This is a genomic window from Sphingobacterium rhinopitheci, assembly GCF_022627575.1.
GTDB classification, from domain to species: Bacteria; Bacteroidota; Bacteroidia; order Sphingobacteriales; family Sphingobacteriaceae; genus Sphingobacterium; species Sphingobacterium rhinopitheci.
This window is the reverse complement of the sequence record NZ_JADEYQ010000012.1, coordinates 1-57,671: the sequence shown is the minus strand read 5'-3', so window position 1 is coordinate 57,671 and position 57,671 is coordinate 1. Positions and strand designations below refer to the sequence as shown.

57 protein-coding genes and 1 tRNA gene (1 of these 58 running past the window's edge) are annotated in these 57,671 nt (G+C 35.0%); 30 read left to right on the top strand and 28 right to left on the bottom strand.

Annotated features, from left to right (window positions below; genetic code table 11):
- Both IP023_RS11490 and IP023_RS11485 read right to left on the bottom strand, forming a co-directional pair.
- Nucleotides 1-1,774, bottom strand: the 5' portion of a protein-coding gene (locus tag IP023_RS11490) for a carbohydrate-binding protein (RefSeq protein ID WP_241790507.1). It extends 887 nt beyond the left edge of the window; only the first 1,774 of its 2,661 coding nucleotides appear in the window; the start codon lies at nucleotides 1,772-1,774; its stop codon lies beyond the left edge, outside the window.
- 114 nt (nucleotides 1,775-1,888) lie between these two features.
- Complete coding sequence (locus IP023_RS11485) at nucleotides 1,889-2,785, bottom strand: helix-turn-helix domain-containing protein (protein WP_241790506.1); 897 nt, start codon at nucleotides 2,783-2,785, stop codon at nucleotides 1,889-1,891.
- Nucleotides 2,786-2,970: 185 nt separating this feature from the next.
- On the opposite strand from IP023_RS11485, the gene IP023_RS11480 reads away from it, so the two are divergent.
- From IP023_RS11480 to IP023_RS11455, 6 genes are all read left to right on the top strand, one after another.
- A complete protein-coding gene (locus IP023_RS11480; protein WP_241790505.1) occupies nucleotides 2,971-4,056 on the top strand; it encodes an alpha/beta hydrolase in 1,086 nt (361 codons plus the stop codon).
- Between the two features lie 25 nt (nucleotides 4,057-4,081).
- Nucleotides 4,082-5,131: an alpha/beta hydrolase gene (locus tag IP023_RS11475; protein WP_241790504.1), complete on the top strand. Its 1,050-nt coding sequence runs from the start codon at nucleotides 4,082-4,084 to the stop codon at nucleotides 5,129-5,131.
- 6 nt (nucleotides 5,132-5,137) lie between these two features.
- A complete protein-coding gene (locus IP023_RS11470; RefSeq protein WP_241790503.1) occupies nucleotides 5,138-5,584 on the top strand; it encodes a nuclear transport factor 2 family protein in 447 nt (148 codons plus the stop codon).
- 12 nt (nucleotides 5,585-5,596) lie between these two features.
- Nucleotides 5,597-6,322, top strand: a complete 726-nt coding sequence (locus IP023_RS11465) for a carboxymuconolactone decarboxylase family protein (protein WP_241790502.1) — start codon at nucleotides 5,597-5,599, stop codon at nucleotides 6,320-6,322.
- Between the two features lie 8 nt (nucleotides 6,323-6,330).
- Nucleotides 6,331-6,810 carry a cupin domain-containing protein gene (locus tag IP023_RS11460; protein ID WP_241790501.1) on the top strand — a complete coding sequence of 160 codons (480 nt, stop codon included), beginning with the start codon at nucleotides 6,331-6,333 and terminating at the stop codon, nucleotides 6,808-6,810.
- A 130-nt stretch (nucleotides 6,811-6,940) separates the two neighbouring features.
- Nucleotides 6,941-7,273, top strand: coding sequence for a DMT family transporter (locus IP023_RS11455; RefSeq protein WP_241790500.1), 333 nt, complete (start codon nucleotides 6,941-6,943; stop codon nucleotides 7,271-7,273).
- 51 nt (nucleotides 7,274-7,324) lie between these two features.
- Here IP023_RS11455 and mazG read toward each other — a convergent pair whose 3' ends face one another.
- The 3 genes from mazG to IP023_RS11440 all read right to left on the bottom strand — a co-directional run bounded on the left by mazG (nucleotide 7,325) and on the right by IP023_RS11440 (nucleotide 10,611).
- The gene (gene mazG / locus IP023_RS11450; protein WP_241790499.1) at nucleotides 7,325-8,134 is read right to left on the bottom strand and encodes a nucleoside triphosphate pyrophosphohydrolase; all 810 of its coding nucleotides are present in this window, start codon (nucleotides 8,132-8,134) and stop codon (nucleotides 7,325-7,327) included.
- Between the two features lie 111 nt (nucleotides 8,135-8,245).
- A complete protein-coding gene (locus tag IP023_RS11445) occupies nucleotides 8,246-9,877 on the bottom strand; it encodes an ABC-F family ATP-binding cassette domain-containing protein (protein ID WP_241790491.1) in 1,632 nt (543 codons plus the stop codon).
- A 23-nt stretch (nucleotides 9,878-9,900) separates the two neighbouring features.
- Nucleotides 9,901-10,611 carry a carbonic anhydrase family protein gene (locus tag IP023_RS11440; protein WP_241790485.1) on the bottom strand — a complete coding sequence of 237 codons (711 nt, stop codon included), beginning with the start codon at nucleotides 10,609-10,611 and terminating at the stop codon, nucleotides 9,901-9,903.
- Nucleotides 10,612-10,837: 226 nt separating this feature from the next.
- On the opposite strand from IP023_RS11440, the gene IP023_RS11435 reads away from it, so the two are divergent.
- Nucleotides 10,838-11,095 carry a hypothetical protein gene (locus IP023_RS11435; protein ID WP_241790484.1) on the top strand — a complete coding sequence of 86 codons (258 nt, stop codon included), beginning with the start codon at nucleotides 10,838-10,840 and terminating at the stop codon, nucleotides 11,093-11,095.
- 81 nt (nucleotides 11,096-11,176) lie between these two features.
- On the opposite strand, the gene IP023_RS11430 is transcribed toward IP023_RS11435, so the two are convergent.
- From IP023_RS11430 to IP023_RS11390, 9 genes are all read right to left on the bottom strand, one after another.
- Nucleotides 11,177-11,725: a DUF1697 domain-containing protein gene (locus IP023_RS11430; protein ID WP_241790482.1), complete on the bottom strand. Its 549-nt coding sequence runs from the start codon at nucleotides 11,723-11,725 to the stop codon at nucleotides 11,177-11,179.
- Complete coding sequence (locus IP023_RS11425; RefSeq protein WP_241790480.1) at nucleotides 11,725-12,189, bottom strand: hypothetical protein; 465 nt, start codon at nucleotides 12,187-12,189, stop codon at nucleotides 11,725-11,727. Before IP023_RS11425 ends, IP023_RS11430 begins: the two co-directional genes overlap by 1 nt.
- 139 nt (nucleotides 12,190-12,328) lie before the next feature.
- Nucleotides 12,329-12,760: an arsenate reductase ArsC gene (locus IP023_RS11420; protein WP_241790479.1), complete on the bottom strand. Its 432-nt coding sequence runs from the start codon at nucleotides 12,758-12,760 to the stop codon at nucleotides 12,329-12,331.
- The gene (gene arsB, locus IP023_RS11415) at nucleotides 12,760-13,791 is read right to left on the bottom strand and encodes an ACR3 family arsenite efflux transporter (protein ID WP_241790478.1); all 1,032 of its coding nucleotides are present in this window, start codon (nucleotides 13,789-13,791) and stop codon (nucleotides 12,760-12,762) included. The genes IP023_RS11420 and arsB overlap by 1 nt, the downstream gene beginning before the upstream one ends.
- A 6-nt stretch (nucleotides 13,792-13,797) precedes the next feature.
- Complete coding sequence (locus tag IP023_RS11410; RefSeq protein WP_241790477.1) at nucleotides 13,798-14,256, bottom strand: DUF6428 family protein; 459 nt, start codon at nucleotides 14,254-14,256, stop codon at nucleotides 13,798-13,800.
- Between the two features lie 59 nt (nucleotides 14,257-14,315).
- A complete protein-coding gene (locus IP023_RS11405) occupies nucleotides 14,316-14,642 on the bottom strand; it encodes an ArsR/SmtB family transcription factor (protein ID WP_241790476.1) in 327 nt (108 codons plus the stop codon).
- Between the two features lie 229 nt (nucleotides 14,643-14,871).
- Nucleotides 14,872-15,552, bottom strand: coding sequence for a hypothetical protein (locus IP023_RS11400; RefSeq protein ID WP_241790470.1), 681 nt, complete (start codon nucleotides 15,550-15,552; stop codon nucleotides 14,872-14,874).
- Nucleotide 15,553: 1 nt separating this feature from the next.
- The gene (locus IP023_RS11395; protein WP_241790469.1) at nucleotides 15,554-17,503 is read right to left on the bottom strand and encodes a M1 family metallopeptidase; all 1,950 of its coding nucleotides are present in this window, start codon (nucleotides 17,501-17,503) and stop codon (nucleotides 15,554-15,556) included.
- Complete coding sequence (locus tag IP023_RS11390) at nucleotides 17,503-17,856, bottom strand: Spx/MgsR family RNA polymerase-binding regulatory protein (RefSeq protein ID WP_241790467.1); 354 nt, start codon at nucleotides 17,854-17,856, stop codon at nucleotides 17,503-17,505. The genes IP023_RS11395 and IP023_RS11390 overlap by 1 nt, the downstream gene beginning before the upstream one ends.
- A 159-nt stretch (nucleotides 17,857-18,015) precedes the next feature.
- On the opposite strand from IP023_RS11390, the gene fbaA reads away from it, so the two are divergent.
- The 5 genes from fbaA (at nucleotide 18,016) to IP023_RS11365 (ending at nucleotide 23,121) form a co-directional block, all read left to right on the top strand.
- Entirely contained in the window at nucleotides 18,016-19,095 is a 1,080-nt protein-coding gene (gene fbaA, locus IP023_RS11385; protein ID WP_241790460.1) for a class II fructose-bisphosphate aldolase, read from the top strand.
- Nucleotides 19,096-19,309: 214 nt separating this feature from the next.
- Complete coding sequence (lepA, locus tag IP023_RS11380; protein WP_241790454.1) at nucleotides 19,310-21,100, top strand: translation elongation factor 4; 1,791 nt, start codon at nucleotides 19,310-19,312, stop codon at nucleotides 21,098-21,100.
- Nucleotides 21,101-21,129: 29 nt separating this feature from the next.
- Nucleotides 21,130-22,017 (top strand): bifunctional 5,10-methylenetetrahydrofolate dehydrogenase/5,10-methenyltetrahydrofolate cyclohydrolase, encoded by an 888-nt coding sequence (locus tag IP023_RS11375; RefSeq protein WP_241790449.1) that lies wholly within the window; start codon nucleotides 21,130-21,132, stop codon nucleotides 22,015-22,017.
- A 64-nt stretch (nucleotides 22,018-22,081) separates the two neighbouring features.
- The gene (locus IP023_RS11370; protein ID WP_241790448.1) at nucleotides 22,082-22,603 is read left to right on the top strand and encodes a hypothetical protein; all 522 of its coding nucleotides are present in this window, start codon (nucleotides 22,082-22,084) and stop codon (nucleotides 22,601-22,603) included.
- 68 nt (nucleotides 22,604-22,671) lie between these two features.
- A complete protein-coding gene (locus tag IP023_RS11365) occupies nucleotides 22,672-23,121 on the top strand; it encodes a GreA/GreB family elongation factor (protein WP_241790447.1) in 450 nt (149 codons plus the stop codon).
- A gap of 1 nt (nucleotide 23,122) precedes the next feature.
- Here the strand turns inward: IP023_RS11365 and IP023_RS11360 are convergent, their stop codons facing one another.
- Together IP023_RS11360 and IP023_RS11355 are read right to left on the bottom strand one after the other, a co-directional pair.
- The gene (locus IP023_RS11360) at nucleotides 23,123-23,383 is read right to left on the bottom strand and encodes a hypothetical protein (protein ID WP_241790446.1); all 261 of its coding nucleotides are present in this window, start codon (nucleotides 23,381-23,383) and stop codon (nucleotides 23,123-23,125) included.
- Between the two features lie 279 nt (nucleotides 23,384-23,662).
- Nucleotides 23,663-25,030, bottom strand: coding sequence for an arylsulfatase (locus IP023_RS11355; RefSeq protein WP_241790444.1), 1,368 nt, complete (start codon nucleotides 25,028-25,030; stop codon nucleotides 23,663-23,665).
- Between the two features lie 604 nt (nucleotides 25,031-25,634).
- Between IP023_RS11355 and IP023_RS11350 the strand changes: the two genes are divergently transcribed.
- A complete protein-coding gene (locus IP023_RS11350) occupies nucleotides 25,635-27,419 on the top strand; it encodes a tetratricopeptide repeat protein (RefSeq protein ID WP_241790442.1) in 1,785 nt (594 codons plus the stop codon).
- Nucleotides 27,420-27,528: 109 nt separating this feature from the next.
- On the opposite strand, the gene IP023_RS11345 is transcribed toward IP023_RS11350, so the two are convergent.
- The gene (locus tag IP023_RS11345) at nucleotides 27,529-27,939 is read right to left on the bottom strand and encodes a c-type cytochrome (protein WP_241790441.1); all 411 of its coding nucleotides are present in this window, start codon (nucleotides 27,937-27,939) and stop codon (nucleotides 27,529-27,531) included.
- A 124-nt stretch (nucleotides 27,940-28,063) separates the two neighbouring features.
- Between IP023_RS11345 and IP023_RS11340 the strand changes: the two genes are divergently transcribed.
- Entirely contained in the window at nucleotides 28,064-28,750 is a 687-nt protein-coding gene (locus tag IP023_RS11340) for a carboxylesterase family protein (protein WP_241790439.1), read from the top strand.
- A 797-nt stretch (nucleotides 28,751-29,547) separates the two neighbouring features.
- Nucleotides 29,548-29,621 (top strand) — tRNA-Arg (locus IP023_RS11335).
- Between the two features lie 140 nt (nucleotides 29,622-29,761).
- Here IP023_RS11335 and IP023_RS11330 read toward each other — a convergent pair.
- Entirely contained in the window at nucleotides 29,762-30,628 is an 867-nt protein-coding gene (locus tag IP023_RS11330) for a mechanosensitive ion channel family protein (protein WP_241790438.1), read from the bottom strand.
- Between the two features lie 341 nt (nucleotides 30,629-30,969).
- Here IP023_RS11330 and pepF point away from each other — a divergent pair, with 341 nt between their 5' ends.
- Nucleotides 30,970-32,844: an oligoendopeptidase F gene (gene pepF, locus IP023_RS11325; protein ID WP_241790437.1), complete on the top strand. Its 1,875-nt coding sequence runs from the start codon at nucleotides 30,970-30,972 to the stop codon at nucleotides 32,842-32,844.
- A gap of 107 nt (nucleotides 32,845-32,951) precedes the next feature.
- Here the strand turns inward: pepF and IP023_RS11320 are convergent, their stop codons facing one another.
- Nucleotides 32,952-34,229 (bottom strand): DEAD/DEAH box helicase, encoded by a 1,278-nt coding sequence (locus tag IP023_RS11320; RefSeq protein WP_241790435.1) that lies wholly within the window; start codon nucleotides 34,227-34,229, stop codon nucleotides 32,952-32,954.
- A gap of 140 nt (nucleotides 34,230-34,369) precedes the next feature.
- Complete coding sequence (locus tag IP023_RS11315) at nucleotides 34,370-34,594, bottom strand: hypothetical protein (protein ID WP_241790434.1); 225 nt, start codon at nucleotides 34,592-34,594, stop codon at nucleotides 34,370-34,372.
- Between the two features lie 357 nt (nucleotides 34,595-34,951).
- Between IP023_RS11315 and IP023_RS11310 the strand changes: the two genes are divergently transcribed.
- The 7 genes from IP023_RS11310 to arsC all read left to right on the top strand — a co-directional run bounded on the left by IP023_RS11310 (nucleotide 34,952) and on the right by arsC (nucleotide 43,470).
- Entirely contained in the window at nucleotides 34,952-35,944 is a 993-nt protein-coding gene (locus tag IP023_RS11310; protein ID WP_241790432.1) for a LacI family DNA-binding transcriptional regulator, read from the top strand.
- A gap of 186 nt (nucleotides 35,945-36,130) precedes the next feature.
- Nucleotides 36,131-37,612, top strand: a complete 1,482-nt coding sequence (locus IP023_RS11305; protein WP_241790431.1) for a sugar ABC transporter ATP-binding protein — start codon at nucleotides 36,131-36,133, stop codon at nucleotides 37,610-37,612.
- A gap of 10 nt (nucleotides 37,613-37,622) precedes the next feature.
- Nucleotides 37,623-38,543 carry an ABC transporter permease gene (locus IP023_RS11300; RefSeq protein WP_241790429.1) on the top strand — a complete coding sequence of 307 codons (921 nt, stop codon included), beginning with the start codon at nucleotides 37,623-37,625 and terminating at the stop codon, nucleotides 38,541-38,543.
- Nucleotides 38,544-38,549: 6 nt separating this feature from the next.
- The gene (locus IP023_RS11295) at nucleotides 38,550-40,022 is read left to right on the top strand and encodes a mannitol dehydrogenase family protein (protein WP_241790427.1); all 1,473 of its coding nucleotides are present in this window, start codon (nucleotides 38,550-38,552) and stop codon (nucleotides 40,020-40,022) included.
- 19 nt (nucleotides 40,023-40,041) lie between these two features.
- Nucleotides 40,042-40,944, top strand: coding sequence for a carbohydrate kinase family protein (locus IP023_RS11290; protein ID WP_241790425.1), 903 nt, complete (start codon nucleotides 40,042-40,044; stop codon nucleotides 40,942-40,944).
- 320 nt (nucleotides 40,945-41,264) lie between these two features.
- Nucleotides 41,265-43,064, top strand: coding sequence for a mechanosensitive ion channel family protein (locus IP023_RS11285; protein ID WP_241790424.1), 1,800 nt, complete (start codon nucleotides 41,265-41,267; stop codon nucleotides 43,062-43,064).
- Nucleotides 43,065-43,119: 55 nt separating this feature from the next.
- Nucleotides 43,120-43,470: an arsenate reductase (glutaredoxin) gene (gene arsC / locus IP023_RS11280; RefSeq protein ID WP_241790422.1), complete on the top strand. Its 351-nt coding sequence runs from the start codon at nucleotides 43,120-43,122 to the stop codon at nucleotides 43,468-43,470.
- Here the strand turns inward: arsC and IP023_RS11275 are convergent.
- Together IP023_RS11275 and IP023_RS11270 are read right to left on the bottom strand one after the other, a co-directional pair.
- Entirely contained in the window at nucleotides 43,463-45,511 is a 2,049-nt protein-coding gene (locus IP023_RS11275) for a TonB-dependent receptor (RefSeq protein ID WP_241790415.1), read from the bottom strand. The genes arsC and IP023_RS11275 overlap by 8 nt on opposite strands.
- Before the next feature lie 23 nt (nucleotides 45,512-45,534).
- Nucleotides 45,535-46,833: a BamA/TamA family outer membrane protein gene (locus IP023_RS11270; protein ID WP_241790409.1), complete on the bottom strand. Its 1,299-nt coding sequence runs from the start codon at nucleotides 46,831-46,833 to the stop codon at nucleotides 45,535-45,537.
- A 119-nt stretch (nucleotides 46,834-46,952) separates the two neighbouring features.
- Between IP023_RS11270 and IP023_RS11265 the strand changes: the two genes are divergently transcribed.
- Nucleotides 46,953-47,237 carry a GNAT family N-acetyltransferase gene (locus IP023_RS11265; protein WP_241790403.1) on the top strand — a complete coding sequence of 95 codons (285 nt, stop codon included), beginning with the start codon at nucleotides 46,953-46,955 and terminating at the stop codon, nucleotides 47,235-47,237.
- Between the two features lie 154 nt (nucleotides 47,238-47,391).
- On the opposite strand, the gene IP023_RS11260 is transcribed toward IP023_RS11265, so the two are convergent.
- Together IP023_RS11260 and IP023_RS11255 are read right to left on the bottom strand one after the other, a co-directional pair.
- Nucleotides 47,392-47,757, bottom strand: coding sequence for a hypothetical protein (locus IP023_RS11260; RefSeq protein ID WP_241790402.1), 366 nt, complete (start codon nucleotides 47,755-47,757; stop codon nucleotides 47,392-47,394).
- A complete protein-coding gene (locus IP023_RS11255; protein WP_262914407.1) occupies nucleotides 47,735-48,373 on the bottom strand; it encodes a YgjP-like metallopeptidase domain-containing protein in 639 nt (212 codons plus the stop codon). The genes IP023_RS11260 and IP023_RS11255 overlap by 23 nt, the downstream gene beginning before the upstream one ends.
- A gap of 78 nt (nucleotides 48,374-48,451) precedes the next feature.
- On the opposite strand from IP023_RS11255, the gene IP023_RS11250 reads away from it, so the two are divergent.
- The 4 genes from IP023_RS11250 to IP023_RS11235 all read left to right on the top strand — a co-directional run bounded on the left by IP023_RS11250 (nucleotide 48,452) and on the right by IP023_RS11235 (nucleotide 53,267).
- The gene (locus IP023_RS11250) at nucleotides 48,452-50,455 is read left to right on the top strand and encodes a M13 family metallopeptidase (RefSeq protein WP_241790398.1); all 2,004 of its coding nucleotides are present in this window, start codon (nucleotides 48,452-48,454) and stop codon (nucleotides 50,453-50,455) included.
- Nucleotides 50,456-50,655: 200 nt separating this feature from the next.
- Nucleotides 50,656-51,096 carry a MarR family winged helix-turn-helix transcriptional regulator gene (locus IP023_RS11245; protein WP_241790396.1) on the top strand — a complete coding sequence of 147 codons (441 nt, stop codon included), beginning with the start codon at nucleotides 50,656-50,658 and terminating at the stop codon, nucleotides 51,094-51,096.
- Between the two features lie 14 nt (nucleotides 51,097-51,110).
- The gene (locus IP023_RS11240; protein WP_241790391.1) at nucleotides 51,111-51,587 is read left to right on the top strand and encodes a hypothetical protein; all 477 of its coding nucleotides are present in this window, start codon (nucleotides 51,111-51,113) and stop codon (nucleotides 51,585-51,587) included.
- Between the two features lie 243 nt (nucleotides 51,588-51,830).
- Nucleotides 51,831-53,267, top strand: coding sequence for an FAD-dependent oxidoreductase (locus tag IP023_RS11235; RefSeq protein WP_241790389.1), 1,437 nt, complete (start codon nucleotides 51,831-51,833; stop codon nucleotides 53,265-53,267).
- Between the two features lie 23 nt (nucleotides 53,268-53,290).
- Here IP023_RS11235 and IP023_RS11230 read toward each other — a convergent pair whose 3' ends face one another.
- Nucleotides 53,291-53,563, bottom strand: coding sequence for a hypothetical protein (locus tag IP023_RS11230; protein WP_241790388.1), 273 nt, complete (start codon nucleotides 53,561-53,563; stop codon nucleotides 53,291-53,293).
- A gap of 955 nt (nucleotides 53,564-54,518) precedes the next feature.
- Between IP023_RS11230 and IP023_RS11225 the strand changes: the two genes are divergently transcribed.
- On the top strand, nucleotides 54,519-55,196 hold the full coding sequence (locus IP023_RS11225) for a hypothetical protein (RefSeq protein ID WP_241790387.1): 678 nt from the start codon (nucleotides 54,519-54,521) through the stop codon (nucleotides 55,194-55,196).
- 181 nt (nucleotides 55,197-55,377) lie between these two features.
- The gene (locus tag IP023_RS11220) at nucleotides 55,378-55,788 is read left to right on the top strand and encodes a cupin domain-containing protein (RefSeq protein WP_241790384.1); all 411 of its coding nucleotides are present in this window, start codon (nucleotides 55,378-55,380) and stop codon (nucleotides 55,786-55,788) included.
- 277 nt (nucleotides 55,789-56,065) lie between these two features.
- Here the strand turns inward: IP023_RS11220 and crcB (IP023_RS11215) are convergent, their stop codons facing one another.
- The 3 genes from crcB (IP023_RS11215) to IP023_RS11205 form a co-directional block, all read right to left on the bottom strand.
- Nucleotides 56,066-56,446 carry a fluoride efflux transporter CrcB gene (gene crcB / locus IP023_RS11215; protein ID WP_241790382.1) on the bottom strand — a complete coding sequence of 127 codons (381 nt, stop codon included), beginning with the start codon at nucleotides 56,444-56,446 and terminating at the stop codon, nucleotides 56,066-56,068.
- A 15-nt stretch (nucleotides 56,447-56,461) separates the two neighbouring features.
- On the bottom strand, nucleotides 56,462-56,836 hold the full coding sequence (gene crcB, locus IP023_RS11210; protein WP_241790378.1) for a fluoride efflux transporter CrcB: 375 nt from the start codon (nucleotides 56,834-56,836) through the stop codon (nucleotides 56,462-56,464).
- 129 nt (nucleotides 56,837-56,965) lie between these two features.
- Entirely contained in the window at nucleotides 56,966-57,472 is a 507-nt protein-coding gene (locus IP023_RS11205; RefSeq protein WP_241790373.1) for a GNAT family N-acetyltransferase, read from the bottom strand.
- Nucleotides 57,473-57,671 lie beyond the last annotated feature (199 nt).

Below are 57,671 nucleotides of genomic sequence, written 5' to 3'. Positions count from 1 at the left end.
CTATCGCTAGCATCATACTGTGTGAAACGGATCTTTTATTAAAATTAAGATCATATGGCGTTCCATAGAATTTGTATTGACCGAGATCAGCTACTTGAAAACCACGATGATAGATCTGTATAGCGCCAGGATCATTGTGTTGGTGATTACTGAAGTAATAGCCACCACCTTTTATTTCAGCGACAACATTGTTGCTCTTTATATTGTCTTCCCAACCTGTTCTATTGACCATTCCTCCCAATATAGGCCCAAAGTCCTTACTTAGCGGATAGCTGTCGGGGAGAGGCTGAGCTTTTAATTGAGGATCATTTAATAGCAAAAATAGAACTGGATTGACAGATGTGCTGTTCATTTTTTCAAAACTATGCTTCAAATATGGATTATCGCTATACGAATAATTCATAAAGAATGAAGTAGGGTTGATCTGCCAATAATCGTAAGTGCCTGGCGTACTACGCAGTGAATGGTCACCATCGCGCAGCATCTGCCCATCTGGTAATCTGAAATATAGCCAATAGTCTCCTGTGTTTTTAATATTAGGATCAAATATTTCCTTACCTATCATCCTCTTATAAAGCCATGCCGCATGAAAGTCCCAATTGATGCGGTATGCACCATAGTTTATGCCTTGATTGTGTTTTGGTGATTGGTATTCAAATTTCCGCATAGGTACCAATTCTTCCAATACCGTATAAGCGCAATATTGATAGGGAATAGGGTCTTCGTCATAAATGGCAATTGCCATAGATAGGAGGTCCCTTTTTATTTGTGCTTCGGCACCATGGCCATTTACGATGGGTTGTAAGAATGGAGGCCAGCCGATTTCCATATCCATTGCTAGGCGCATAAGGTTATTACGGAGAAAAGCTAAATCTTCTTTATTCATTAAATCGTAACACCAGTCATATACCTCTGCAGTAATATGTATCGTACGTCCTATCTCTCTGGTTATATCAAGCAGATTGCCAAAGGAGACGCGGCTGACATATGATTTAGTCAATTGTACTGCTTCTAGGCCTATTTTTTCATCTTTTGTCATGAGGTAATAGAAGGCTTTTGCTTCAATTATTTTCTCTAAATTTTCATCGAAAGAAATTTCTTCAGTACCTACCAATGAAGCCTGGGATAAGGCTAGCTTCTTGACACTATCCCAACGTACTTTGTTTTCATTTATTTCTAGGTTGTTGCGTACGGCAGCAATACTATTTTTATTGACCCACAAGCGGGGATGTCCCTCTGGAGTATGGGCTGGTTTGTAATTTGCTGCGATTTTAGGTATTGCTGGAGCACGGTATGGTGCGATATCTATATAATCGAGGATTACACCTTTAGGAAGCCATATTTTAAGGGTATTCTCTTTTTGTAGCTTAAATTTCCCTAATTCTTGCTGTGGTATATTCCATGGAACTGCAACTACCCGTTTTGTTTTTTTACCTTCATTGAGCTGCAACTCCATAAATAGGGATTCAAATTTTGTTTTAGCAGCTTGCATGAGCTTAGTACCATATTCATCGGTCAGAGCAAAAGATGCAATAGTATATAAGCCGGAGTCTGGGACTGTAAACGTATAGTGTACGCTGTGCTTGTCGTTATCGTTACCGGTAATGACAACGCCTAATTTATTAGCTAATTCTGATGCTGATACCTGTTTAGAAGTTAATGGATTATAATAGTTTTCTGCCTGTAAGCGGATATGACCACTGCTCTGGGTGTATGCAGGATAACTTACTATTCCAAGGGATAGGTTCAGTAACAAGTTGGTTAAGGTTTTCATGTTTTAAACTTATGAAAATTATTGCTTGTAATCAAATAATACTGCTATTTGTAGTTTGTTTTGAGCCTAGCTCTCAACTACTGTTAAGCTTAATGTGTAGGGATAAGTATGCATTTATATATTATTCTTAAATTCTTTAGCTGTTTTTCCTACACGATTTTTGAATAGTCTGCTAAAGTGTTGAGGGTATTTGAAACCCAATTCAAAAGCTATTTCATTAATACTCTTTTGCTTATTGGACATATTATCTTTTGCGATATCAATTATTTTGTTCTGTATATACTCAAGAGCAGTTTTTCCGGTTTCTTTTTTGATAAGATCTCCAAAATAGTTGGCCGAAAGGTGCAGCTCAGTAGCAAAATAGTTCACTGTAGGCAAGCCTAGTTCGCTAGGTTTGTCCGATGTAAAGTACGTGTTTAAGAGTTCTTCAAAACGTGCTAATATCCCTTCATTGGCTGTTGCACGTGTTATAAATTGCCTGTCATAGAAACGTTCACAATAGTTCAGAAATAACTCCACATTGGAGGCTATTAGTTTCTTGCTATGTTTGTCGATACCATGCTGTAGCTCTAGTTTGATCTTGGTAAAAATATCTAAGACCAGTGTTCTTTCTTTGTCTGATAGATGCAGTGCCTCATTGGTATTATAGCTAAAGAAGCTATAATCTTTGAATGTTTTTGCCAAGGAGGTACCGATCAATAGATCGGGGTGAAATACAATGCCGTGGCCCATAGGTTGATATAGATCTATTTTATTTTCTACATCGATGACTTGTCCTGGAGATATAAATACAAGGGTACCTTTGTCATAGTCATAATAATTGCAGCCATATTTGAGATCACCACAGTGTACGTCTTTAAGGAAAATACAATATAAGCCAAACGTCATCCTCGAGCCGGTTCTTTTTTGGGCCTTTGAAAAGTCTATGACCGAAACGAGTGGGTGCTCTGTTTCGTGATTATTGAAGCTGTTGTATTCCGCTATTGTATCAAAGAAATATGTTTGGTCCATTTTTGTCGTTTATATCTAATCAAAAATAGTTTTTTGAAAGCTTAATTCTAAGCTAAATAATAATATAAGTAATAATGGTAGTAATATCCGTGATATATATACATTATTTCCCTTAAATATGGAGATATTTGATTTAAGCTTTAGTAGCTTTTAAATTATAGATTATTTAAACCTTTGGTTCCTGTATGAGAAATAAAAGAATTATTTGCTTTATCGTATTATTGATGATGATCACAAACAACCTACACCTGGAAGCGCAACAGCGTAACAAACCTTTGGTATTGGCCGATCAGGGGAGTTTCGCTATTGGTGGTACTATGATAACCCATGCTGGAGATTTTGATCTTCAAAAACCACTGAATCCAGATGGACAAACCTTACATGGTGACCATGCCTATGTATTTTATCAGGTACCCGTAAAAAGGAAAAAATATCCTTTAGTATTTTTACATGGTGCAGGTCAATCCAAGAAAACATGGGAATCGACTCCTGATGGAAGAGAAGGATTTCAAAATATATTCTTACGTAGAGGCTTTCCCGTCTATCTATTGGATCAGCCACGACGTGGGGAGGCTGGTCGCAGTACAGTATCTGCTAATATCGTCGCTGCAGCAGATGAGCAATTTTGGTTTACACAATTTAGAATAGGTAATTATCCTTCCTATTTTGATAAGGTCCAATTTCCTAGAGATCAAAAATCATTAATTCAATTTTATAGGCAAATGACGCCAAATACAGGGCCTTTTGATGCTGCTATAATAGCTGATGCTATTTCTGACCTTTTTGATACTATCGGGAATGGTATTTTGATAACACATTCACAGGCTGGTGGCCCAGGATGGAGGACAGCTATTAAAAATGATATGGTAAAGGCTATTGCAGCATATGAACCATATAGCAGTTTTTTGTTTCCCGAGGGGGAGGTTCCTGCTCCCATAGCATCTACTGGTTTGTTTGGACCACTAAAGGGGGAGGCTATACCTTTAGCTGATTTTATGAAGCTCACCAAGATTCCTATTGTCATCTATTATGGCGACAACATAGCGGATTCGCCTACATCAACATGGAATAAAGATCATTGGCGATCTGGATTGGAGATGGCACGCAAGTGGGCGAGTACGGTGAATCGATATGGAGGAGATGCTACGGTGGTTCATCTACCCGAAATAGGTGTTTATGGAAATACTCATTTCCCATTTTCAGACCTCAATAATTTAGAGGTTGCGGATGTGCTTTCAAAATGGTTAAGAAGTAAAGGTTTAGATAAGTAGTTTGTTTATAGTTAAATAATAGGTAATGCTTAAAGTAAAATATATGTTAGTAGCTGTACTTTTGAGTATGGGCCAAATCAGTAAAGGACAGTTGAATAATGAGAATCCCTTTGGCTTGGTATATGATCATGCTTTAGTGAAAAATGAAGCAGGCAAAGTAAATATCCAACCTGTTAAGTATAAAGTAAACGGTTTAGACATATCGGCAAATGTATATACGCCAGCTGCTTATGATGGCACTAAAAAATATCCCGCTATTGTAATTGCGCATCCTAATGGTGGTGTCAAAGAGCAAGTATCAGGGTTGTATGCGCAGGACTTAGCAAATAACGGTTATATAACTATTGTGGCCGATGCATCATATCAAGGAGCTTCAGCTGGACAACCACGTAATGTCGATAAACCCGCAAATCGTATTGCTGATATTCAAGGGATGGCAGATTTTATAATGCTGTATCCCGGAGTCGATGCAGAGCGGATCGCTCTTTTAGGGATTTGTGGAGGCGGTGGTTATGCCTTGAAAGTAGCACAAGGTGACAAAAGATTCAAAGCAATAGCTACCCTTAGTATGTTTAATTCTGGACGTGTGCGTCGCAATGGATTCTTAGATGCTGATACTGCCACTATTCAAACGCGACTGGCCATGGCTTCGGAAGCTAAGGCCAAAGAGGTTAAAGAGGGCGTAATACAATATATGGGGACTGCGGATCCTACAGATGAAGAGATCGCTAAAATACCGACCGATCTTTACCGTGAGGGCTATACGTATTACTACCGGAACTATGCACATCCAAATTCCACTTTTAGGTATACCGCAAGTAGTCTTGTGGATCTAATGACTTTTGATGCCAATACCAATATGGAGCTCATCAACCAGCCCTTATTGATGATTGCGGGAAGTAGAGCAGATACGAAATATATGACAGAGGAGGTATTCCCTAATGCTGTAAATGCACGGTCTAAGGAATTATTTATACTGGACGGAGCCTCTCATATAGATACCTATTGGAGGCAAGAATATGTAAGAGAGGCTATCGATAAATTAGTAGATTTCTATCAATTGAATATTAAGTAATCAGATATGGGTAAACATAGGAAAAATATTCTTGTGCTATTGTTCGCATGCAGTGCATTGTCGACAGTTGTAGGACAGGTAAATAATCAAGAAAAGGAAATTATAGCTTTGTCACGCTCCAAATGGCAATGGATGGCGGACAAGAATATCCTGCCTTTAGACTCCTTATTTCATGCTAATTCTGTTTTTGTACATATGGGAGGCGCTTGGGGTAAAGAAAAGGAATTAGCTGTTATCAAAAGCGGTGGTATATGGTACAAAAAAGCAGATATACACGATGTTTCATTGCAAATAGTAGATAACACCGCCGTATTGCTCAACAAAATTGACTTATTAGCCGTGGTTGCTGGTCAAGAAGTAACAAATCCGTTTATGGTGACCGAAGTGTATGTCGATGTCGACAATCAATGGAAACTATTGTCCTTATCATTTACAAAACTCCTATCTCCATAAAGTCTAATTGCTATGCTGAAGAATATTTTATGTACACTACTTCTATTAGGTGTTTATGTCCTTAACACGCCTATGTATGCCCAAGAAAAACCATTGTACACAGCGCTTACGAAGGAGCATAAGAGCTTAGTTCGTATTGCAGCATTTGCTGCTGCTGGTGATCTAGACAATCTTAGTATTGCTCTAAATGACGGTTTGTCGATAGGCTTGCCTATAAAAACGATTCAAGAAGCGCTGATACATATGTATGCCTATGCTGGATTTCCCAGGAGCATACGTGGCTTACAAACTTTGCTCGCCGTTGTCGAGGAGCGACAAGCTAAAGGTATTGTCGATATAGTAGGGCGTGATGCTTCAAGCGTCGTTGACGATAGAAGCAAATACGAAAGAGGAAAAGCGACCTTAGAAGTATTGACAGGAGTCAAAGAAAGTGAAACCAAGACGGGCTATGCCGCTTTTGCTCCACCTATAGAGGTATTTCTAAAAGAGCATCTTTTTGCTGATCTTTTTGAGCGTGATGTATTGACATATTTGGAGCGTGAGCTGATCACGATATCTGTACTTTCTAGCATAGGAGGTGTAGAGCCTATGTTAAGATCTCATCTTGCGATATGTATTAATTTGGGCTGTAGCCCATCGTATTTGCAAGAATTTGCAATGCTGATAAAAGAGTGTATTCGCCAAGAGTATCGCTACACGGTTGATAAAGTAATAGTTGATATATTATACTATAAATAATAACAAATATGAGTGTTAAGTTATATTTTGTATTGCTGCTTGGGGGTGTTTTTGTGACCTCATGTAGTCAAGTGAAAAATGAAAATATGGAATCTAGTAGTACAAATCCTTTTGCGAAAGGTAGTCAAGTAAACAATGCTAATTTTACCGGAACGGTATGGTTAAATTATTTGGTAGAGACGGATACAGCGCACAATGTAAATATAGGGTCTGTTACATTTGAACCTGCTGCACGTACCAATTGGCACTACCACAAAGGAGGACAAATACTGCTTGTTACTGCAGGCAAAGGCTTATATCAAGAAAAAGGTAAACCCATAGAAATAATACATAAAGGTCAAGTTGTAAAATGCCCTGCCGATATCGAACATTGGCATGGTGCGACGGCTACTGATACTATGACGCATATCGCCATAGGTACAAATACCGATATAGGTGGAGCGGTATGGTTGCGCCCTGTTACCGATGAGGAATACCATACGAGGTAAGAATTACACTTTGTGATGTCAAAATAATAAATGTTATGTTAAGTAGTCTGGCCTAGGCGGAATAGATAATAGGGGATATATATAATATACTAGAGAAGTCCTATATTATATTTACTTTTTAATAGGCGATATGAAGAATTATCTATTTTTGGCAGCAGCTATTCTATGTGAGACTATAGCGACATCTTTTCTTAAAAAAACGGAACAATTTACAAAGATAGGACCAAGCATAATATTTGTGCTGGCAATGGCTTCCTCATTTTATTTGTTGACTTTTGCGCTTAAGGGTATTCCCATAGGAATTGCTTATGCTATATGGTCGGCTGTAGGTATTGTATTGATTTCTTTGGTAGGCTATTTTGCTTATCAGCAAAAATTGGATCTGCCCGCTATTATAGGTATTGGTTTTATAATAGTTGGGGTGGTTATCATCAATTTATTTTCAAAGTCATCGGTACATTAGTTGTACAGCTATCAGATATGTGTCCATATTCTGATAGCTGTACTTATAATCTTATAAACCTTTGGATTTGGCCTCATTCCAATATACATCCATTTCTGCGAGATTCATATCTGATAACTTCTGATTGTTCTCAGCAGCTCTTTTTTCTAAATGGGTAAATCTTCTAATAAATTTCTTATTGGTTTTTTCTAAGGCATTTTCAGGATTGATACCGATATGTCTAGCATAGTTGATCAGAGAAAATAATAGATCACCAAATTCTCCTTCTGCTTTATCCATGTCTATGGATTTGTCATCTTCGATATTAAATTCATCCTTAAATTCGGCTAATTCTTCTTCTACCTTTGCCCATACTTCCTTCTTGTCTTCCCAATCAAAACCTACACCACGGACTTTGTCTTGTATACGATATGCTTTTACCAATGCTGGTAGGGAGGAAGGTACACCTTCTAATACTGACTTGTTGCCTTGACTGAGTTTTATTTGCTCCCAATTGGATTTTACCTCTTCGTCATCTTTTACATTTATATCTCCGTATATATGTGGATGGCGTACGATCAACTTATCACATACGGCATTCAAAGCATCTGTTATATCGAAAGCTTTTTCTTCCTCGGCGATTTTTGCATAAAATACAAGATGCATTAATAAGTCGCCTAATTCATTCTTGACTTCGTCCAAATCATTCTCTAAGATCGCATCTGCAAGTTCGTACATCTCTTCGATCGTCAGATGACGTAGTGTTTGCATTGTTTGTTTGCGGTCCCAAGGGCATTCCAAACGCAGCGTATTCATTACGGTTAGTAATCGTTGGAATGCCTCTGTAGGTGTGTTTTTGGATTCTGGTGCTTGATGTGCCATAGTATTTCGTTTGATACAAAAATAGGGAAATATTAGAGCCTATTGATAGGGTATCCCATAAAAAAAGCACCTTTTCAAAAGGTGCTTTTGTACTTTATAATAAATTGTATATTATTTAACTTTATACATCTCTTCACGTTGTGCTTTTACGACGTCCGAATTGATGTATTCATCATAAGTCATTAATTTGTCGATGATACCGTTTGGTGTCAATTCAATGATACGATTTGCTACAGTTTCTGTCAATTCGTGGTCACGAGATGTAAACAACATCGATCCCTTGAAATCACTCATACCATTATTCAATGCCGTAATAGATTCCAAATCCAAGTGGTTCGTCGGCTCATCAAAAATTAAGAAGTTAGCACCTTGTAACATCATTTTTGAGAACATACAACGCATCTTTTCGCCCCCTGACAATACGGATACTTTTTTCATAACCTCTTCACCAGAGAATAACATCTTTCCTAAGAAACCACGGATAAATTGCTCGTCTGAATCTGGTTTTGTGGTATAGTTACGCAACCAATCTACTAGATTCTCATTGTTGCCATCAAAGTACGAAGAGTTATCCATTGGCATATCTGTAGGTGTGATAGTGATACCCCATTTGATATTTCCAGTATAGTCTTTGTCACGACCGGACAAGATTTCGTAAAATGCTGTCGTTACTAAGTTATTTTCACTTAGAACAGCTATTTTATCTCCTTTATTGATCATGAAAGTGATGTCTTTAAAAAACACCTCTCCATTGACAGTTTTACTTAATCCTTCAACATTTAATATCTGATCACCTGGTTCACGGTCCATAGTATTGAACATGATCGCAGGGTATTTACGGTTCGAAGGCTTGATATCATCAATATTGATTTTATCTAAAGCTTTCTTACGTGATGTTGCTTGTTTTGATTTGGAAGCATTGGCAGAGAAACGACGAATAAATTCTTGTAACTCCTTCACTTTGTCTTCCATTTTTTTGTTTTGATCCGAACGTTGTTTCAAGGCTAGTTGTGAAGACTCATACCAGAACGAATAGTTACCAGAATAAATCGTCATCTTACTAAAATCAATATCTACGATGTGCGTACAAACAGCATCCAAGAAGTGACGATCGTGAGATACGACTAATACAATAGCTTCATAACTCGCTAAAAAATCTTCTAACCATGCAATTGTATTGATATCCAAATCATTCGTCGGCTCATCGAGAATCAAAATATCAGGTTTACCAAATAAGGCTTGAGCTAATAATACACGTACTTTTTCGTTACCGTCTAATTCTTGCACCAATTTATAGTGTTGCTCTTCTTTGATCCCTAAGTTGCTCAATAATGTAGCAGCATTGCTCTCCGCATTCCAACCATCCATCTCTGCAAAGATACTCTCCAGCTCCCCAGCACGCTCGCCGTCTGCATCCGTAAAGTCTTCTTTCATGTAGATAGCGTCTTTTTCCTTCATCACTTTATAAAGCTCTGCATTACCCATCATTACTGTTTCAAGAACAGAAAAATCATCAAATGCATAGTGATTTTGGTTTAATACTGACATGCGTTCACCTGGTGTGAATGCTACCGAACCAGTACTCGGATCAATCTCTCCAGAAATGATTTTCAAGAATGTAGATTTTCCTGCGCCATTGGCACCAATAATACCGTAACAGTTACCTGGAGTGAATTTTAAATTTACATCTTCGAATAGCACACGTTTGCCAAAACGAAGGGATAGATTGGATACATTAATCATGGTGCAAAGATACAGTTTTCTTTTTAAATGAATTCAACTTTACCTGTTTTCATATCATAAATTCCACCTATAATTTTAATTTCATTTTTTTCTTCCATTTCATTCAGTATTGTACTGGTATTACGGATTCTATTTATAGAATTTATAACGTTGTATTTGCACACTTCATCTACAAAAGTAGGGTTTTTGGATGTATAGTCGCCTTTGTAGTTTTGCTCTGCGACGGCGATAGCAGGTTCGATTTTTTCTAATACGGAGGTGACAAATCCCAATTTGACACGATCAATACTCGATTTGATAGCGCCACAGTATTCATGCCCCAAGACGACGATTACTTTGGATCCTGACACTTTACATGCATACTCCAAGCTACCGATGATATCATCATTTACAATGTTACCCGCTACGCGTGCGACAAATATTTCGCCGATGGCTTTGTGAAAAACATCCTCTACAGGTACACGTGAGTCCAAGCAAGAAAGTACCACAGCTTCGGGGTATTGCCCCAAGGAAGCATTACGTACTCTTTCGGTACTATTTCTAATTGTCAACTTATCCTCCACAAAATCTAAGTTTCCCTTTTTTAGATCTTCGATCACCTCATCAGGGGTCAATTTTGCTTGTTCTTCTTTGGTAAGTACATGTGTAGAGATGATATCATCATCATCTACGACCGTGTGATTGCAGGATGATAGCGCTGCCAATAGGCTGAGCCCAATAAATAGTTTATTCATATTATAGCTTTATAGGGATATGTATCCTTGCTATCAACAAATGAACAAATGTTATGTTTTAGGTTAGTTATATATTTCTTATTATTAGTTGGTTACTTGTGTTTTCGGGAGAAAAAAATAAGATAGCCATTATTCTGTTAATACTGATTTACTCGTATACAAAATCTAACGCTACTATTCCTGCTAAAATAGGTATGGAGCTTTTAAAATTCAGCTTATTAAATATGTGCGGAATGTTTTACAAAACAATCAATTTGATGCTTCAGCGAATGATATGCACTATGTAATGTACACTATTTCCATTGACTATCCATATTCTAATACATACTTCCCTAAAGGATATCGGGTCATGGAGGATAATAATGAAAAATTATTAGTAGCGCATCTCTCTAGCGATAAGATAGTGGCCGGAAAATATCTTTTGTTATTGACTGAAGGTAAAAGAAATAGGATAAATGCAAATTATGTACACATTGAAATGTAGCATAAGTCCTCCACGACAAATGTTCATTTCAGTATCTGGTTGAGCTAACCCAAAACTATTACTAGTACAGTAAAGGAATTTTTAGGTGCTTAAAGCTATTTTCAATAGCTCCATGCACGTTTTCCAATTACGCGTTGTTGCAGATACTTTTAGATTATTTTCGATATAAGTGTTATTTAGTTTAGTTTTTCCGTAGCCATGTGGGCAATAAAGGTAAACTACTTCATCAGTGATTACGCACGCTTCATTGTCTTGTATCTTGTCCATTAACTTCTCCTTCAGATGATCTTCCGGTTTATTGGCAAGAAATGTAATGTGCACAAAAGAAGGGTCTTTACTGTCATCATCTGCAAAAGGGTTGTTCGCAGTTATCATTTCCATGGTATTTATCGTTAGCACAATCACGGGGACAGGGAAACCAAATGCATCCTCTATTGCTGAAGAGATGCTGTATTCCTGCTCCTTAATATCTCTTGTTGCTGCGGAGAAAATAACATTTCCACTTTGAATATAGGTCTTAACATTATTACAATGAATACCTTCAAACATGGATTTCAAAGCGACCATTTTTATGGCTTTCTGTCCAGCAACGTTTATTCCTCTAAGAATAGCTATGTAAGTACCTGTCATTATTTTATTTCAATGTTCAATTGTCGTCCTTCATCTTTCGCTTTTTTATCCAATCCAGCGCCTAATAATAATCCTATGCCTATTCCAAAAGGTAAGCCCACCCCCAATAGGCCTATTTTTCCTAGACTAAGACCTATTGCTACACCGATAGGTAATCCAAATGCAGATAAACCCAATGCTAACCATAGATTTCTATAATAATTGATAGGAACTATTTTCATTTCTTTTTCTAGGGTTCTTATTATGCGCGTCTGTACCTTTCTTATCAATTGGACAAGGGCTTTCCCTGTTAATGTTGAGGAGTTTAGCGCTTGTATATCGTTATTTATTGTAGTTGTCACTTTATTTGATAGCTCGCGCTGCTTCAGTAGTGTAAGAAGGTTGTCAAATTGATGGATAGCATTGTTCAGTTTAGGATTATCTTGAGGAAACGAAGCAGGTACTTTTAAAGGTATTATTTCCATAGGAGTTGTAAGTTTATATTCTTTAGTTTTTAAGAATATAAACTTACATTTTTGGATCATTATTAAAAAATAAGAGCGATGTAAATTGAAGCTTTTGGGGCCAATACTGGAGAAAGTATATTTACACTTATTCTAAGCGCTATTTATTATTTAATAAGTTTTCACTAACAAATACAGTGCAATAATCTTTGATCAACTGTCTTGTAGTTCTAAATTGCTCATCTATCTGTGCCGCTGTGCCTATCGCTTTTGCGGGGTCAGGAAAATTGTAATGGTATTTTTGTGCTTTACTAGCAAAAAATGGACACTGTTCTTTAGCTTGGTCACAGACGGTGATTATGATATCAAAGTCTATTGTAAGGTATTCATCGATAGTATTAGAGCTGTGTTTTGATATGTCGACCCCATCTTCCTGCATTATGGCAATTGCTTTTGGGTTGACACCATGTTTTTCGATGCCTGCACTATATATGGAGATGGTGTTAGCATCGGTGAGCTGTCGCAAATAACCTTCTGCCATCTGGCTACGACAGCTATTGCCTGTACACAGTACTAGAATATTCTTTTTCATTATTTATAGAATTTTTGCTTTAGATATAAGCTTACTTTTACCAGTAAAATCAATACGGGAACTTCTATTAATGGACCTATAACGCCAACAAATGCTTGTGGCGAATGTATACCAAATACAGCTATTGCAACTGCTATGGCTAGTTCAAAATTGTTGCCTGTTGCAGTGAATGAAATAGCAGCATTCTTGTCATAAGGGATGTGTAGTGACCTGTTTACAAAGAAGCTGACAAAAAACATGAGTACGAAATAAATAATCAAGGGAATAGCTACTTTAAGAACATCCAAGGGTAACTCAATTATTTTGTCACCTTTCAAGCTAAACATCAGTACGATGGTGAACAACAATGCGTATAATGTGATAGGCGATATGGTGGGTATAAAATGATGTTGATACCAATCTTTGCCCTTTCGCTTCACTAAAATGTAGCGTGAGATAAAACCGGCAAAAAATGGAAGCCCTAGATAAAGTAAAACACTATGTGCAATATCCAGCATGGAGACGCTAATATCAAAGCTGCCAATTCCTAATTGACGAGGTAATACATTGATAAATAACCATACAAATAAGCTATAAAATAGAAGTTGAAAAATACTATTTAACGCAACTAATAAAGCGCCATATTCTCGATTCCCTTTTCCTAAATCATTCCATACAAGTACCATCGCAATGCATCGTGCCAATCCAATTAAAATCAGGCCTATCATATAATCAGGGCTGTCTCTAAGGAAAATAACTGCCAAAAGGAACATTAAAACAGGACCTACAACCCAATTGAGGACCAATGAAACGGAAAGAACCTTTTTATCTTTCCATGCGATAGGCAGTAGTGAATAATCCACTTTGGCGAGTGGTGGATACATCATTAATAGCAAGCCTACCGCCAACAGTATATTTGTAGAGCCTATAGTTAGGGAATCGTTGATCGTCGAAAGCTGAGGGAAACAATTTCCCAAAAAAATACCTAATGCCATCGCTATAAATATCCATAGCGTAAGGTATCGATCTATAAATTTTAATTTTGGGTGCATATTAATTTAGCAACATCCTGAATTAGGAGAACAGGTATTTAGCGTAGATAGTTTTATTTTTGGCTTTTGAGAGGGGATTCCACAGGCATCTTCAGCTAGACAGGCCGTAGTTTTATTTTTCAAAACAAATGATTTACCATTGAACTCCAAGCTATATTTCCCTATTGTATCCTGTTGATACTCTACTTCAATTTCAAAATCTCCAATAGCTAATTGCTCTTCCGAAAGTTGGATGATATGCAGCAATTTGTTGGGCTTCAAGCGGTGCTCATAGTCGTCAGCATTCCACAATTGGAAGTTCACTACATTTTCGGAACGTATCACTCCACCGCAATCGATAAATTTTTTGTGGATGACGCCTACTTCTGTTACGTGGAAGTGCTCTGGTACAAATGTGCCATTCTCTAATTGAAATTCAACATTCTCTAATGTTGGTAAAATTTGTTTTACTTCGGATAGTTTCATTTTATATTTAATTATAGTTATAATGCAATATTGCGATATAGTTGGGGTGGAAAAAATGCTTAACAGCATTTATTTTTTGATACCGATTGTACGATATGGAAGAAATAAGTATTTAAAATCTCAATTGTTTTTTCATCTATACAGTAACAAATGGCATTACCCTCAATATTTCCTTTTATTATACCGGCGTTTTTCAATTCTTTGAGGTGTTGCGAAACGGTGGGTTGGGCTAGGGGAAGTTCATTTACAATATCTCCACAAATACATGCATTCACTTTCATCAGATACTCAATAATGGCAATTCTAGCGGGATGGCCCAAAGCTTTAGCAATTGTCGCTATTTGGTTTTGTTTGTCGGTAAAATGTTCTGTTTTAGTAGCTCCCATATTGTTGTATTTAATATTGCAATATTACAATAAAGATTTGTATTCAAAAAATTATTGCTACTTTTTTACATAAGCATGAGTGTTTCTAAAGTCCTATTTCTATACTATGCTATATATAGAAAATAGCATTTTTATTGGCAATTGTATGTATTAATAGTATAAAAAAAAGCTTTGGACCCGTTTGTCCAAAGCTCTTATAAATTCAATAAGCATTGAATTATACCTTAATTTATTTTTTGAATTTTTGGTATGAATCCGAGATATATGCTTTTAAAGCTTCAGGTGATGCTGTTTGAATAAAATCTAGGGAAGGTCTGAAGCGGTCTCTAAAAAGAGCGATTTCATCCTGATCCAATGGGGTCAATGAAGCAATGAGTTGTGTTGTGAAGACACGGTCCACATTACGCATTTGTTGCTCAGCTTCTAGTAAAGCCAAGTTAGCGCGTGCTTCTTTTGCTTTTTTGCTGAATAAGCGTGAAGGTGATATACGTAATCCGCCTTGATATTGCGAAGCATCAACAGCTTTACCTTCATTTTTAGCTTTTGCAATTTCATATGCCAATCGGCTATCAGTAAGACGCTTTATTATTACCTCATCTATTGTTAACATTTTAGCATCTCTATTAAGGTAGATACGGCGGACAGCATCTTCGTAATAGAAGATAGTATCTGTTACATATCCTGCCGAGGAGATAATCAAATAATCGTTTATTTTTCCAGGGATATTGAAAGCCCCATTTTTGGCTGTATTGACAGTCTCGTTGGTACGGCTATTTTTAATGGTAGCGTTCCATATAGGATCACTACTGATCAGCTCATATACGTAGCCTTTTATTACTTGCGCTTGTGCCCATTGGGTACTGCAAAGTAATAGTACTACTAGGAACGTGTATTTAAGGTGTTTTTTCATGCTATTTTGATTTCCAAATATTATTTTCAGGGTTGTTGTCTGGATATATGTTTTTTGGGTCTAATTTTACCTCCGTCAATTCTTCTGTGGTATTAACCTTAAAAGTCCATGATTTGTTTCGTTCCCATATTTCTACAGGGAGTTTTACGGTTGTTTTCTTACCGGTCACTGAAGTCAATTCAACTACAATTGGCATCGGTAGCTTACCTAGATTCTGAACGGTAATTAGCACTCCTTTTTTAGGATCCAATTCTATGTACCTTACTTCTGACAATTCTTGATCCATCTGCCAATTGTGTTGGAACATTCCACGCCAAAACCAGTTTAAATTTTCGCCAGTTTCATTTTCTATGGTACGGAAGAAATCATTTGGGGTAGGGTGCTTGTATGCCCAATTCACAATATATTGACGGAAAGCTTTGTCAAATCTTTCTTTGCCAATGATCTCCTCACGCAATAATTGGAGCGCATAGGCAGGCTTATAATATACCAAATAGCCGATGTTCCTCTCTTTCATATTCTGTGGGCTACTCATCACGGGTTCAAGTGCTGGGTTGAATAATGCTTGGGTAAGGCTATTTTTATTGCCATACTTCATACTATACTCGCCTTTATTAAAGGCTTGCGTAGATATATCGTTGATAAAGGTATTGAATCCCTCATCCATCCAGCCATGTAGTCGTTCATTGCTACCTACGATCATAGGGAACCAATTGTGACCAAATTCGTGGTCCGTTACGCCCCAAAGATTTGCTGCTTTAGCATTGTGGCCACAGAACGAAATAGCAGGGTATTCCATTCCACCTACATTAGAAGCTACATTTACAGCCACTGGGTATGGGTATTCAAACCATTTTTTAGAGTAATGTTCAATAGATGCTTTCGTATATTCTGTTGATCTTTCCCAAGCATTCCCACCATTGCTTTCTTTGGAATATGCCGACATCGCAAGCGATGTTCTACCCGAAGGAAGGGTTATTTTAGCGGCATCGATGATAAAAGCAGAGGAGGAAGCCCAAGCTACATCGCGCGCATTATTCAGTTTATACTTCCAAGTAAGTTCTTTTTTATTTGGGCGTGATGATTTTTGCGTAACTTCTTTTTCGGAACGTATTATGACTGTTTCGTTAGATTGTTTTGCTCTATTATAACGTTCAAGCTGTGTGCTAGTCCACACTTCTTCGGGGTTCAATAGTTCACCACCAAAGACAACAATATGATTTGCTGGAGCTGTGATCTCTACATTATAATCTCCAAATTCACAATAAAATTCGCCAGGCCCTGTATATGGCTGGGTATTCCATCCTAATACATCATCAAATACTGCTACACGAGGATACCATTGTGCGACAGCGTATATTTTGCCATCCGCTCTGGTCAATATCCCTGTACGGTCTGCGCCATATTCGGGTATTGCAAATTCAAAATCTAAAGCTATTGTTACCTGTCCACCTTTGGCCTTGATCGGATTGTCGAGGTCGATACGCATCCGTGTATCCGTAATAATAGCGTTTGTATTTTCCGTATTGTTAACTTTTACATTTGTTAATTTGTATCCTCCTTCAAAAGTAGGTGAGGAGCTTCCATATCTACTGTCTGTCAATGGGATGGTCGCTTGACCTCTAGAGTCTTTGTTGAATAGGTTTTGATCCAGTTGTAACCATATAAAGTCAAGATCTTCAGGGCTATTATTGGTGTATACCATTTGTACTGTACCCGTGATGCGGTCTAGTTTGTCATCCAATTTAGCTTTGATAGTATAGCTCGCTGCATTTTGCCAATAGGCAGGGCCTGGTTTACCGCTTGCTGAACGGTATTCGTTACCATTATAGCTGTAAAAATTAGGACCAAATGCTTCCAAGTAATTGTATTCACTCTTTTGTTGCGCCATACTATGCAGGGAAAGCATGGTTAAACTCGCTAGTAAAATACTTCTAAAGATCTTATTCATTAGCTTTTATTTATTTTTTCAATGTAGATATTTTCGTCAAAACCTATTATAATAGTATCGCCCAATTCGATTATAGGTCTTTTAATCATGCTGTTGTTTTTTAATAAAACAACATTTGCAGAATTCGCGTCGATGACAGCAGCTTGTTCTTCAGGGCTTAGTTTTTTCCAGGTAGTGCCTTTCTTGTTTACTAAAGATTCCCAAGGCGTCAATGTTTGCCACTCCTGTAATTTAGCTAGTGTTACAGGTTCTTTTTTATAATCATGAAAATTGTAAGCTATTCCATTTGTAGTCAACCAATCTAAGGCTTTTTTTACTGTGTTGCAATTTTTAATGCCGTATACTTCTAACATAATCCTGTATATTTCTTATAAAAATAATAAAGTTCTTTGTAAATGGATGAAGATACTCTATTATTTATATAGTGTACAAAATACACTATACTTTTTGTTTTATTTAAAAATAATGCTATCTTTAGGCTTATAAAACAAAATTTTAAAAAGAATATAATCATGAGCCTAAAAGATTTTAAAGGTGTATTAACTGGCGATCAAGTTCAAGAGTTATTTGAAGTAGCAAAGAAACATAAATTTGCCCTTCCAGCTGTAAACGTTATTGGTACAAACTCAATTAATGCTGTATTAGAAACTGCTAAAGCTGCTAACTCTCCTGTGATCATCCAATTATCAAATGGTGGTGCACAGTTTTATGCAGGTAAAACATTAAATAACGATAATTTAAAAGCATGTGTATTAGGTGCAGTTTCTGCAGCGCAACACGTACATTTATTAGCTGAGCACTATGGTGTTGCTGTTATTTTACATACAGATCACGCCGCTAAAAAGTTATTACCTTGGATTGATGGTCTTTTAGATGCTGGTGAAAAATTCTTTGCACAACATGGCAAGCCATTGTTCTCTTCCCATATGTTAGATTTATCAGAAGAGCCTTTGGAAGAAAATATCGAAATCTCTGCTAAATATTTAGCACGCATGAAGCCTCTAGGTATGACAGTTGAAATCGAATTAGGTGTTACGGGTGGTGAAGAAGATGGTGTGGACAACTCTGATGTTGATAGCTCTAAATTATATACTCAACCAGAAGAAGTAGCTTATGCTTTTGAAGAATTGTCTAAAGTATCAGACAAATTTACGGTAGCTGCAGCATTTGGTAATGTGCACGGTGTATACAAACCAGGTAACGTAAAATTGCAACCTGTAATCTTACATAACTCGCAAGAATATATCCGCGAGAAATTCAACTTGACAGCAGAAAAACCTGTTAACTTCGTTTTCCACGGTGGTTCGGGCTCATCACCTGAAGAGATTGCTGAAGCAATTTCATATGGTGCTATCAAAATGAATATCGATACAGATATGCAATGGGCTATGTGGGATGGTGTTCGTGCTTATGAAGCTAAAAATCACGATTACTTGCAATCTCAAATTGGTAATCCAGAAGGCGAAGATTCTCCTAACAAAAAATACTACGATCCACGCGTTTGGTTACGTAAAGGTGAGGAAGCTTTCGTTGCTCGTTTGACGCAAGCATTTGAAGAATTAAATGCTATCGACGCAAATAGCAAATTATAATATATTGTATTTATTACAATTGAAAAGCTGGCTTTCTTGTAAAGCCAGCTTTTTTTTGTGCCTGATGTTATCCTTTATTCATCAGATCTAGGGTAAATCTATCAAATTTGCTGGTGCTTCGGTGTATTTTTGGCCCTACTATATAATAATAACTAGCGAATTCTTCATTAAAATACAGTATATTTGCCGTTTAAATTGAAGGCATAAAACCTGTATGAAGCATATACGTAATTTTTGTATTATCGCACACATTGACCATGGTAAAAGTACCCTGGCGGATAGATTATTAGAATACACCAATACCATCACACAACGTGAAGCGCAAGCGCAGTTGTTGGATAATATGGACTTGGAGCGTGAACGAGGTATCACTATCAAAAGTCATGCTATCCAAATGGATTATATTCAAGATGGTCAACACTATATATTTAACCTTATTGATACCCCTGGGCACGTCGATTTTTCGTATGAAGTTTCTCGATCTATCGCTGCTTGCGAGGGTGCATTATTGATTGTTGATGCTTCTCAAGGTATCCAAGCACAGACCATTTCCAATTTATACTTAGCGATGGAGCATGATTTGGAGATTATCCCTATCTTAAATAAGATGGACTTACCGGGTGCTATGCCAGAAGAAGTGAAAGATCAAATTGTAGATTTAATCGGTGGCAAACGTGAAGACATTATTCCAGCGTCTGGTAAAACAGGATTGGGTATTCCAGATATTTTACGTGCTATTGTAGAGCGTGTACCTGCTCCAGTTGGAGATCCTGAGGCACCATTGCAAGCATTAATTTTTGACTCTGTTTATAATTCTTTCCGCGGTATCATGGCTTACTTTAAAGTGGTGAACGGCGAAATTCGTAAAGGTGATAGAGTTAAGTTTGTCGCAACGGGTAAAGAATATTATGCGGATGAAGTTGGTACATTGAAGTTGAATCAACTACCTAAACAAGTTATTAAAACGGGAGACGTAGGCTATATTATTTCAGGTGTCAAAGAAGCACGTGAAGTAAAAGTAGGAGATACCATCACCCAAAAAGACCGTCCATGTGAATCTGCAATTCAAGGTTTTGAAGAGGTAAAACCAATGGTATTTGCGGGTATATATCCTGTAGATACAGAGGATTACGAAGAGTTACGTGAATCGATGCATCGTCTACAATTGAATGACGCTTCCTTAGTATTTGAGCCTGAGTCATCAGCAGCATTAGGTTTTGGTTTCCGTTGTGGTTTCTTAGGTATGCTACACATGGAGATTATCCAAGAGCGTCTAGAGCGTGAGTTCAATATGACGGTGATTACGACGGTACCCAATGTATCTTATTTAGCATTTTTGTCTAAGGACAACGAAGAAGTGACGGTTCATAATCCTTCTGACTTACCAGATCCTTCCAAATTAAGCGCTATTGAAGAGCCTTATATTAAGGCAAACATTATCACTAAAGCGGAGTTCGTAGGTCCAGTAATGTCTTTATGTATCCAAAAAAGAGGGGTTATTATCAATCAATCTTATTTAACGTCAGATCGTGTTGAATTGGTATTTGAAATGCCAATGGGTGAGATTGTATTTGATTTTTACGACAAATTAAAAACTATTTCTAAAGGTTATGCTTCTTTTGATTACCATCAAATTGGCTACCGCCAATCGGATTTGGTAAGGTTAGATATTCGTTTGAATGATGAGCCTGTGGATGCATTATCATCATTGATTCACCGCAGTAATGCATATGATTTTGGTAAAAAGATATGTGAAAAGTTGAAGGAATTATTACCACGTCAACAATTCGAAATCCGTATCCAAGCATCTATTGGCGCCAAGATTATTGCGCGTGAAACCATCTCTGCATTACGTAAGGATGTAACAGCAAAATGTTATGGTGGTGATATTTCGCGTAAGCGTAAGTTATTAGAGAAACAGAAGAAAGGTAAAAAACGTATGCGTCAAGTAGGTAATGTAGAGATACCGCAATCGGCGTTTATGGCTGTATTAAAATTAGACTAATATTTAAATAAACCTATATATATAAAGTAATGAAACTTTTAGACGGTAAAGAAGTATCAGCAAAGATAAAAGAGGATATAAAGATCGAAGCAGCAGCATTCACTGCTTCTGCAGGTCGTAAACCTCATTTAGTGGCTATTTTGGTCGGTAACGATGGGGGTAGCGAAACTTATGTAGCTAGTAAAATGCGTAATTGTGAGTTGGTAGGCTTTGAGTCTACAAACATTCGTTATGATGATACAGTCACAGAAGAAGAACTAATTGCTAAGATTCAAGAGATCAATAAAGACGATAGTATTGATGGTTTAATTGTTCAGTTACCGTTACCTAAGCATATTGATCCAGAGCGTGTTACTGAGGCTATCGATGTGCGTAAAGATGTAGATGGTTTCCATCCTATAAATCTTGGTCGTATGCAACGCAATCTGCCTTGTTTTATTCCTGCAACACCTTATGGTATCATGTTGATGTTAGATCATTATGGTATCGACACTGCAGGTATGCATGCTGTAGTAGTAGGACGTAGTAATATCGTAGGTTCTCCAATGAGTATATTGCTTGCTCGCAATAGCAACCCTGGTAACTGTACTGTAACATTGACGCATAGCCGTACCAAAGATTTAAAAACAGAGGTGTTACGTGCTGATCTTGTTGTTGCTGCTATTGGTAAGAAAAATTTCGTTACAGCGGATATGGTTAAAGATGGAGCTATTGTGATTGATGTAGGTATCAATAGAGAAAATTCGTCAGAGACTAAATCTGGATTTAAGTTATATGGTGATGTAGATTTTGAGGAAGTTTCTAAAAAAGCTTCTTGGATTACTCCGGTACCAGGTGGTGTAGGTTTGATGACTATTGTAGGTTTGTTAAAAAACACCTTAGAAGCGGCTAAAGGAACTATTTATCCTAAGTCTTAGTTGATTGCTTGGCATTAAATTTGTTTATACAAACAATATTAATTTTAAATATAACTTTAGCACTATGAAAAGAAATGTATTATTCGCTACGCTAGCTTCGGTTTTAGTTTTAGCATCATGTAATAGCACGCCTTCAGAAGATAAAAATAATGATGGTGAAGTAACAGTAGGTGAGACAATTGATTCTTCTATTGAACAAACTAGTCAAGCTACTGATGAGGCTATTGCTACGGCTCAAAGCAACTATGATAAGGCGAAGGCTGACTTAGCTGACGCTGTTGCCAAAGGTGATAAAAAAGCGGAAGAATCTGCACGTAAGGCTGTTGAAGAATCTGAAACGGCATTAGAGAAAGCTAAAGAAGCTGTCAAAAAAGCTGGAGATAAAGTAGAATCAGGTGTGAAAGATGCAGTTGAAGCTACTAAAGATGCGGCTAAAGCAACAGGCAATGCTATTGAAAATACAACAGATAAAGCTGGTGCTGATATTAAAAAAGCAGCCGATAAAACGGGTGAAGCTATAAAAGATGCGGCAAAGGATGTTGAAAATACAGCTAAGAAAAATTTTAAAGAATCGTTAGGTCATTAATTTACAATGGTTTAAATAATATTAAAGCGTCTACTCTCGGGTGGACGCTTTGTTTTTATAGTTTTATTATGTTGACAAAAGAAGAAATTATCGATTCATGTTTGGCTTCTGTTACACGGCGTATCAATGAAGTTGAATTTGCCATTAAAGATGCTGACCAAGCTTTGGCTGATGATACTAAGAGTAGCGCAGGAGATAAGTATGAGACAAGTAGAGAGATGGTGCAGCAAGATATAACGCGTTACCAAAAGCAATTGGCTATCGCTAATACAGATAGGGATGTGCTGCAAAAAATAGATCCGCTAAAATCTAATGAACGTATTGGTTTGGGATCTGTAGTACGTACAGATGCAGGTCTGTATTTTATCAGTATCAGTATTGGCCTACTAAAGATTCAATCACAAAATATATATGTAATATCTCCGTTGTCACCTATAGGGCAAGAATTGATAGGTAAATCCAAAGGTGATGAAATACATTTTAATGGGAAAACCCAAAAGGTAATATCGGTTTCTTAACCTATCTAAAATTGGGTCTACTCGTCAATGGCGAAAATGACCAAGGGATGGAAGAAAGAATAATCAGGTATATCCAAATATATATATTCCATAATTTTTTAAATCCATAGGTGGTATTTATCCTAAAATAACTACGTATGGTACTTATATTGATGAGTATGATGGCAAGATTCATCATGCTCATATGCTCTAAACCGAAAAAGCGTAGCTGTCTATTTTTTATACCCTTGGCAATATCTGCCCAAAATCCTTCGACCAACATACTGTTGAAATACAAGGACCATCCTATGATTAACTGAATATCAAATACGAGTGTATAGAGTAGGAGGATCTTAAAGTCTTTGGCTGAGAATATTATATTTCTCTTATAATTTATATATATCCACAGTATTTGAACCAACATTATCAGTAATACAAGCCACCTAAAATAGGAGTGGAATATAAGTAAATGCGTAGCGTCTATCAAAGTATATATTTGTAAATATAATTGCAAAAATAAGATTTAAAAATCGAACTATACTTATATAGTTCGATTTTGGTATTAGGATGTCAACGGAAATAGTGCACTTTCTTTGTGTGCCTCTTTAATTAGCTGGAGTAATTGTTCTACTTTCTTTGGATTTTGTGGTGCACAGTTCTCACTCTCTGAAGGATCTTCTTTGAGGTTGTAAAGTTCCATATACGTTTGGGTAGGCTCTTTAACTTTTTGTACAATCAGTTTCCAATCACCTTGTCTTACCGCTTGTCGGCCTCCTTCCTCGTGGAATTCCCAATACAGGTAATCTCTCTTTTGCTGTTTTCCTTTTGTTAATAATGTAGGAACGATGGAAATACCATCTGTATACGCAGTATTTTTAGTTTCTGTTAATGACAACAAAGTAGGCATGATATCCCAAAATGCCGCTTGACTATCGGTGACTTGGTTTTCTTTGATTTTAGTAGGCCAAAATGCGATAAATGGCGTGCGGATTCCGCCTTCATATAATGAACGTTTTATACCTTTTAGCTCCCCCGAGCTCTTAAAAAAATGCGGATCGGCACCGCCTTCTTGATGTGCGCCATTGTCACTCGCAAACATAATAATTGTATTGTCTGCAATACCCAATTCTTCTAGTTTTTGGACGATTTGACCGACGTGCAGATCTAAGCGTGTCACCATAGCGGCGTACATTGCGCGTGGCTTATCTACATTGGCATAATGCGTACTTTTATAAGGTGTTTCTTCAAATTGATTTTCGTACATACGATAGAGACTATCTTTTGGCGCTGCTAATTCGGCATGTGGCAATACTGTAGGTACAAATAGAAAAAATGATTTGTCTTTATTATCATCAATAAAGGCTAATGTTTTTTCGTGAATCAATTCTGCTGCATATATATTTTTTCCCTTAAGATTAATTTTCTCTTGATTGTTCCAAAGATGATCTGGGTAGTAGGTATGTGCCTGACGTTGACAATTGTAACCAAAGAACTCATCAAAACCTTTTTTATTAGGATCACCTGAAGTTCCGACCATCCCTAATCCCCATTTGCCAAATGCCCCAGTAACATATCCCGCATCTTGAAGTTGCATAGCAATAGTAATTACAGAATCTGCTAATGGCTCTTGACCTTCTGGTTGTATCTCTTTATTACCACGTATATAAGTGTGCCCTGTATGTTGCCCTGTCAATAGTGAAGAGCGTGATGGTGCGCATACGGAGGTACCGGTATAAAATTGTGTAAACTTGATCCCTTTATGGGCTAAATTATTGAGATGTGGTGTTTTGATTTTCTGCTGCCCATAAGCGCCGATATCGGCATAGCCCAAGTCATCCGCTAGTATGAATACGATATTGGGTCTTTTTGTTTGAGCATGTGCTTGTACAGTACTTATGAGGACAATTAGTGATAGTATTTTTCTGAGCATTTTGTTGATTGGCTAATTTCTAAACTATAATCTTATGGGTATTTTATATTTTAAAATTAATTTTTAAAATATGTATTAGCAAGATGTTTTTTTTAATACGTTTAGCATTAGTTATTCATTGCATACTTGAAACACAATGCATTTTATTTTGTTTAATAAGATAGCTATAGATTATATTTAAAATATAAAAAATATGTCAAAAATAGTTTTATCGATGCGAGCTAATATGAACTTAACAGCAGCTGCCTTTTTGCGGCGCCTTTTGGCAGAAGTAACTTATGGACAAAGTGCGGTTTTATTATTTACCTGCTGTTGTAGTATTCTTAATTCCTACTTCATTGGTAACTGAAATAATAACTAGATAAATAATTTGAGTCATACTCCTAAATAGTATATATTTCTCTTTTAAATAATTGAATTATGGAGATTTATAATGGTTTAATTAGATAAATTTAATTCCTCTTTTAATCATCCTTTGTCCTGATATATTATTTTTTATCTTTGTTAAAATAACGAAACAAACTGATCATAGTTAGGGAATAATTAATCTAAACAAATATATTTATAATTCAAATATGATTATAGCCCGACTGCAATACTTAGCATGAAAAAATATATAGTTCAAATTATTATTAGCACTTTCCTATCATTAGTCATTTTTGTTAATCAGCTTGCAGCAAATACTGTAGATGAAATAATTAAAACTAAAGATCCATTACAGCAGATAGAAATCGCGTTATTATTGTCTGAATCATTTGGACAAGATACTGTTCGTTTAAAACAACAGCTAGCTCCCTTATTTGAGTATGCTAAAAGGGAGCGTAATATACCATTGGAATGGGCTTATTATATGGAGATGGCTGATGGATTCTCTATCGCTATTGACAACACAAATCCTTCATCAGACTACTACTATAAGTTAGCATATGAATTAATTAAAGACCATCGCTATCCTGAATTGGAAATGATAGGACTTATAAGACAAGGATATTATAATTTTGTGTATCGTAAAGTAATTGAAGCTTTCCCTTATTATTTAAAGGCCAATGATTTAAAGGATAAAGTTGATTTACAAAAAATACCTTTACCCATAAAGCATTACCAATTTGCATCTAATTTCTTTAATTATATAGGTGACCAGTCCACAGCATTGGAATACCTTCAGGAAGTATTACCTTATTCAATAAGAGCTTCTAGAGAACGCATCAATCTTATTAATGCTATAGCATTATATAATATTGATATAAAAAATACAGCTCAAATGATTGAATACTTTAACCTAGCAATGAAAGAAGCTGTATTGGCTAAAGATTCAGTTTGGATAGGTATTATTTCTGGTAATTTGGCCCAATATGAATGGGAAAATGGGGATAAAAACAAAGCTATTAACCTTATCGAAAAAAATATTTCTCTTTCTCTTCGTTATGCAGAAAATCATGATGCGATGCGCGCAAATTTGGTTTTGGCAAACTATTATATAGAGCTGAAAAAGTATGATTTAGCTTTGAAGCATATCCAAAAGAGCAAAGAGTTAATGGAAAAAAAACCCTATTATTTACAATATGAAATGGATGCCGCATATGCATTAACAAAAATTGCAAAGGGGTTAAATAATAAAGATGAAGAGTTGAAACAACTAAATCTTTACTTGGTATTAAGGGATTCATTAGAAGCTAGAACTGATATCAAGGAGATGCAGAAAATCATCTGGAATAGTGAAAGAGAAAAATACAATCGTAATATCCAAGAAGTAGAAATAAAGCGAGAGCAAACAATACGAATGGTAATATATATCGCGGTATTCGCTATTCTAATATTTTTTATAATTTTTTTACTAATTAATAGATCTAAAACTAGAATAAAAATTAAAAATACCCTCTTGGAAAAGGAACAACTGAGGTTGAAATATGAAAAACAACTCGTAGATCAAGAATTGTTAATACTTAAAGATTCTTTAGAAGATTTTACTGCCACTATAAAGAATAATGATATTATTATCAATGAATTGCGAAGTAATATAGTTACTGTCTCGAAGCAAAATCCTGAGGGAACTCAAGCCATTATTGAACAGCTTAATTCTATGCTAGAGTCGCATATTATGACGGATGAAAGATGGTTAAAATTTAAAGGAGTATTTGATAAGGTTTATCCCAATTATTTGAGTGGTATGAAAGAAAAATATCAAAAATTGACTGATAATGATCTCAAAATAATTGCTCTTCAAAAATTGGATTTAAATAATAGTACTATGAGCGAATTACTTTGTATCTCTTTGGAAGGTATAAAAAAAGCAAAACAACGTTTAAAAAAGAAAATGGATTATTCTATATCTTTAAACGTTAATGGAGATAAAAATAAATCTAAGCATGATAATATAAGATTGGTATAGGCAGTTATCGGTGACCGTTTTTACATAAATAATAAATAGGAGTACAGAAAAAACGTTATCCTCTATATATTGGGATAACGTTTTTCATATGCTTTATGTATAATAGTCTTTATTTTAAAGCTACGGTTTTAGGTATAGCTTTACCATTGTGACATGTTTCGCAAGTTATATTTTGAATAATGCCTTCATGTTTTTCGTTAAAATATTTCTTATTGATTTTGTTGGTCATCTTCAACATAGCACGTGCGACATCCTTGTTTGGATTAGTATCGCTAGCGAAATCCATTCCTTTTTCACCATTAGGTTTTGCCGCATGGCAATGACCACATTTAACCCCTAAAGCTGCATTAAAACCACGCATTACTTTCGTCAATTCTTCATCAGAAATGTTTTTGGGAAGAACTTTTAAATTTGTAGGTTTTTCTTTGGCAGGAGGTATTTCTGGTTGTGTAAAAGCACTAATAGCAACCACCAAAGAAGCTATAGTACCTATTATTATTACTTTGTTTAATTTTAACATGCTCTTTAGATAATTTGTATAATCAAGTATACAAAAAAACTACCAATTGTCATACTAAAGTCATGTAAATTTTTGTATTTATTTTACTACATTTGACTAATCAATTTTCGGCATTGGAAATATTATGAATAGGATTTACTTACTTACGTTTTGTTTTGTTATTACATTTTTACCTGTTTTTGGTGAACTCATACCTGTGATGAATAAAACTAAATATAATTTTTTAGTTAAATTACCCTCGGATTATTCGGAATCAGGAGATAAGCAACCTATTGTTATATTTTTACATGGCAAGAGCCTCTCGGGTAAAAATTTGGAACGTGTAAAACGTTATGGCGTTTTGTATGCTGCTAAACGAGGTAAAGAAATACCTGGAATTGTCGTGGCACCACAAACAAATAATGGATGGAATCCGGATAATGTGATGGAAGTACTTGATTATGTATTGCAAGAATATAATGGTGATCCTTCGCGTGTTTATATTTGTGGTATGAGTATGGGGGCATATGGTACTATGGATGTAGCTGGAAAATATCCTGAACGTATTTCAGCAGCGGTAGCTATCTGTGGGGGAGGTTCTCTTTCGTATGCTTGCAACTTGACAAAAGTTCCTCTTTGGATTCAACATGGTAATATGGATAGAGCAGTTCCTGCATCAGAATCAAAAAAAATCTATAATGCTATTAAATCTTGTAATCCTGATGCAGATGCTACATTGACTATTATACCGGGAGGGACACATGGTAGTGTTGAGCGTTTATTTCATCAGGATGAAATATATGAGTGGATGTTTTCACATAAGAGGCTATAAGCAAAAGTATTTCTTAATATTAAGGCATATCTTCTTTTTATAGTCATAAGGTATGTTGCATCATTTTTTTGTTGGGTTGTCGGAGCTATTATATTGGTTAATTATTATATGCAGGTAATTCTTACAAGACAAGTGGCCGCTTTGAACTTATGATTCACGCTGCATATTCAAATTGGAAATATATGATATGTTTATATAATTAAGCTACTTTAAGTTGACTATAAATATAATCTCCTAAAAGGTTCGTTTTGGGACTGAAAATTAGACTTATTCTATCTAGTTTAAATATACTGTTCATAAAACATTAGCATCTTCAAAGACGGTTTGGAGATGCTATTTTGTCACATAATATTAACACAATTAAGTGTTTTATCCTCGAATATATTTGGATTGATATTTAGCCTTTTAAATTGATCTATTTAAAAGGTATTTTTATTTTAATCTATAAATCCGTAAGAGTTTTAGCATAGGCGTGCTAAATTGATTAAAATAATAATCATACCCATAAAGCATTAAATGGATTAAGTCGTGCATATCCTTTAATCAAGCTATACTTTATTAATCCGTATTTATATGGTGGATCAACCTTTGATTAGGGAAGCCTACCGTACAATGTAGATACACAATATCATAATAATTACCATAAAGATAAATGTTGAAGCATTAATTTGAAATTTAACTTTCTGATAACGAATGTAGAAGAAGTTTATCTCTGTTTTAAGTTTATATTTTTAATTATTATTGGTATATTTGCATCACCAAAACGGAAGAGAATAACGCTCCAAGTTACGGTAAAAGCATTCCTAGCTCAATTGGATAGAGCGTCTGACTACGGATCAGAAGGTTAGGGGTTCGACTCCCTTGGAGTGCACAAATGAAAGCTTCTCATTCGAGAAGCTTTTTTTTTACATTAAATCTCTTACTGCATTAAGCACAAAAGTTAGGCTACAGTTAAAGCCTATTCTAATTTTAGTAAATAGCTTATTTGAGCGCTAACGAGGATAATTAATGTTAAACATTACCATACATACCAGCAGAAGAGTTATTATCTTCATCAGATATCCAAACAGTATTAATAATATTGAACTTGTTGTCCACACTAATCTTTTTGACTAATATCATGACATCACTCACGCTATTAATAAATTCTTTTTCATTCGAAAATGTTACCCAAAAGGATATATCTAAAGTGAAGTTACCATCGACGCCAATAGATTTTACAAGGAATATTATCTCTTCACTAGCGACAAAGTTCTTAACGTTTTTTAAACTATTATTGAATAGTTTACGTAATTCATCAATATCAAAGTAAGATTCGATATCAGCTTGAAAACGAATAACACGCTTGTTTAATGTTGTATAATTTATAAAGACACCGCTATATATCAATTGATTCGAGATATAGACGATTTGTCCTGACTTATTGGTCATCCATGTGGTCAAAAGGCCGACTTTTAATACCTTACCAAAATGACCATCTATTTGTATCCAGTCATTTACAACATAAGGCTTCTCAAAGAATAGCAGTAACCCTGAAAATGCATTGGAGGCAATATCTTTCAGTGCAAACCCAGCTATAATTCCGACAATACCTGCGCCAGCAAGCAATTTCACAAAATACTGCTCTAAGCCTATTACCTGAAGGAATAGATAATAACCAATTAACAGGAAAAAATAGTATATGATCCCTGATAGGATACTTTGAAGATCTTTGTGCTTGGACAGCACTTTAGAATTTATTTTATAGGCTAGATGTTTCGTTAATTTACCTATTATATAAAATATAAGTAATATAGATAGCCCTAAGACTAGCTTTGCTAAAAAGGCTTTGAAATCAATTTCCCAATTATCTAATATATCGATTATAGATTTTATCACGTTGGTTTTATATTTATAGTGTTTGTTTTTTAATATGTGATATCTTCTATTGGGAAACAATAATATGTGTCAATTTGTTTTCATTCCATAGATATATTCCTATTTACATAAAAATAATTACCTTATATTTTTTTGTTTATGTATTTTACTTAGTTGTTAGTGCGATATGGTAATAGTTATTATTGGTTCTCCGTCATATTTTATTGATTTTTTTAGGAGTATTAGCTATTTGTAATTTGTTAAACAAGTATCGTATTGTCTTGTTTTCAGTACTTGTATGTCATTATTTAAAATCATTAAATCTTTTTAGTATTTTGTGGAACTATTTATAGATATAATATATGTTTAATAAAAAACAATGGATGACCGCTATGATGTTATTTTCTACTACAGTAGCAGTAAGTCAGATGAAGGTGCGTGAGGAACTTCCCGAAAAGTATAAATGGAATTTGACTGACCTATACAGTTCAGATGCTTCGTGGAAGCAAGAGAAAGATAGGCTTCAAGTGGATATGCAGCAAATTGCAGCATATAAAGGTAAGTTGACACAATCGTCCTCTATGCTATTGGAGGCTTTGGAACTTAACAACAAGATTGTGAAAGATATGGTACGTTTATCATCTTATGCTTCGATGAAGTCAGATCAAGATACACGTGTCACAAAATACGCAGGAATGAAACAAGAGTTGCAACAGCTATTTTCAGCTTATGGTGCGTTAACGTCTTATATTGAGCCTGAATTATTGCTGCTGCAAGAAGAACAAATAGATACTTTTATAGCAGAAGAGAAAGCGTTGGCCACCTACAAATTTTACCTCAGTGATTTATTGCGTAAGCGTGCACATACTGGTTCGGAAGAGGTAGAAAAAGTGTTGGCTTATTCCTCATTGATGTCCGGAAATGCAGCTACTATTTTTAGTACTTTTTCTAACGCTGAATTTCCACATGCTGTTATTGATATAAATGGTCAGCCGGTAACTTTAAATGCTGCAAATTTTGCGCTGTATAGAGCAAGTGAAGATAGAGAAATACGTAGTAAAGTATTTGAAGCTTATTTTAATCAGTTGAATAAGTTCCAACGTACTTTTGGTACGCAATTGTATGGTAATATCAATGCGGCATTGTTTACGACAAAAGCACGTAATTATAATAGTACGTTAGAGCGTGCATTAGATGCAGGTAATATCCCTACTGAAGTTTTCCATAATTTGATTAAAAATGTTAATGGCAACCTGGAAACTTTTCACCGTTATCTTAATTTGCGTAAGCGTATGATGGGGGTAGATACCTTGCATTATTACGATCTGTATGCTCCATTGGTCGAAAAAGTAGATTTAGCCTATACCGTTGATGAGTCTGTAGATAATATTTTAAAATCATTGAAGCCTTTAGGCCCTGATTATGTAAATGTTTCTAAAAAAGCTTTTGAGGAACGATGGATTGATATGTATCCCAATGAAGGAAAAAGATCGGGCGCTTATTCTAATGGTTCTGCCTATGATGTGCATCCGTATATATTGATGAATTATAATGGAAAGTACAATGACATGTCTACATTGACCCATGAATTGGGACATACTATGCATTCGTACTTAACCAATAAAAAGCAACATTTTGCAAATGCTAATTACTCCATCTTTGTAGCGGAGGTAGCTTCCACATTGAATGAGGAATTGTTAAACGATTATATGTTGCAACAAATCAAAGATGACAAGACCAAATTAGCAATATTAGGTAACTATTTGGAAGGAGCGAAGGGTACCTTGTTTCGTCAGACGCAGTTCGCAGAATTTGAAGCTATGATTCATGATAAAGTGAGCAAAGGAGAAGCTTTGACAGGCGAGGATTTTGACAAAATGTACTTAGCACTGACCCGTAAATATTATGGACATGACAAGAATGTGTGTATCGTAGATGATAATGTAAAATCAGAATGGTCATATATACCGCATTTCTATTATAACTTCTATGTTTACCAATATGCTACTTCCTTCACAGCATCTACTGCTTTGTCAGAAAAAGTATTAAAAGGAACTGATCTTGATCGTAAGAGATATTTAGATTTTTTAGCTTCAGGTAGTACAAAATACCCTGTAGAACTTCTTGTAGACGCAGGCGTTGATATGAATACTTCAGAGCCTTTTGATTTGACAATAGCTAAGATCAATGAAGTAATGACAGAGATGGAAGCTATCCTTACTCGCATGGGTAAATAATAATAAAAGTAATTATCCTAAATAACAAAAGCCGTATCACTACGGCTTTTGTTATTTAGGATAAAATATAATCAGTTGCAGAATACTATTTCCTACAGGATTAAATATTAACCTTTCTTTTTCTTCATGGTCATTTTAGCCTTTGTGCCACCGCCATAATTGTATGTTTTGCTATTACTTTCTTTCTTCTTGTGAAAAGCACCACCTCTTGTATCGTCTTCTTTATTCTTATCCTTTGCTGACGTTGAAGCTTGAAAGATTATCAAATCTTCGGGCAATGGAATTGTTGGAATCTTCTTACCTAACGATTGCTCAATTTTTTTTACTTCGGGAAGTTCGATATCGGTTGCAAAAGTTATCGAGATAACATCATCATCATTTGATGACGCTAAATTGTATTGTATAAAACGATCCTTATTTTCCGGAATTTCAAAATGGAAAATAAAAGGAATACCGCTAGTATCTACATCATCGGATCCTTCGTGTGCTACTATTAATACACGGCACGCTGGCATTTTCTTGAATATGTTGATGTCAGTTATGCCTTCTTCATCATGGAAGAATGGATTTAATAAGGTTACTTCACCTTTTTTAGCATGTAAGCTTTCACTTAATTTCTGCGCTGTCAATCTACTATTAACAAATACCACTACCTTGTCAAATACTTCATCATCACGCAGTAGTAGATTCAATAAATTGATCTTCGTTGTAAAATTAGGAACTTGGTATAACATTAAGTCATGTGTATCAAGTACTGTTTCACCTAATTCTTCTACTTCTATAACGGTAGCCATTGGCATGAATGGATCAATCATTAAATGTAATTTTTCATGCTCCACTGTGCTAAAAGCTAAGTATTGAACTTTCCCACAGCTTTGTGCCAACTCTCTAACGGTTGTTTGCATACCCTGTTTAATGATCTCTTCAGCATCATCAATAATAAATGTCTGAATACGATTCAAGTTAAGGCCAAGCTTTAAATATACGGCACGGGCACGATTTGGTGTTGCTACAACGATATCGACACCACGGACCAATGCTTCGATCTCTTCTTCCATACTTCCACTTGCTTTAAGGCCCATTATATATAGGTCTTTATTGCCACTGATGGTATAAAAGCGATCTACTATTTCATTAATACGTTCTTCATTAGGTGCTAGCACTAAAACTTTTGGAGCTTCATCTTCTGTATATTTTAGACGCATTAATACACCTAGTACGTAAGTAGTAGTTTTGCCGGCACCTTCAGGGGCAATTCCAATAAGGTTATGACCGCCGACGATACGTGAAAGTGCTTTATTTTGTATTTCTTTTGCTGTAAAATATCCTAATTCATTCATATTTGAATGAAGACGCTTGCTAAGTTTCAATTTCTCTAATGACACTGGATGACTTTTATATGTATTTTAAAACGCAAATGTAACTAAAATAAAATAGAGCTAAGGCATAAGAGAGCATTCAGAATCTAATTAGATAAGAATATATATACCCAAAATGCCTTATTTTGATCTAATTCCTTATATTATTATCTTGTTAATGCAAAATAAATAACATAAAACCACCCAAATATACCGTGCAATATTGCCCAAAGAATGGATTTATTCCTGTCCCATGAAGCTACAATGGCTATTGCTGATCCTATACCTATACCCGATTGGGTAAATGTTTGTGTAGTAGAACTGCTAAATTCTTGACCGAAAACTGTTGTAGTAATCGATAGAAAAATAACTACTAAGATATGTTTGTTCATAATCGAATGTGTTTTACAATAATTATAACATAATTAATAAAGGTTTGTTTTTCGCTATTTGAATTACATATTTTTAATGCTGCATTGTCATCACAATCTTTCAATTAGTAGGAGGCTATTTATTATTCGTTTTTAACCGTACGTATTGCTCTTGTAAAGGTTTACTATGCATGCTAAGAATATGAACTTAATTAATCAAACTATTTGTATAAATATTATCTATTGTTGGGTCTATGAATCTCATTAATATATTCTTTAGGTAGAAATACTTATTGTTTTATAGATATAATTTCGTTAATTAGGTCTTAATTATCAATTTAATAACGCTAAATTAAAATGTACAACAAAAAAGTATCTATGAAAAATATAGCACAGGAACTGGGGGTTTCTGTTGCCTTGGTTTCATATGTACTTAACGGCAAATTCATAAATAGAATTAATATACACACTGCTGATCGCATACGTACATTGGCTATAAAGTATAATTATACACCTAATCAAATTGCTCAAAGTTTAAAAACCAATAAAACGTATACTTTGGGATTGATTGTAGCTGATATTTCTAATATTTTTTCTTCAGAACTGGCTCAATACATTGAAATGGAAGCGCATAATCAAGGTTATAACGTCATATTTGCTAGCGCTTATGAGGATGCAATGCGATTTAAGTCCATTGTTGAGGTTTTCGTTGCTAAGCAGTTAGACGGATTAATTTTAGCGGTACCCGCAGAAGCTGATGTATATCTAGATATTGTCGAACGTTCAGGAATCCCTTACGTTATTATGGATAGGGAGTTTACCTCTATTGATCCTCATAAGTTCATAAATATTGATAATTATGCTGCTTCAGCAGAGGTTGTCACACATCTTTTTGAATCAGGGTTTAAAAGACCTGCTGCTATTACCCTTCAATCCAGTTTAAAGCATCTGAATGACCGTAATCTAGGATTTGTAGAATCTGTAAATAAACGCTATAATAGCGAATTTTTTCTGTACGAAATTCCAGAAAAGAGATTGATAGATAGTATAGAACAAATCATTATGCATGCCATTGAACAGGACAAAGTAGATGTTTTATACTTTTTAACCAATAGAATTGCTATGGCAGGCTTAGCCGTATTATCTAAACATAATATTGAGGTACCAGATCAAGTTGGTGTAGTTTGTTTTGATCAAGCGGATGCATATACTGTTTTTAAAACGCCATTGACATATGTTAAGCAACCAATAGCAGAAATGAGTAAAGAAGCTGTAACACAAATTTTGAATCCCAATTATGTTAAAAATAAGAATAAATTTAGTACCCAATTGGTGATTCAAAAATCTACGCTCTTAAATTATTCTTATTAATAGTTTAGGCAGGGAATTTTTAAATTTGTTGAAGTGGTTTAAACGGTTAAACATTTTTCATATATTTGAGTTAGACCAATTATAAAAATATATGAACCGATCGTTCAAAAGTAGTACAATACCTGTATTATTTGATTCCTATACATCCGTGCTGGATGCTGGTTGTCCTATTACTATATTATATATATGCCTATGCTAAAGCTTCGTCATATCAAAAAATATTTTGCTGGAGTAAAAGCTTTAGAAGATGTAAATCTGGAGGTTACTTCTGGTGAGATCCATGCTTTGTTGGGAGAGAATGGAGCGGGTAAATCTACTTTGATGAAAGTAATTTCTGGTGCGCATTTAGCTGATGAAGGTGAAATAATATTCGAAAATAAACCGCTACTAAAAACTTCACCCTCCATATCTAAATCTTTAGGAATAAGTATTATATATCAAGAGTTTTCTTTGGTGGAAGATCTTTCTGTGGCCGAGAATATATATCTCGGTAAAGGTTCTTCTATGAAATGGTTGAACTGGAACCACATTAATAAATCCGCTGAAGTATTGTTACATTCCCTGGGTTTTCAAATTAATGTACGTCAAAAGGTGGCTAAGCTAAGTATTGCGGAACAGCAAATCGTGGAAATTGCTAAAGCTTTATCGTCAGATGTTAAGTTATTAATCCTTGATGAACCTTCAGCAGTTTTGGGAACTGCTGAGTTAGCCAAACTTTTTGTTTTATTAAGAAGTTTGAGGGACAGAGGGGTAGCTATCATTTATATATCTCATCACTTGGATGAGCTATTGGAGTTAACGGACAGAATTACTGTTTTGAAAGACGGTCGTTCTGTAGAAACCGTATTTACCAAAGATATATCCAAAGATGATTTGGTTACTTTGATGATAGGCCGTTCTATTTCTCAAATGTATCCCCAAAAACGGTATACTGCCTTGGATGGAAAACAGATTCAAATTAATAACCTACAAACAGTTATGTCAGTAGAACCAATATCCTTAATATTGAATAAAGGGGAGATTCTAGGTATTGGTGGCTTGGTTGGGGCAGGGCGTACCGAAATATTGGATAGTCTTTTTGGTAATTATAATAATAGGGCAGAAATAATTATAGATAATAAAAAAATGGTCTTACGTCATCCAAAAGGTATGATAGAAGGCGGCTGGGGGATGGTACCTGAGGATAGAAAGCGATTAGGTGGGATTTTGCCAATGTCTATAAAAGAAAATATAAGCCTAACTAATTTGGGGAAGATTTCAAACCGTTGGGGATTTATCAATCTCCGTAAAGAAAAAGAAATTGTTCTACAACTTATTCAAAAATTACAGATTAAAATAGGGTCTATGGATGATCCGTTAGCATCATTGTCGGGAGGGAATCAACAAAAAGTAATTTTGGCCAAGTGGCTTAATGTTGCTCCTCAAGTTTTGCTTGTAGATGAACCTACACGTGGTGTTGATGTAGGTGCCAGAGCAGAGATATATACGATTATCCAGGAGTTAGCTGATCAAGGAGTTTATATATTGATGGTTTCCTCGGATATGGATGAATTAATGGGATTGTCAGATCGTATTGTTATTGTCCGTAAGGGACAATTAATTGGAGAACTTCAAAAATCCGATTTTTCGGAAGAAATTATTTTAAGAATGGCTTTAGGAGCTAATTAATAGAATTGTAATGAAAGAAAAATTATTAAAAAATAACACACTAATTATATTTTTACTGCTGCTGATTGGCTCTAGCTTAGTTTCTGATTCTTTTTTGTCAGGCAATAATTTACAAAATTTATTGCGTCAAGTAGCTCCAATAGGATTAGTATCGATTGGTATGTTTTTGGTAATATTGACAGGTGGAATCGATCTTTCTGTAGGTTCAATATTAGCGTTTATAGGTGTTGCTTTTGCTATATTGTCTTATGAAGTATATTTTGCTGCCGCCATTGCTATAGTATTGCTTTTAGGGATTGGTATTGGCGCTATTTCAGGCTACCTTGTTGCTTATCAACGAATGGCACCATTTATTGCGACATTAGCCTTAATGACGATCGTACGTGGAGCAGGATTTTTAGCTTCAAAAGGAGCTCCTATCTCTGTAGGTGAACATTCCGCTGCTATTATGTATTTGGGAACGGGGAGTATATTTGGAATTCCTGTGTCTGCACTGCTATTCTTTGGGTTGTTTATTGCTGTTTTTGTTTTACTGAAGTACCATGTGGTCGGTAGACATATTATCGCTATAGGTTCTAATGAAGAAGCGGTACGATTATCGGGGATTTCGGTGGAGCGTACAAAATGCTTAGTATATATTATTTCGGGTTTTTTGACAGCACTAGCCGCCTTAATGGTAGTGGGAAGAACAGGCGTAGGATCTCCTAATATTGGAATTGGTATGGAGTTGGATGCCATTGCAGCGGTAGTTATTGGAGGTACTTCTCTCGCTGGTGGGCGTGGATCAGTATTTTTTACTTTATTAGGGGTATTTATATTAGGTATGATCGGCAACATAATGAATTTACTTGATGTAACTGCTTATCTGCAACAACTTATCAAAGGGATTATTATCATATTAGCCGTTTTATTCCAAAAAAGATCAATATAATTAAAGATGGATATACTTTCAAAAGATAATTGTTATCTGCTTCCCAAAGAGGTCATCATTCCAAATTTCAGACATTCTAAATCTCAAATTGTGCATATTGGTATTGGTGGTTTTCATCGTTCACATCAAGCGTATGCGATCAGCAGATTATTGGAAATTGATCCTGTCAATAGTGCCAATTGGAAAATAACAGGTGTTGGTTTGATGCCTAATGACAAATCATTGGTGCACAATTTTCGCCAGCAACAAGGGATATATTGTTTACGAACGGTAGCAGCAGATCAATCGGAAGAAGTACGCGTTATTGATGCTATAGCTGAAATGCTTCATGCTGAAGAGGATGCTGAAGCTATCATTGATAGAATAGCAGATCAACAAACTAAAGTAATTAGCTTTACTATTACTGAAGGTGGGTATATGGTTGATTTTGAAAAACAGGAATTTAAGATTCACGATGATCGTATTCAACAGGATCTTCGACACAAAGAGAACCCGCAAACGGTATTCGGTTTTTTAGCTAAAGGATTGCGGCGTAGGTGCGATCAGAATGGCCCAGCAATTATATTGTTATCTTGTGATAATATTTTAGGAAATGGTAATATTCTTAAGTTAGCAGTGTTAAGTTTTCTACAGGAATATGATCCTGAACTTAAAGATTGGGCAAATCAAAATATAGAATTTCCCAACAGTATGGTAGATCGTATAACACCAGTACCTAATGCCATAGATAGGGAATTATTTTATCAACAATATGGGCTGAATGACAACTGTTTAGTTGTTGCTGAGGATTATTTTCAATGGATTATAGAGAAACACGTTGGCGATCCAAATTTTCCTGCTCTTCAAAAAATAGGCGTAGAGTTTGTCGCTGATGTATCAGCATATGAAGCCATGAAACTCGGAATACTCAATGCCGGACATACTCTAGTAGGCCTTTTAGGGGATTATTACGGTTATGAAACTATACATACTGCAGTAAATGACCCCGTTATTGTATCGCTATTTAATCGATTTGTAAAATTAGAAGTTATCCCCCAACTAGCATATTTACCTAATGTAGATTATGAAACTTATTTTGAACAAGTAAAAACACGATTTTCTAACGCTATGATAAACGATAGTACTGCTCGTATTATCTCTGGTTCATCGGACAAATTTCCTAAATTTGTTCTGCCTATTATACTAAAGCAACTAAAGAGGAAGGAACCAGCCTTAGAATATTCCGCAATAATCGTTGCCGCTTGGTGGGCGTACCTCAATAAGGAAAAACATAAAAATAATATGGCCAATGTTCAGGATCAATTAAAATCTATCTGGATAGATATGTTTGCGGATGAATCTTTTTCTATCGATCATTTTATTGGATACAAGCCTGTTTTTGGTAATTTAAAGGAAGTGCCTAAATTTTATCAATTATACAAGAACGCTATAATAAGTTTTCAAAAGGGGGACTTTTTCACTTATTATAAAACTTTATAACCCATAAATAATCCTTATTATGAATAAAAATGTAGTATGTTATGGCGAAGTTCTATGGGATCTTCTTCCGCAAGGTGCTCGTGTTGGTGGTGCTCCTCTTAATGTTTGTTATCACTTGAATAAACAAGGTGTCAATAGTAAGATAATATCACAAGTAGGCAATGACGTCTTAGGTAATGATTTATTACAAGCGATTAAAGACTTAGAAATAGATCCTGTATTTTGTGCTGTTAGCTCCGAGTATCCAACATCTAGAGTAGATGTTGAACTGGATGACGCTGGTAAGCCTACTTATACAATCGTAGAAAATGTAGCTTGGGATTATATACCTTTTGATAATACTGTTGCTGCCGAAATTAGCAATAGTGATGCTTTTATATTCGGTAGTTTGGTGCTACGTAATCCTATTTCAATGCAGACCCTAAGATCTTATTTGAATTATAGTAATTATGTAGTTATGGATGTTAATTTACGCGCACCATTTTATGATGTAGATATTTTAAAAGAATTTCTGAGCTACGTGGATTGCCTCAAAATTAATGATGATGAACTTCTGCTATTGGGTAAATGGCTGGGCGCTTTGGATCTTACAGAATCTAACTGTTTGACGGCGATCCTAAATGCTTATCCCAAAATCAAAGAAATTATATTAACAAAAGGTGCAAATGGATCCTTGTATTATTCTAATGGTGAGCATTTTATTGTTAGTGCATATGCAATTGATGTACAAGATACTGTGGGTGCTGGTGATGCTTTCTTAGCGGGTTTCTTGGCCCATAAACTGAATGATGAAGCGATAGAATTTGCGCTGGAATTTGCCACGCTGTTATCTGCTTTTGTCGCTTCCAAAGATGGAGCATGTCCATTATATACCTATCTGGATTTAATAAATTTTAAAAATCAACATAGAAAAGTATTATAAATACAGTTAGTTATAAAAGTTTTATAGTGCATCATTACTGGGGGATGTATTGATGCACAAAGACTTGAAGTTATTTGATTATTTATCAATGATATAATTATGGATTATTAGCCCTTTGTAGCATTATGAAATGTGCATGTAAGCTCTTGTTGAGGACCCATTACTCTTTAATCTAGGCTATTTCGTTTTTCATTAGGACTTAATTTTCTCCTTGTTAAAACATAAGTCTATGTTTTTTGTAGATAATTTTAACAATAAATATTTAGTTTTAATATTTATTGTTAAAAATAATATTAACTTGAAGTACTATTACTAAACATATGATTAAATACATCTCTATAAGGATAACCGTTGTTTTCGTTTTTTTAGCTTCCTTTTTAGTTGGCTTTTCGCAAGAGTTAGCCTCGGATAGTACGGATAGACTCACAAATCAGTCTAATGAATTACTAAAGTTAGTAGAGCTACAAAGAAAAGATTCTATAAAACGGGTGGAACTTGAGAATAGATTTGTAAATGAAGATGTTAAAAGTACCAAAGAATATAAAGAACTTTATAAGGAAATAGAGTTATTAAAGAATAAAGATTCTATTCTCAGGGAACGTAGAATACAAAAGGTAGATTCCCTCAAACTCCTTAATAAGGGCGTGCCTGTCAATCCTTTTGACAGCACTTTGTTTTCTATTTATACCAATATTGGAAGCTTTTCTGCTTCTGATCGTGCAAAAGTAATTAATGAGCGGATATTAATTCTTACGGCTGATTTGAAATTTAATCCTGATTCGTTGATATTGACTGAAGATGAATCGGGTAAAATTATTAGATGGAATGACTTAATGGTAATGACCATTAATGATAATGATGCCATCTGGATGAATATGGATAAAGATGAATTGGCACAACAATATTTAACCACCATCAAGGATAGTATAACCCAATATAGAAAGGATAATAGCCTTAAAGAATTATTAATTGATTTCTCATTAGCTTTTTTAATTGTATTCGTATTAGTATTACTAATCATCGGCCTTAATAGGTTGTTCACCTCACTGAAATTTAAAATCCTAAAGGATAGAACGAGAAAGTTTAATGGAATTTATATTAAAAATTATGAACTCATATCCGGCAAGCAAATAATAAGATTTCTTTGGGCTATAGCAGATTTTATAAAATGGCTAACGATACTAATTGTAGTATATCTTGCATTGCCTTTATTATTTAATCTTTTTCCTGCAACGGAAGGTTATGCACCCATATTGATAGATTACTTTATTAAACCTTTGAAAAAAATAGGGGCAGCAATAGTAGCTAGTGTTCCTAATATGATCACGATCGTAATCATCATCGTTATATTTAAATACACGCTACGGTTATTGAATTATTTTGCCAATGAAATTCATAAGGGTGAATTAGCAATTAATGGCTTTTATAAGGAGTGGGCCATGCCTACTTATCATATCTTAAAGGTCTTACTTTTAGCCTTTATGCTAATAGTTATATTCCCGTATCTGCCGGGTTCTGAATCTCCGATATTCAAAGGTGTTTCTGTATTTATAGGGGTTATATTTACTTTTGGATCCACTGGAGCAATAAGCAATATCGTTGCCGGATTGGTATTGACTTATATGCGCTCTTTTTCCATCGGAGATCGAATCAAAATAGGTGATGTAGTGGGTGATGTGATCGAGAAAAATCTTTTGGTAACACGAATAAGAACTATTAAAAATGAGGTGATTTCTGTACCTAACTCGCAAGTGATGAATAGTCATACCACAAATTATAGCATGGATGATCTCGGTAATGGGCTTATTGTTCATGCTGAGATTACGATTAGTTATGACACACCATGGCAAAAAGTACATGAACTAGCAAAGCAGGCAGCCCTAAATGTGGAATACATTGAAAAAACACCAGAGCCTTTTGTTTTTCAATTGACACTGAATGAGTTTTATGTGACCTATCAAATTAATGCCTATACAAAGAAACCGAATTTACAAGCTATTATCTATTCAGAGTTGAATAAACAAATATTGGATGTTTTTCATGGTGCTGATATTGAGCTTTTATCGTTTCATTATAGCGCTTGGCGTGATGGTTCAGAAGCTAGAATACCTAAAAAATAATAATGTCTTTCGGGTTAGTTTCCTTTAAATTGTTTAAAAGATATATCTTAGCGCCATGATTACCATATATCATAATCCGCAGTGTAGTAAAAGTCGTGCTGCGTTAGCGGTACTAGAATCTAGTAAGCAAAAATATGTTGTTCAAGAGTATCTTATTCAGTCATTTACAGTAGACGAATTGAAGCAAATAATTAGCTTGTTGAATATAACACCTTTAGCATTGATACGTAAAAGTGAGCCTATTTTTATAGAACGATTTTTAGACAAAGATTATACCGATGACGAATGGTTAACTATTATGGTTGAATATCCAATATTGATAGAACGACCTATAGTCATAAAAAATGGTCGAGCTACAATAGGTCGACCAGTTGAAAATATTGTGGAGTTATTAGCTTCTAAATAGAAAATTTGACCCCAGCATAGTAATTTCGTGTAGGTGCGGCATTGAAATATCGCCCTCCAAAAGCATTGATATCATTACCCAAGCTATATTTTTCATTTAGGAGATTATCAACACCGAAATACAACTGTAAGCCTACTGTTGTACACAGCTTTGTATCCCATGTCATTTTTGCTTGTACAAGATTATATTTTTTAGCAAATACTGTATTGGCATCATTTAATGGCGATGAAGATGTATAGTTGTGATATAAATTTAAATGTAATGATTCAGGCAGTGCTATACGAATCGAATTACTCAACACCCAATTTGGCACAGCCGTAATTTTTTTCCCTTCAAGGTCTTCGTTGTTTACGTCATAGTGACCAAATCTATAATGGTTGTAAGCTACTGCACCTTGATAATTGACCGATTTTATATAGGATGAATGGATCGGAATATATAACCATAATGTACTTTCTAATCCTTTCTGGTTCATTTCTCCAACATTAGAATAGTACTCTTGACCAGCATCATTAACCTGCCTAAGAATTCCGTTTTTCATCTGATAGGAGTATGCTGCAATATCAAAAATTAAGTGTTGATTGTTTGTCTTAACTTTATAACCTACTTCATAGTTATTGCCTTTTTCTGCCTGCAATGCAGTATTTATTATATTATCCGAAGAGCGCACCTCTGACAACGTAGGTGTAGAATAGCCTTTGGCATAGGAAATACGCCAAGCCATATTGCGCCATTCATAGTTGGTTGCTATACGAGGCATCCATTCTGAATCGAATTTTATAGTACCTTTTTCTTGCGTAGGGAAGTATTTTTCAAAATCTATTTTATTTAGATTTAAGCCAACAGAACCTTCAATATTCCAATTCTTTAGAATTTCAAATTGGGCCCTATAAAATGCAGTTAATGTTTGATTATCCAAATCATCTTCAGCCTGCAATTGCGTAGGTTTACCCTTATCATTGTCATAATTATGGATTTTGTTCCATCCCAATGTACCTTCAGCACCTATTTGCATTTGTAGATTTCTACCTGCGATTTCTTTGTTCCACGACAAAAATGTGCGTAGCCCTAGGTTTGATTCCTTGCGTACTTCGTAATTGGTAATAAAGGGATTCTTAAAATTTGTGGTTGAGCCATAAATCGAAATATCATGAGTAAGATGCTCACTTAGTTTTTTCGTATGTGCTAATGCTCCGAAAAACGTCTTGTTATAGATCGCCGCTTTTTGTGCTACCGCACTTGGGTTTGGGCCTGCGGCAGGTCTAGCTTGTCGTGGGTTATCATCATATTGCTGCTGTGTCAAGCCTCCCGGAGTTTGATATGCTAAATCGGTATACATGGCATACAGACGAACCTGGCTTGTAGGATTATAATTCCATAGATGCGCCGTTTGAAAAGCTTTTTTGTTCAGCCCCGAATTTTCACGATATCCATCCGAACGGGTGAAGGATTGATTAAATGAAAATTGATACTTTTCATTTACTTTACGTTGAATCCCCAGCTGCTGCGCAAATAATCCATAAGATCCACCCAATAGATTTAGCTCTATCTTATCTTCCACTACTCCAAATCCCTTGGGCTGCATTTTGATGATACCACCTGAATTAGCACCATAAAGTGAGCCATCTGGCCCCTTTATTATATCTACTTGATGGATAAAAGAAGGATCTATTAAATTGAGGTAGGTATTGCCTGCGGCATCTGTCAATGGAAATTCATCAATATATATTTTCGTATTACGAATACCAAAGGGTGAACGGATCAAGCTACCTCTCATAGCTAGGCGGTAGGAGCCAGGTGAACGTTCTTCCATCCGAACGCCAGCTATTGTATTCATCGCACTCAATAGCGTCGACGGTTGCTGCTGTTGTAGGGATGCTTCATTAAGTGTATGCAATGAAGAGGAAACAGATAATAAGGATTGCTTCGCAAAATGAACTTTGAGCTCGACGGGTTGTAAAGCGACTACGCTATCTTTAGATGCTTGTCCGAAAGATACAAAAGGAATAGCTAATAATAAGGTGGTTATATTATTTTTCATTATATAATTTAGGCTGTATGAATCTAAAATGCTTCATTCAGACCCAAAAATAAACCTTTCTGACCAAACTTTCCAAATGCATAATCAATACATAAGTTGGTTCTTGTTAATTTATTGAATAATACCCGAAGTCCGGCACCACCTGCAGGCTGCCAATACTTGAATAATTTGGTCCCCAAATTATCATTTACTGTCTGTATATTTCCAAATACAACACCGCTTAAAAATTGATTCCGCAGAATTGGGAATCGATATTCCAACTCGGCATATGCGTATGATTTACCTTTAAAATAACCATTTGTATAACCTCTACCACTACGTGAATACGGATCTTTTCCAGTACCTGGTAAGTCTAAGTAAGGGATATTACCGCTAAGATTGTATGATCCATAATACCAAAAGGCTAGCACATGATTCGGGCGAACGGTAGACAATGGAAAATATTGGCGATAATCTGTCAACAACTGCAAAGCATCTTGAGAACTACCCATCCAGGACTGGTTTGCACGAAGTACAACATCTGTATATATACCTTTATATGCGCTATTGGGATTGTCTCTGGTCATGTATTGAATGTTAAACATCAATCCATTGCTGTTATTCCTAGAAGCATCAAAACCATGATCATTGCTATAGATTTGATTTGGGGGATTATCGATAGCTGTTAATGTTCTTATATTTCTCTTTAAGTCGAAATAAAAGCCTGCTCCTAGAAACATTCCTGGAGCTACTTTTTTATAAACACGTTCATTAAATCCATATAATGTGTACTCATTTATATAACGTTCTCTATCCGGATTATTCATTACCTCATCATCAGGATTAGTCGTTTCTATGCGATGGCCTATTCCCATACCATAATCTAAGCCTACTAATTTGGCGGCCAATAAACTACCTTTAAAATTCCATTTATTTTCACTTGTGTAGGTGTCATGAAATAAATAACCAACCATAATTCCTTTTGTAGTGTAGTTAGCTGCCGTCGCAAATACGGACATACTGGTATTCTTCTTGTCACCAAAATATAAACCTCCTACAGCCTTTACACCGATCTGAAAACCAATACTAGGATTGTAATTCACATTTGGTAAATAGGAAATTGCCGATCTTTTTTTTTGTATAGAATCTTTTCTATTTTTTTTGAAGGGATTGATATCTTTAAAACCATCAACAATATCATATAATTCTATATTATTGCTTTTTAAACTATCTTTTTTTATCCTTTTAAATATAGAATCTGTCTTTACATCATGTTCTATCTGCTGCGCATAGATGCTAGTAGACAATGACATTATTACAAATAGCCCCCAAAATGATTTCATATTTTCATATTAAATAGACAGCAAATCTACAGATAACTACTGGTATTACATTTATTATAATTTCAACTCAATGCTTTTTTTTGTAAATTTGGCGTAATATTTACCTATTATTTTAAGGAATGGTTATTTCACATCAAATATTCGGAAGTAAAGGAGCATTTGTTGCTAAGGAAAACAATATAAAAATAGGAGAAATGACCTATTCTAAGCTCGGTGATGACAAGATAATAATAGATCATACCCAAGTAGGCGTGGACCAAAAAGGTAAAGGAATTGGTATGCTTTTGTTAGATAAAGTCGTAGAAATGGCACGTAAAGAGCAGGTGAAAATAATTCCGTTGTGCCCCTTTGCGGCAGCTATGTTCAGAAAACATACAAATATACAAGATGTACTATCTAATTAATAGTCAATTGTCTGTTCTAAATTTGTTGTGCCTACTTTTGAACTAGCGCACCATTCAGTAATGGTTTACCAACGGCTTGCAACATCAATACATGTACAGTATTAGCACGACAGATGGAATTTTTAGCCTGTAGTGTTACGGCTTAATTGTGTGTCTAATTATCAATATCCCAAACGAAATAATTTGTTGTTGCATTTAGTTTATTATTTATCAGCTCAAAATCAAAATCAGCATAATCTACATTCGATGATTGTGTATCAGAGCAACAATAAGTACGGTCAATTTCAAATGTTATCCTAAATTTCCCTTTATCATTTTCACCATCAATATGAAAGTTTGTTGTTTTCAAATTACTAAATGTTGGTGCCCCATCTTTGTTAGTAATACGATCTAAAAGGTAATCCTTGAATGTATTTTTGGGCATCTTATTAAGATCATCGGCTATTATTTGCGGATTCTCTAGCAATTGTGCTTTACTGATATTTTCAATAGAAAAATTAAATTGATTTACTTCTTTCATAGTCATATATTTTATTACTTTGTTTGTAGTCTTTAACAAATTCTTCCATCAACAAATGTTGCTTGGTTTCCTCTATGTTTAAGTATTGAAATACTGCTTTAGCTACGATGAATTCAACATAATAGTAGGGGCTGTCCATCAATTGAAACGAAAAACTTAGGGTATTACTTCTGGTACAAATTTTAAATTTATTGGTTTTAAAGTTTTTTAAATTAATATCAGTAATTATACAAGTCAATCTTTCTTCCCATATGCCAATAAGTGTTTTTATATCGTAATAAAGAATATCTTTACAGATTTTTTTTATGCTTAATGTTGATTTTGGTAAAATTGAGCTGTGAATTTTTCCTTCGTAGCGATAACTGATGGAACTGTTTGGTTTCCAGACAAAAATATGCTTTTTGTTATATAATTCAATACTTAAGGCCTGATTGCTGATTCGTTTTTTTTCAAATACTGTAATTAATTTTTTACCATTACTTTTTAGGTATTGTTTAAGCTCATCTTCTCTCAAATCCATCGGAACTGAAAGAACATAAGTATCAGAATTCCTGCTTTCTATATAGATAGGTGTATGTGTCTTATTTAAACGTATTTCGAAGTGGTATTTATGCATATAGATGTACATATATAAAATCGTTACCTATCATTTACTAATGATTTATTAAGTTTGTTCCATTAAAACATGGTAAATATGAAAAAAATATTTCTATTGACAGCATTACTAGCTAGTTCAGGTGTATTATTTGCACAAGATTATAAAGCTATTAATCCATCATTTATGGATGTTTCTGTTCGTCCTCAAGATGACTTTTATAATTTTGTGAATGGTAATTGGATGAAAACAATTGAAATCCCTTCGGATAGGGCACGATGGGGTTCTTTCGATGAGCTGAGAGAGAATACTGATATTGCAGCATTAAATATTCTTAAAGCATCGCTAAATTCAACTTTTGAAAAGGGCTCTGATGGCCAAAAAATAGCTGACTTATATAAGTCTTATGTTGATTTTGAAACACGTAATAAAGTTGGTATTGCACCTATTGAAAATCGTTTAAATCAAATTGATAAAATAAAAACGGTTAAAGACTTAGAAGCGTATTTCGCTAAATATGGAGCCGAAGGTGCAAATCCTTTCTATGGAGGATATGTAAGTGCCCATATGAAGAATTCAGATATCAATGCGGTGTACTTAGGTGGTGGAAGTTTGGGTTTAGGTCGCTCTTATTATCAAAAAGTAGATGAAAAAAACACAGCTACTTTGGGTGATTATGCACAATATATCTCTACATTATATGGTAAAGTAGATCCTACAACAAAGGATTTAAAAGGCCCTAAAGTTGTAGCCTTTGAAAAAGAAATTGCTTCTTATTTGAAAACTGTTGAAGAGTCACGTGATGCGCAGAAGCGTTATAACCCTGTTGCCGTTAGTGATTTGAACAAGATGGTGAAAAATGTAGACGTAGCTGCATTTTTGAAAGGTGTTGGCTTTACGGCTGATACTGTCATCATTGGTGAGTTAAAATATTACCAAAATTTAGATAAAATCATCAACCAAAAGAATATTCCTGTAATCAAAGAATATTTAAAGTTTCAATTGATGAACAATGCTACTTCATATTTAACACAAGAGTTGGATGAATTATCTTTTGATTTTTATGGACGTAAACTAAAAGGTCAAAAAGAACAGCGCTCTTTGGACAAACGTGGTTTGGAGTTTGTAAATGCTAATGCAGGAGAGCTGTTAGGTAAATTGTATGTAAAAGAAAATTTCCCTGCAGAGGCAAAAGCTACCTGTGAAGAGTTAGTAGGTTACTTACGCAAATCTTTTGCGCAACACATAGAGAATTTGGAATGGATGTCTCCAGAAACTAAAGTTAAAGCTTTAGAGAAATTATCTAAGTTTAAAGTGAAAATTGGATACCCTGACCAATGGAAAGATTATTCTGAATTAGAAGTGGGCACTTCATTGTATGATAATATCAGAAATATCAGTAAGTGGTCTTTTGAAAGAAATTTAGCTAAACAAGGGAAAGCTGTAGATAAATCAGAATGGGGAATGACGCCACAAACAGTCAATGCTTATTATAGCCCATTGTACAATGAAATCGTTTTTCCTGCCGCGATTCTTCAAGCTCCATTTTATGATTATAGAGCTGATGCTGCAGTAAATTTCGGCGGTATAGGTGCTGTTATTGGTCATGAATTGTCACATGGTTTTGATGATTCAGGTTCGCAATATGATGGCGATGGTAATTTAAATAACTGGTGGAAAGAAGAAGATAAAACAAAATTTGAGCAAGCTGCAGATGCTTTGGTAGCGCAATTTGAATCCTATGAACCTGTACCAGGCGTACGTGTAAATGGTCGCTTTACTTTAGGTGAGAATATTGGTGACTTAGGAGGCTCTTCAGTAGCATTTGATGCGTTGAAAATGTACTTAAATGATAAAGGTAATCCAGGTATTATTGATGGTTTCACGCCTGAGCAACGTTTCTTCTTGTCATGGGCAACAATCTGGCGTACTAAAACAACAGATGAATTTGTGGTAAACCAAGTGAAAACTGATCCACATTCACCAGCACAATACAGAGCGTTTGGTCCTATTATTAATTTAGATGCTTTTCATGAAGCTTTTGGTACCAAAGAAGGTGATAAATTATATGTTCCTAAAGCAAAAAGAATCATAATCTGGTAAAATTAGATTATTCTTAATAGCAAAAAACCTCCATTAACAATTAGTTAGTGGAGGTTTTTTTATGGTTAAAAAGTTGTCCTTAATTTATGGTTTAATTCCTTCATTTTTATTTATTGGGTTTATCCATAAGTTGTTTAAACAACTTGTTTACATGCGATTTTATAGTTATATTTGTAACCGTTATAATAATAACTATTATATTGGAACATAAAAAAATAGCTATCGAGTTAAATAGCATAGATCTGCTAAAGCACATTCTTTTTAAAGATTATACTTTTCCAAAAGAATTAGCAGATTTAAATCTGACGCAAGAAAGAATTTTGATGACCGTCAAAAATTCAGCTCAACTACCTATGGTGACTATTGCACGCGCTATTGGCTTGGAAAAGGGCCCTTTTTCGCAGACTGTCGATAAATTAGAAGAGCTCGATCTTCTGAAGCGTATGCGTTCGACAGAAGATAAGCGGTTGGTATATCTATGTCTGACAGATAAAGGTGCAGCTATTACTGCAATAATTGAAGAAAGTATGGAAAATCACTTCAGCGAAAAAATATCGATCCTTTCTACAGTGGAAAAAGAAGATTTTTTTCATGCTTTAGCATTACTAAAGCAAACTGCAATTAATTTAATATCTAAATAATAATAATGAGTTTAATGCCCGTAAACAAGAAAGAAAGTTTAATTTATACTATTTTAATGGTCTTCGTGATGGCCGGTGTTATGACGACTTATAATATCGTTATACATCAAGGTTTAAATATAGAAAGTCTAAAAAAAGCATGGTTGATATTCCCAATTTCTGCTACTATAGCATTTATTGTAGAGTGGTTTTTAGTCAGTAAATTAGCTTTTGCATTGATAGGTAAGTTCGTGAAGAAGCAAGACCCACTTCCAAAAAAGATTTTAGTAAGTTCGTTATGTTTTGTAATACAGATGGTTGTTATAATGTCAATTGTTGGTTCTTTATTATTTAATGAAATCAATGAAAATTGGTTCTCCGAATTATTGATTACTATCGCTAGAAACTTTATTATGGCTTACCCATTACAAGTATTGGTAGCTGGTCCATTAGTAGGTTTTGTATTTAGAAAACTTTTTCCATTAGGGACTATTGTTGAACCCGCAAAATAAGAGCCATTTTTAGTGCAATAAATATATTTTATACGCTGATAGTTTTTACATTACCGTTGTATTACTTGTCATTGTATAAACTACTATAAGGTAAAGGTAATATGGTCTTGGTAAATAAATATTTAAACTTAATTTTGCGCTTGTTAGTAGGTAGTCGGGAGCAATGATATTTATATGATACTATTGTTTAAGTAATGCACTGTATGTTTCTTGCTATTAATAAATTAACTTATTGTCATGTAGATGGGTAAAAATAATTGGGTTGTTTGTGATAATTGCTTAGGGAGGGGAACCAAGAGACGTAAGCTTAGTAAAAAAGTACGTGCTAAATATGCGTCCGATTTGGCCGTATTTGAAACTGCTGAAGGCAATATTATAGAGGCTCCCATACGTCCACAAGGTCACTTATATTTTTGTAGTACCTGTGATGGTGCAGGAATCGTTAAGGCTGAAAAGTCTCTTGAAGCGGATGATAAACGCTTTCCACATGTCGCTATTATTGGTGCAGGGATAAGTGGTGTTGCATTAGCTGTAGCTTGTCAACATAGAGGGATTCCTTTTACGTTGTATGAGCGCGATGATAATTTTGAAGCACGTTCTCAAGGATATGGGCTTACTCTGCAACAAGCAAATAGAGCTATAAAGGGCTTAGGTATACAGCACTTAGATCAGGGTGTAGTTTCAACTAGACATGTCGCGTTTACAGATGCTGGTGATGTAATAGGCGAGTGGGGCACCCGAAAATGGTGTGCTGATAATATAAATAAAGTACCTAAGCGATCTAATATACATATCGCACGACAGGCACTACGTGAACAGATGATTAATCTATTGGTTGATTCGAATAAAATAAATTGGGGACACCAATTGCTGGACTATAAAACGAATGATGATAATAGCGTAGAATTATCATTTAAGGTCGGTGATATCACAAAATCATGTAAAACAGAGCTTTTAGTAGGAGCTGATGGTATTCGTAGTGCCGTACGCCGATTATTAATAGGTGAAGAGATAAAACCCTTGCGCTACCTCAATTGTGTAGTGATTTTAGGAATTTGCCCTTTAGAGAATATAACGATCAAAGATTCTCCTTTATTAGATGGCGCTACAATTTTTCAAACAGCTAATGGTAAGGAACGTATTTATGTAATGCCCTATACCGCAGATTCGGTTATGTGGCAGCTAAGTTTTCCTATGGCTGAAGTCGAAGCACAAGCGCTGCGTACTGCGGGTGCATTAGCATTAAAAGAAGAAGCTATTCGTAGGATGAAATGGCATGAACCTATACCCCAAATAATAGAAGCTACAGAATTACATCATATCTCTGGCTACCCTGTCTATGACCGTGATCTATTGACAACTGAGTTGGCTGAAAGGAATAAACCTATTACTTTAATAGGTGATGCAGCGCATCCGATGAGCCCATTCAAAGGACAAGGAGCCAATCAGGCTATTCTTGATGCATTGGCTTTAGCACGGGCTATTTATACGAAGTATCAATTTCCATTGATCTCTAAAGCGGGCATACGTGAAGATATATTAACAGATTTTGAAGCTGATATGCTATTGCGTAGTAATTTGAAAGTCAAAGATTCTGCGGATGCTGCAATTCTATTACATTCAGACTTGTTTTTTGAAGGAGGCGATCAACCTAGAGGTCGTTGTAGGAATAATACATAGATGTATTATTCCTTTGCTCATCCTTATTCATCTTCCTCGGCAAGATATACTTCGTGTACCAAGAATCTAGTGCTTTTACTTGGTAGTAACATATCTTCAATATCTTCGGAGTCAATGCTATACATCGTTTCGTGATCTACATCTAATAAAACAGAGTCGGGTATAAGCTCAAATAACGTGATACCGTTGATAATAGACAATTCCTCCACTTTTAGATAAAGTACTTCCTGAGCTTTCCAGTTATCTAAGATATCTTGTGTGAATAATAGATAGGGGTTGCGATCTTGTTCTGACATAGTGCCAAATTATAGAATTGTGGCGTTATTTACAAATTAAAACAGATTTTGTTGTTCATACCCTTAGGATGTTAAATGTATAAATGTTGTCCTGAATACAAAACAATACATCTTTCCACCATAATTGAATATTTTGGACAACAAAGTGGTTCAATTTATTCTTCACTATTAATTTTCCATGTATTCTTTTTACGTTATGGTATCATAATAAATGCATGATAGGTTATTACCACTTTTAAATACTTTAAAGCTTTCTTAACATTAAAAACTAACGAGTTTAGAGGAACTATATTACCCATTTAGGGGATTTTTTTTATCTCAAACATTATTTAAGACGCCATTCTCCTTATAATAATATCAGTTTTTTGGTATTATGGAAAGTGATTTTTCACTTGCATATTCTTTAAAAGAAAATAAATTTCTTTTAAAGTTAAACCTTTTATTGCTATTTACGTCTATAATTAAATGCAAATATTAGCTAACCATAATAGACAATTAGTAAACCAATTCTTTTTGTTTTATAAAAAATTTATAGACCTAAAATTCGGTTGTTACTGTCTATTATTCTAATAGACTTTTGAAGCTGTTTTTGATTTAAGTTGGTAATAGATAGTGAGATGTAGGTTATGTAAAGCGCTATGCTTTATAGATTGACGTTGTGATCTCTATTTCTGAATTATCCTTTTATCGACTTTTTAATGGTCTTTCTATTTGGTTCACTTGATGTAAAATTTTAAAGCACACTAGCTACAAGATAAATTATTAATCTAACGTTTATGCTAAGCTCTTTAAAGAGCTTAGTGGTAATTTTTAATTCTTCATGCTGTCAATTTTCTTGAGTTATCCGTGTTCTTGCGGTCTCATTATAATTTACTGTAGTCCGGCTAAAGGTGTTGATTTTTAAATAAAGACTAATAATAGTTCAATTTATTTTTTTAACTAACCAATATAAATTATGCGTAAAATTCTTATTTCCGTTGCTGTATCAGCCTTTTTCTTTACTACATCACTGCAAGCACAAGTTGAAAATAGTACAATTACCTCAACTAAGCCTGATGTGAATCCTGTAATTGTAGATGTCATTACCGGTAGTAGATATACCATGTATCAATTAGTGGTAAACAAAAAATTCTTAAGTATTCCTAAGTTAGGATTTTTTAGCGTCACTGAAGGGACATCACCATGGAAAAGGGAAGATACACCTGAATTAATGACTCAGGCACATCTTACCTATCGTTTATTCAAAGGTTTTGATATTTTGGGAGGGATGCAATATACATCAGGGGGCAATTTTAGACCCGCCACAGCACTTTTTTATGCCATTACACATAGAGATATCTTCTTTCTATTGAATCCTAAAGTTGAATTTACCAAAAATTATGATTCTGAATTAGTAACTGTTTTGGAATATACTCCAAAGATAAATAAGTCATTGAATCTCTATAGTCGTATTCAGACACTGTATAGCTTTGTACCAAATTCGGGGGATCATAATAGAAGCTATGTAATATTGAGAGCGGGTATAAATTATAAGGAGTTTACATTTGGTCCTGGAGCTCATTTAGACTGGTATGGACCAGAAAAGCTTTTTAAGAACAATGTTGGTATATTTGTTAGGGCATTGCTATATTAAACCTAATAAGTAATATACTTATTTTAGCTTTGAATAAACTTAACATAGCCGAATAATCAGATTATTCGGCTATGTTATTATTACTCCTATATTATTAGGTAATATATTACTATTATAGAAAGTAAAATTCACGTAGAAATTGTTATTCAAATATTGTATTTTAGAGAACGAACAATTATCTATGACTAAAGAAAATCCTACTTGTATGACAATAGAACAAGAGTTGAGCTATATCCCTGCTGTTCGAATTTTCAGCAATCCTGATGGCACAAGTGCATTTGAGTTAGGTAAGTTACCTACCTATGCACATGCTGAAATAAAAACCTTTTGGTTGAGTTCGCAGATTGAGAAATGGCAGATGGGTCGACATGTAGCTCCTCGCAGGCAATATGTAGTAACCCTAAAAGGGAAGTTGAAATTTAAAGTTAGTGATGGAACTACATTTGTTATAAAACCAGGTATCATACTATTGGCAGAGGATCTGACCGGAGAGGGCCACAGTTGGGAAATGATACAGGGAAAAAAATGGGTAAGATTATATATCCCTATGAAAGATGGTGCTGACAATTTATTTGTTGCTGATAATTTATAGGTTTATTGAAGTAATTAGGAGTGAGGGGCAGATGGACACAATTATGTACACGTGGTAGTAGTTAGAAGTAGAGCATGTATGCTTTAATTTTTCTGGACAAATGGCTATTGATTTGTATAGAAGGTCTATTGAGTATCTCTTCTATGGACGAATAGCTCCGTCAAGTAAGCGCTAACCTAGAAGTGGTAATAGGTATAGCAAGAATAGGTTCTTATATTGAAATTTTACAACATTTGTTAGATAAATACAACCTCTTTATGTTGTTTTTTGTCAGTATCTATTTTTGTATGCTTTGCTGTTTTTTGGATGTAATAGCATATCCAGCACGGACTAACAATATACCTATTGCTACACTCGTTGCCATATAAAAAAGTGCAAGGAATACTTCATTATGTACTATTAATGTAAGTGACTCTTTGGAGAAAGTAGAAAATGTGGTAAAACCACCGCAAAATCCTGTTACCAAAAGTAGATTCAGTTTGTTAGATAAATTTAGTTTTCCTACTAAAAGTCCAATAATGAAACAACCGACTACATTGGTTATAAATGTAGCTATTGGAAATTTTATATAACTTAAGTTCGTAAAAGCTAAACTGATAAAGTGCCGACAAATACTTCCTATACCGCCACCAAGGAATACAAAAACAATTCTGTTCATAGTACTTTTATTGTATTATAATATGGCTAAGTTGCCTCCCGCAAGGGTATATCCTATCAATACAGCTATTAAACCGAAGATAGGGGTAGATATTGCATACACTAATGCTAGGGTATTCTCTTTGGTATGGAAAAATAGAAATGATTCTTTTGAGAAACTCGAAAATGTAGTGAAGCCACCGCAAAAACCCGTAACAAAAAATGCGTCATAGAGCCCAGTTGGTTGCATTAAGGCGCTAAATATCCCAATCGCTAAGCAGCCTAGTACATCTGCGGTAAATGTACCCAAAGGAAATTTTCCCTTATAATAATAAGGGATGAGTTCTCCAATAAAATACCTTAATATACTGCCGAGTCCACCACCGACCAATATGAATAAGAATTCTTTCATAATTGTATGCTAATTAAACAATTGCATTAATAGAGCTATAATTGTTTAAACAGCAGGATTTCTATTTTGTTTGTGGATCTGAGTTATAAAAGCGTATAGACTGCCTTATACTGCTTGATGAAAAAGTAATTATTCCGTTATCCGCTTCCCTAAGATACACAAACTCCGCTCTACCTCATCTAAGACTGCTATATTCGGCAGCATCGCCCAATCTTCAAAACCCAAGTTTCTAAACAATCTTAAACTAGGTTCGTTATGTGTAAAAATAAAACCTAATATAGTTTTTATTCCATAATTAGGAGCTTGAGCAATACAATACGCAAGCACTTGCTTTCCATAACCTTTTCCTCTTTGATTTTCATCCAAATAGATACTTACTTCGGCAGTGCTATTATAGGCTGGACGGCCGTAGAAAGATTGAAAACTAACCCAACCTACAATGGCATTATTTTTATCTTCAATCATCCATAGTGGACGAGTCGAACTATTGTGATCTTCAAACCATTTTTTTCTATCATCTACAGTAATGGGCGTTGTATCTGCCGTTACCATACGTGATGCTATCGTTGAATTATATATGTCGACAATTATGTTTAAGTCCGAGAGCGTTGCGTTTCTATAGGTTAAAGTGTTCATATTTCCGTTAAATAGTATTGAAATAATATGCATTAGAAATTCTAATATCATACAATAAGCATGATGGCTAAATTACAAATTATAGTATGTTTATACGTATAAAATATGTGTAGATCGTGATTCATCTTTATACCTATTTACTTTAGTAGAATATTTATTAAATATTAAAATGGCTTAATATCTATAAATTTGATTTTGA

What these genes read in the sequence shown, in the direction of transcription:
- IP023_RS11485 (WP_241790506.1), bottom strand. Translation starts at nt 2,785, where the DNA reads ATGGACCAAACATATTTCTTTGATACAATAGCGGAATACAACAGCTTC.
- IP023_RS11480 (WP_241790505.1), top strand. Translation starts at nt 2,971, where the DNA reads ATGAGAAATAAAAGAATTATTTGCTTTATCGTATTATTGATGATGATC.
- IP023_RS11475 (WP_241790504.1), top strand. Translation starts at nt 4,082, where the DNA reads ATGCTTAAAGTAAAATATATGTTAGTAGCTGTACTTTTGAGTATGGGC.
- IP023_RS11470 (WP_241790503.1), top strand. Translation starts at nt 5,138, where the DNA reads ATGGGTAAACATAGGAAAAATATTCTTGTGCTATTGTTCGCATGCAGT.
- IP023_RS11465 (WP_241790502.1), top strand. Translation starts at nt 5,597, where the DNA reads ATGCTGAAGAATATTTTATGTACACTACTTCTATTAGGTGTTTATGTC.
- IP023_RS11460 (WP_241790501.1), top strand. Translation starts at nt 6,331, where the DNA reads ATGAGTGTTAAGTTATATTTTGTATTGCTGCTTGGGGGTGTTTTTGTG.
- IP023_RS11455 (WP_241790500.1), top strand. Translation starts at nt 6,941, where the DNA reads ATGAAGAATTATCTATTTTTGGCAGCAGCTATTCTATGTGAGACTATA.
- mazG (WP_241790499.1), bottom strand. Translation starts at nt 8,134, where the DNA reads ATGGCACATCAAGCACCAGAATCCAAAAACACACCTACAGAGGCATTC.
- IP023_RS11445 (WP_241790491.1), bottom strand. Translation starts at nt 9,877, where the DNA reads ATGATTAATGTATCCAATCTATCCCTTCGTTTTGGCAAACGTGTGCTA.
- IP023_RS11440 (WP_241790485.1), bottom strand. Translation starts at nt 10,611, where the DNA reads ATGAATAAACTATTTATTGGGCTCAGCCTATTGGCAGCGCTATCATCC.
- IP023_RS11430 (WP_241790482.1), bottom strand. Translation starts at nt 11,725, where the DNA reads ATGACAGGTACTTACATAGCTATTCTTAGAGGAATAAACGTTGCTGGA.
- IP023_RS11425 (WP_241790480.1), bottom strand. Translation starts at nt 12,189, where the DNA reads ATGGAAATAATACCTTTAAAAGTACCTGCTTCGTTTCCTCAAGATAAT.
- IP023_RS11420 (WP_241790479.1), bottom strand. Translation starts at nt 12,760, where the DNA reads ATGAAAAAGAATATTCTAGTACTGTGTACAGGCAATAGCTGTCGTAGC.
- arsB (WP_241790478.1), bottom strand. Translation starts at nt 13,791, where the DNA reads ATGCACCCAAAATTAAAATTTATAGATCGATACCTTACGCTATGGATA.
- IP023_RS11410 (WP_241790477.1), bottom strand. Translation starts at nt 14,256, where the DNA reads ATGAAACTATCCGAAGTAAAACAAATTTTACCAACATTAGAGAATGTT.
- IP023_RS11405 (WP_241790476.1), bottom strand. Translation starts at nt 14,642, where the DNA reads ATGGGAGCTACTAAAACAGAACATTTTACCGACAAACAAAACCAAATA.
- IP023_RS11400 (WP_241790470.1), bottom strand. Translation starts at nt 15,552, where the DNA reads ATGAAAAAACACCTTAAATACACGTTCCTAGTAGTACTATTACTTTGC.
- IP023_RS11395 (WP_241790469.1), bottom strand. Translation starts at nt 17,503, where the DNA reads ATGAATAAGATCTTTAGAAGTATTTTACTAGCGAGTTTAACCATGCTT.
- IP023_RS11390 (WP_241790467.1), bottom strand. Translation starts at nt 17,856, where the DNA reads ATGTTAGAAGTATACGGCATTAAAAATTGCAACACAGTAAAAAAAGCC.
- fbaA (WP_241790460.1), top strand. Translation starts at nt 18,016, where the DNA reads ATGAGCCTAAAAGATTTTAAAGGTGTATTAACTGGCGATCAAGTTCAA.
- lepA (WP_241790454.1), top strand. Translation starts at nt 19,310, where the DNA reads ATGAAGCATATACGTAATTTTTGTATTATCGCACACATTGACCATGGT.
- IP023_RS11375 (WP_241790449.1), top strand. Translation starts at nt 21,130, where the DNA reads ATGAAACTTTTAGACGGTAAAGAAGTATCAGCAAAGATAAAAGAGGAT.
- IP023_RS11370 (WP_241790448.1), top strand. Translation starts at nt 22,082, where the DNA reads ATGAAAAGAAATGTATTATTCGCTACGCTAGCTTCGGTTTTAGTTTTA.
- IP023_RS11365 (WP_241790447.1), top strand. Translation starts at nt 22,672, where the DNA reads ATGTTGACAAAAGAAGAAATTATCGATTCATGTTTGGCTTCTGTTACA.
- IP023_RS11360 (WP_241790446.1), bottom strand. Translation starts at nt 23,383, where the DNA reads ATGTTGGTCGAAGGATTTTGGGCAGATATTGCCAAGGGTATAAAAAAT.
- IP023_RS11355 (WP_241790444.1), bottom strand. Translation starts at nt 25,030, where the DNA reads ATGCTCAGAAAAATACTATCACTAATTGTCCTCATAAGTACTGTACAA.
- IP023_RS11350 (WP_241790442.1), top strand. Translation starts at nt 25,635, where the DNA reads ATGAAAAAATATATAGTTCAAATTATTATTAGCACTTTCCTATCATTA.
- IP023_RS11345 (WP_241790441.1), bottom strand. Translation starts at nt 27,939, where the DNA reads ATGTTAAAATTAAACAAAGTAATAATAATAGGTACTATAGCTTCTTTG.
- IP023_RS11340 (WP_241790439.1), top strand. Translation starts at nt 28,064, where the DNA reads ATGAATAGGATTTACTTACTTACGTTTTGTTTTGTTATTACATTTTTA.
- pepF (WP_241790437.1), top strand. Translation starts at nt 30,970, where the DNA reads ATGTTTAATAAAAAACAATGGATGACCGCTATGATGTTATTTTCTACT.
- IP023_RS11315 (WP_241790434.1), bottom strand. Translation starts at nt 34,594, where the DNA reads ATGAACAAACATATCTTAGTAGTTATTTTTCTATCGATTACTACAACA.
- IP023_RS11310 (WP_241790432.1), top strand. Translation starts at nt 34,952, where the DNA reads ATGAAAAATATAGCACAGGAACTGGGGGTTTCTGTTGCCTTGGTTTCA.
- IP023_RS11305 (WP_241790431.1), top strand. Translation starts at nt 36,131, where the DNA reads ATGCCTATGCTAAAGCTTCGTCATATCAAAAAATATTTTGCTGGAGTA.
- IP023_RS11300 (WP_241790429.1), top strand. Translation starts at nt 37,623, where the DNA reads ATGAAAGAAAAATTATTAAAAAATAACACACTAATTATATTTTTACTG.
- IP023_RS11295 (WP_241790427.1), top strand. Translation starts at nt 38,550, where the DNA reads ATGGATATACTTTCAAAAGATAATTGTTATCTGCTTCCCAAAGAGGTC.
- IP023_RS11290 (WP_241790425.1), top strand. Translation starts at nt 40,042, where the DNA reads ATGAATAAAAATGTAGTATGTTATGGCGAAGTTCTATGGGATCTTCTT.
- IP023_RS11285 (WP_241790424.1), top strand. Translation starts at nt 41,265, where the DNA reads ATGATTAAATACATCTCTATAAGGATAACCGTTGTTTTCGTTTTTTTA.
- arsC (WP_241790422.1), top strand. Translation starts at nt 43,120, where the DNA reads ATGATTACCATATATCATAATCCGCAGTGTAGTAAAAGTCGTGCTGCG.
- IP023_RS11275 (WP_241790415.1), bottom strand. Translation starts at nt 45,511, where the DNA reads ATGAAAAATAATATAACCACCTTATTATTAGCTATTCCTTTTGTATCT.
- IP023_RS11270 (WP_241790409.1), bottom strand. Translation starts at nt 46,833, where the DNA reads ATGAAATCATTTTGGGGGCTATTTGTAATAATGTCATTGTCTACTAGC.
- IP023_RS11265 (WP_241790403.1), top strand. Translation starts at nt 46,953, where the DNA reads ATGGTTATTTCACATCAAATATTCGGAAGTAAAGGAGCATTTGTTGCT.
- IP023_RS11260 (WP_241790402.1), bottom strand. Translation starts at nt 47,757, where the DNA reads ATGAAAGAAGTAAATCAATTTAATTTTTCTATTGAAAATATCAGTAAA.
- IP023_RS11255 (WP_262914407.1), bottom strand. Translation starts at nt 48,373, where the DNA reads ATGCATAAATACCACTTCGAAATACGTTTAAATAAGACACATACACCT.
- IP023_RS11250 (WP_241790398.1), top strand. Translation starts at nt 48,452, where the DNA reads ATGAAAAAAATATTTCTATTGACAGCATTACTAGCTAGTTCAGGTGTA.
- IP023_RS11240 (WP_241790391.1), top strand. Translation starts at nt 51,111, where the DNA reads ATGCCCGTAAACAAGAAAGAAAGTTTAATTTATACTATTTTAATGGTC.
- IP023_RS11235 (WP_241790389.1), top strand. Translation starts at nt 51,831, where the DNA reads ATGGGTAAAAATAATTGGGTTGTTTGTGATAATTGCTTAGGGAGGGGA.
- IP023_RS11230 (WP_241790388.1), bottom strand. Translation starts at nt 53,563, where the DNA reads ATGTCAGAACAAGATCGCAACCCCTATCTATTATTCACACAAGATATC.
- IP023_RS11225 (WP_241790387.1), top strand. Translation starts at nt 54,519, where the DNA reads ATGCGTAAAATTCTTATTTCCGTTGCTGTATCAGCCTTTTTCTTTACT.
- IP023_RS11220 (WP_241790384.1), top strand. Translation starts at nt 55,378, where the DNA reads ATGACTAAAGAAAATCCTACTTGTATGACAATAGAACAAGAGTTGAGC.
- crcB (WP_241790382.1), bottom strand. Translation starts at nt 56,446, where the DNA reads ATGAACAGAATTGTTTTTGTATTCCTTGGTGGCGGTATAGGAAGTATT.
- crcB (WP_241790378.1), bottom strand. Translation starts at nt 56,836, where the DNA reads ATGAAAGAATTCTTATTCATATTGGTCGGTGGTGGACTCGGCAGTATA.
- IP023_RS11205 (WP_241790373.1), bottom strand. Translation starts at nt 57,472, where the DNA reads ATGAACACTTTAACCTATAGAAACGCAACGCTCTCGGACTTAAACATA.